The organism is Saprospira grandis str. Lewin, from assembly GCF_000250635.1.
Taxonomy (GTDB): domain Bacteria; phylum Bacteroidota; class Bacteroidia; order Chitinophagales; family Saprospiraceae; genus Saprospira; species Saprospira grandis.
Map to the genome: position 1 here is coordinate 3,832,913 of NC_016940.1, position 57,671 is coordinate 3,890,583.

Genomic DNA, 57,671 nt, shown 5'->3' on the forward strand with positions numbered 1-57,671 from the left:
CCCAAGGGCAATACCCACTGAAAATCCCCCCGACGGTTGTATTTGGCCACAAATAAATCGTTCTTCCCCTTGGCCTTCCGCAAAGCCTGACTATCTATCGCTGGATTGAAATCAATGCTGCCATTAAAATAACCCAGCAGATAAAGCTCCCCAGCAGGACCCAAATAAAGATCCAAGCCCTCTGCCTGCCCCCCATACTGCGTCTGACTAGATAACATTTGCCCCCAAGCAAAACTCGGCCGCTCCTGGGCCAACAACAATAGGGGAGAGAGCAGAAAAAGAAACGGAAGAAGTAGCGAAGAATAGGGCATGAAAGTTCTTGATATAGCGACCAAATAGAATAACTGCCCGCAAAGATAAACAAGTTGACCCAATTTGTAGGCCTTCCGCTTTTTCCCGAGCCGCATTTAAAACGGATTTGATACTGCTTTATTTTTTGGGGCCTCCGCCTCCCTTCGGTCGTCGGCGCTACGCTTCAGGGCTCGCAGGTCTGCTCGGCCCTGCGTCGCCTTCGGCTCCTTGGTCTGGCCTGACGGCCACCCCGCCGCATCGCTAGGCCGTTTGGCCTGACGGCCATAATAGCTGCAGCTTAAAAGCCGCAGCCAGATTAGGGGCCAATAAGCTAGCTCTTTATCGCCCCATGGCCTGCAGCTTAAAAGCCGCAGGAGCTGAAAACCGAATGCCTTCGCCCATCTCCAATGAAGCAGGGGCTTTTAAGCTCCTGCGGCGAGAAAGATGATGGCCCAAGAGACTGGCTGCGGCCTTTAGGCTGCAGAAACAGGGATTTTAGGACCAACTGTTAGTGAATTGTTAAAAATAGAAATAATGTAACAAAATCAAAAAGGGGGAAAGTTCGGTATTTTACCGAACTAGTTCACCTCCAGACCGAAGCAGTTCACCTCCAGACCGAAGCAGTTCACCTCCAGACCGAACTAGTTCACCTCCAGACCAAACTAGTTCAGCTCCAGACCAAACTAGTTCACCTCCAGACCAAACTAGTTCAGCTCCAGACCAAACTAGTTCAGCTCCAGACCAAACTAGTTCACCTCCAGACCAAACTAGTTTACCTCCAGACCAAACTAGTTCAGCTCCAGACCGAAGCAGTTCACGGGACTGTTCAGGATTTTGTGTATCCAGATAGGCAACAAAAAGGGGACTGTTCAGGATTTTGGGGACTGTTCAGGATTTTGTGTATTAGAATAAAATTTGGGTCTTTAGCTGGTTGGAATTTGGCCAATAGTCGCCTAGGGACAAGCCCCTAGGCTAATCCAATGGAGTCAGCCCTAAAGGGCCTCAACTGCCGATATACAAGGTCTTGCTAAATGATTATAGCAAAGAAGAATCTTATCCAAAGGCCCTCTTTAGAGGGCTGTCTGAAAAAGCTAGCCTAGGGGCTTGTCCCTAGGCAGCAAAAAGGAGAAACACAAAATTTTAAACAGTCTCCAATAGCAAACAAGGGCTTCAGCCCGCTAGTTTGCATAGACTCGCAACCATGGGCTTCAGCCCATGGCCCTAAACAGCTTCCTGATCCTACAGGGCCGAAGGCCCGTCGGCAAAGGCCAAATGAAAGCCCTGCCCCTTCTATCCTTTGTTTTAATTTATTGCTATTCAGCGTTATTTTTCTCAGCCATAGCTAGGGCTATGCCTTTAAAAAATGCCTTGACTAGCCTGAAATTTTTATCAAAGGATGGCCGAGAAGTTAATTTCATGAGGGTTTCAACCCTCATTTATAGATTTTTGCGAAGCAATACCATTCTTGCTGTAGGTTTCAACCTACAGTTAAAAGGGCCGAAGGCCCGTCGGCCTAGGGGCCTGAAAGGGTGGCCGCAGGCCAGACCGAGCGGGCGCAGCCCGCAAAGGGCCGAGCAGACCTGCGAGCCCTGCAAGGGCCCGGCCGCCGAAGGCGGCAGGCCCCAAAACAAAAAAAGCCAAGTCCTCTAAAAAGAGAACTTGGCTTAGTGCAAAAGCGGAAAATCGCTTAGAACTGCTCTAGTCCAGCAAAGTGGAAATCGCCTTCAATTTGGGCGTTTTCGTCAGAGTCAGAACCGTGAATAGCATTTTCTCCGATGCTAGTAGCATACTTAGCGCGGATAGTACCTTCTGCGGCCTCTGCAGGGTTGGTGCTACCGATAAGCGTACGGAAGTCGGCTACGGCATTGTCTTTTTCCAAAATGGCGGCCACGATAGGACCAGAAGTCATAAACTCAACGAGTTCGCCAAAGAAGGGACGCTCCTTGTGTACAGCATAAAAACGCTCAGCAGCAGCAGTGCTCAATTGAGTCATTTTTAGGGCCACAATACGGAAACCTGCTTCATTGATTTGGGCCAAGATGGCGCCAGTGTGCCCAGCTTTTACAGCATCGGGCTTGATCATGGTCAGCGTTTTATTAGTTGCCATTAGTTTGTTTTTTATTATTGTAGTAAAAGGTATTCTGCTTAATTGGGCGCAATAATATAAAAAGCCCTTGGCATATCCAAATACTGCCTTTAATTTCCTGATTGTGGCCGAAAATAACGAGCCAAAAGGCCCAAAAGCAGGATAATCAGGGCAGTGAGCAGCAAATAGAGTTTCCAGTTGCCGGCCCGACTAAGCTTGATCGGGCGGTCATCGCCCAGCTCAATAAAGGAGGCCCAAAAGAAGGGGTGGCTACTGATATCGCCAGCCGCATCTAGGTAATTGAGTTTGGCTTGTCGCAGGGCTTCCGATTTGCTTTTTCCTGCGCTCAGTCCCTCATAAAAGTCTTGCATCAAGATGGCCGTAGCTTGGTCGTTAATGGGCCAAAGGGTCATGACTAGGGCGGGCACGCCGGCATACATAAAGCCTCGGCCCAGACTGACCACCCCTTCGCCTCTTTCATATTTGCCAAAGCCCGTTTCGCAGGCAGAAAGGACCACCAAGTTGGCCTTAATCTTTAGTAAGTTGAGCTCATAGGCATGTAAGAGGTCATCTTCTAGGCTATCGTGGCGGTGGCTAAAGACCAAATTAGAGTATTCGGGTCGCTCTTCATCTACCCAGCCGTGCATGGCCAAATGAATCAGGGCATATTCTTCTTTGCTAATTTGCTTTTTAAATTCGGTTTCATTGGCTTGTTGGCCATACAAAAAGAGCCCCTTAAACGCCTTACTGAGCTGCTGAATCTCGGCCTTGGCCCCAGGCAGATCATCTACCGAGCTGCGAATATGATGCTGTCGGCTATCGGTTCCCGAGGCATGGGCTGCGGCATCATAGGCATAGGAGGGGGCCATGCCCAGCACTCGGCCCGACTTAATTTTGGGCCTTTCATATAAGAGCAAGGCGGCCGAATAATGATAATGCACATTATAGCGCTTGAGCAAATAGGGCAGGGTCTTAAAACTAGGCTGACGGACTTCTTCTGGGGCGGGGGCTTCAGAGAGCAGGACCTCAAAGGGAATATAATTGAGGAGGCCATCGGGGACCAAGAGAATTTTATCGATGCCCTCAGCTTTTAGGGCGGGAGCTACAAACTGCTGGTAGAGGTCCCAGCCCTCGGCAATGAGCAGCTGCTTGAGGGCCAAGGTTTTTTGTTCCTCCTTGAGCCAGCTGCTATTGGTCAGTGCTAGGCGAAAGTTGCGCATTTTGCGGTTAAAATCTTCGCCTTTGGGCAAATAAAAGAGCTCTCCAGACTTGGGGCTAAGGGCCAGTAGGTAAAAACCATCTTGGGCCGAAAAATACTCTAAAAAGCGTTCGCCGGTATCGAGTTTTTTCTGCAGTTGTTCTAGGCTAGGAGTTTTATCCTCATACTTAAGGCGGAAATAATCGTAGTAATTGGCCTCTAGGGTATCTTGTAGGCGTTGACTTTCTCTTTTTAGGGCCAGCAGCTCTTTGTCTAGGGCATCCATTTGGGCCGCATTATTGGCCAATTGGGCCTCAAAATACTGCTTGCGTTTTTTGGCCAATTCTCGGCTGAGGCGGCGCTCCTCTTTGAGGAGCTTTTTGGGTAGGCCCCCAAAGGCGCGGGCATTTTCGGTTTGTAGGGCCTCTAAGAGCAGTAGGGCCTTGCTGCGTTCCACCAACTGAAAGGCCTCTAAGAGATAGTCTGTTTTGGGTTGCTTTTGGTAGCGTTTATAGACAATGGCCAGGGCCTGCTCATAGATAGGAATCAGGCGTTGGAGCAAAAAGAGGCGAGAGCCTTCCGACTTAAAGCTATTTCGGAGTTCATAGGCGAGGCTAGCGGCCTTTAGGGCGAGGCGGTAGGCCATTTCTTCTTGGCCGGCTTGGTCGTAGAGTTTAATTTGGACCTCCATGACTTCTAGCAGCAGTTCTCGGTCCGAAACGGCAGAGAGTTCTTCGGTAGCGGCTAGGCCCGCCTTCATTTGCAGGGCTTCTGTGGCCTGTTCTAGGGCCATAAGCGCCTGGCCGATTTCGGTTTTGGGTTGTTGGGCAAAGAGCAGGGCACGTTCTAGGTAAATGCGGGCCAAATCGGGATGTTTGCCCGAGCTATAGGTCTTTTGGCCTTCTTCTAGGGCTTTATCGAGTTTGTTTTTGGCTTGTTCCCAATCTTTTTGCAGGCGAAAAAAGCGGCCATAGAGCAAAAAGGTAGATTCGGTTTTGAAGCGCAGGCGTTTTTGCCAATTTTCGGTTTGGGCCAAAAGGGCAAAAGCCTCTTTTTTCTTTCCGATTTCCCAGGCCACCTCGGCCCAGCCCAAATTGAGTTGGATACGGGCTTGGATAGCGGCATTGGCGGCCTGTTCTTTGGGCGACATTCTATTGAGGGCATCTTCGGCCTTCTTAAAGTTATTATAGGCTCGGCTATAGGCGGCCTTTTTACGAGTGAGTTCGGCCAGGTTGGTGTAGGTATTGGCAATGCGGAAAAGGTCGCCTAATTGGCTAGATAGGTTAAGTGCATTGCGGCAATAGTCCTCGGCCTTGTCCACATCGCCAATTTCGATATAGAGCAGGCCAATATTATTATAATAAGAAGCCACCTCGATAGAATCTTGTCTAGACTGCATAGCTTCCTTGACAATTTCTAGGGTAGTTTTGGTTCGGTCTAGGGCCGATTCATAATCTCCAGTTCGGTAATAGAGGGCGCCATAGAGCTGTAAGATTTTGCGCAAAGAAGGCAAATCATTATTGAGCTGTTCTTGGGTAATGGTAAAGGCATCATCTAAGTAGCGTTCCATCAGTCTATAATCCTGCATATAGAGGCTAGTTTCGGCTAGGGCTCTAGAGGCTTGGGCATAATCTTTCCAGGACTGGGCAAACTTATAGGTAAATCGAGACTGCAGGAAATAGAGTTTGGCGGTATCTAGGGCGCCTTGGCCCATATAAAAGCGGCCAAAGAGATAGGCGATATGGCCTTGCCAGGGGTCATTTTCGGGTAATTGTTGGAGGGCGGTAGTTTGGGCCAGGCGGAGCTCATTTTTCATGGCCTGCATTTGGCCGGCTCTTTTGTGCATAATGGCCTTATTATAGGAAATGCGGGTCCAGTTTTCCCAGCAGCCGGCTTGGGCCAATAGTTTTTTGGCCTTCTCCATTTGGTCAAAGGCTTGGCCGGCTTGGCCTTGGCCCATGGCTTTTTTTGCGGCTTCAAAGGCGGCAAAGGCTTGGCTACTATCCTGTTGGGGGCAGCTTTGGGCGGAGAGATGGGGAGCGGCAAAAAGGCAAAAAAGTCCAAGAAGGACGCTATAATATATAGTAGAAGGCTTCAAATCTGAAGGTAGTTTTTCTAGGCGTGTAAATGGGTCGAAAAATAGGGCTAATTTAAGAGAAAAAGCAAGGGCCTGCTTTTTTTTCGACCAAGGGAGGGGCGGAGTTGGTTGCTAGGGGCTGGGCTAGGGGGCCAAGAGGGGCTTGGCCTAGCGATGTGCAGCAGTGGCCGTTAGGCCAGACCGAGCAGGCAAAGCCTGCGCAGGGCCGAGCAGACCTGCGAGCTGCGCAACGTAGCGCCGCAAGGCGAAGCCGCAGCGGAGGCCCCAAAACAGCAGCGAGCTGCGCAACGACAACAAGAACTTTAGTTCGTCTTCGACGACTGAAAGGAGTAAGGCCCCAAAAGTAGAAATGAAAAAGAAAAAGCGAAAAATTAGTTGAATTCTACTAAATTAGCCCAAGGCCCTTAGGGGCATCTTTTTTTATACTAAAAACAGCAGTCATCGAGAAGTTGAGTTTGCAGGCGGGGCGTTTATTATTGGCCGAGCCCTTTATGTCTGATCATCATTTTAAGCGGGCCGTAATTTTGCTCTGCGACCATGAGCGGGAGGGCAGCGTAGGTTTTGTGTTGAACAAGCCTATGGGGCTAGATATTAAGGATTTGGTCAATGATTTTCCGGATTTTTCTGCGGAAGTACATTTTGGTGGGCCGGTGCAGACCGACAGCATACATTATGTGCATACCAAGGGAGAATTACTGGAAGGGGCCATGAAAATTGAGGAAGGATTGTATTGGGGCGGGAACTATGAGCAGCTCAAGGTCTTGATTCGGCAGGGATTATTGGAGCAAAACGACATTACTTTTTTTGTGGGCTATAGTGGTTGGGGCGAGGGCCAACTGCAGGAAGAAATAGAGGTGCAGACTTGGATATTGGCCGAGAGCGACCGCAACTACATCTTTCAGCCACAGAATGAATTATTATGGAAAAGCGTGCTGGAAAATTTGGGCGATCGTTATAGTGTGATGGCGCAAATGCCGATTCCGGTATGGAACTAAATCTTTTGACTAAACCAATCAATATGACAAACAACAAGACCTCCCTAAAGAAATTAAGAATGCTAGAAGTGAGTTTTCAGACCTATTTGCAGCCTTGGGAACTGAGTAAATTTAGAGGAGCGATGGCCCATAAGGTGGGCTTAGAAAACGACTGGTTTCACAACCACAACAATGAAGATGAGCAAAAAGAAGAGAGTTTTCATTATCGCTACCCTTTGATTCAGTACAAATTGCACAAAAGACGGCCCCTATTGCTTTGCATTGATCGGGGGGTAGAGGAGGCCCATCACTTTTTTACGCAATCGGATTGGAGCCTTAAGATTGGCGACAAGCAGCATGATATGCGAATTCATCGCTTGCATTTGCAGGAGTACAACCTACATTATTGGGAGCATCCGCGTTTGTATCGCCTACACAATTGGTTGGCCCTAAACAGTGAAAACTATCGGGCCATTAAGGCTTGCCGCAGCTTGCGGGAGCGTTTGGAGCTGCTCGAGCGGATTTTGCGCAACCACATCCTCAACTTTTATGGGGCCATGGGCGTACATTTAGAAGAAGAGCTAGAGGTGCATATTACCGATCCGCTAGATCTGAAGCGGGTATCTTATAAAGGCATCAAGAAAGAGGCCTATACCTTAGACTTTGAGACCAATGTCTTTTTGCCCAACTTTATCGGTTTGGGGCAGGGAACGAGCGTTGGTTTTGGGGTGGTAAAGCCTTATCGCTAAAGGAAAAGGAGCTGGCTTTAAGCCAGCTCCTTTTTTATCTTACTGCCCTAAATTGGCGAGACTTCTGTATCTTTGGGCAGTATTTTCAACCTGCCTAAGCTTAACTATGAATAAGATATTCTTTTTTTGCCTTCTTTTGTGTTTGCCGGGCCTCTTGGCTGCCCAAGATAGTCTGGCCCTATCCATTTATCCCTTTGCGGGCCGTTATGTACAATTGGACCAACTGCGGCCCTATGAATCGGAGAACATCGCCGCCCAGAGCTTTAAGACCGAAAGCAAATACCACAGCCGCTTTGATGGCTTATCTATAGATAAAATTGCCTTTAAGGGCCAACTATTTGAGCTTACTGCAGGGCAGGGCGTTCTGATGACCGACCTCAGCTCTAAGGCCGCAACCCCTTTGCTCAACCGAGAAGAAAAAGCCCTGAGCGGGGGACAAAACTTTTTGCTTTTGGCCCAAGATGGAGCCGTTTGCGTTAAGCACCTCAAAGGAGCCGAAGGCTATAAGGTCTATAAATATAATGCTGCAGGCGAAGAGGTCTTTGGTCTGAAAATTCCCCATTCCGATTCCGTGAGCTATGCCCAATTGCGCTACTCTCGGCCCTATCTCAACTATTTTAGCCACAGCAGCAAGCAACTGGTCTTCAACTCCTATTTAGAGAGCAAACAAAAATCGGTGGTTCTAGACCTAGAGAAAGGACAGCTGAGCGAATACGACTTTAGCTTTGATGGACTCATTTGGGATGAGGCCACAGATAGCGAAATTAGAGGCTTTCTGCAAATTCTTCCAGATAATCAACAACTTCAAATCCTTTATAAACAACAGTCTTTTGCCCTGCCCATAGAGCAGATCCAACGCTATGAAGAAATGAAGACTTTGTTGATAAATGATACCCTCTACGCCATCGTATTTAACGAAAGAGCCCCCGGTGCGCTGCTCTTGGCCATTTCCCTAAGCGAGGAAAAATTGCTTTGGCGCCAATTGCTTGAACCCAAAAGTCAACGGCCCAAAGTAGGCCAAGCTTTTTATAACTATTTCTGGCTATCGGCCTACAAAGATAAGTTATTGATTGAGCAACTCAGCCCCAATCAAAAACGCCTGAGCATCCATAAAGTAGAGGATGGCCAGCGCTTAGAACAATTTATTCACTAATTCTAACCCCTATGAAGTATTCCTTTTTGTTTTTGGCCCTTTTGCTTAGCCTCATGAGCTGCACTATTGAAGGGGAAGGCGATATTGTTGATAGCCAACTGCCCGTAGAAGGCCCCCTAGCTGGCGTAGATCTACAAGCCGACTATGATGTCGATATCCAATATGGCCCCCAACTAGAAGTGATTGCAGAAGGACATGCCAATTTTATTGAACGCATTTTCTGGACCGTTAATAGTGAGGGCATCCTAGAGCTAGATTTGGACCAAGGCAATTATGGCGCCTACGAACTAAAGGTGACCGTCTACACCCCCCAAGGCTTCTATTTTGAAAATTCAGGCAGCGGAAATATGCAGCTCTTTACCGATGGAACCGCCAATTTTGATAGCCTCCTTCTCAAAACTTCTGGCTCCGGAGATATTAATTGCCAAAATGAAATTACAGTACAAGATGCCCTCTTTTTAGAAATAACGGGCTCCGGAAATATCTCTTTTGAAGGTAGCGCTAGCCGAGCCGTTGGCCAAATTGAAGGCAGCGGAAATATCCTGATCCCAGATCTACAAACTAACCAATGGGAGGCCTTCCTGACTGGGAGCGGCAGCTGCAATATTAGCGGCTATAGCCCCAGCGAATCCGTCAATATTAGCGGTAGCGGTAGCTATGCAGGCTTTAACTTCCTGAGCCAAAATGGAAGCTACCAACATGCAGGTAGCGGCCAGATTGAATGCCAGGTCAGTAGCTTACTGGATGCCAACCTCTCCTCAAGCGGAAATCTCTACTATAAAGGCAATCCCGCCAAAACCGTTACAGCAACGGGCTCTGGCCAAGTTATCGATGCCAACTAGGGCTAATTCTGTTTTTTTGTGATAAATTTCACAAAAACAATTGCAAGTCTAAATATTTAGCCATAAATTAAATCATTGTTTAATCCCTAACCAACAAAACCTTAATCTATGGAATGGTATTTAGCCCCATGGCAAAAGTTTGCCACATTCTCTGGTAGAGCCAGAAGAAAAGAGTACTGGATGTTCGTCATCATCAACGCAGTCATTCAACAAGTATTGTCAGGAGTAGGTATCGCTATTATGGGCGAAGCAGGTGTCTTTTTGGGCAGCATATTCGCGCTCGTTACGCTTGTTCCCACTATCGCTGTGGCTGTTCGCCGTATGCATGATGTAGGAAAAAGCGGTTGGTTTATGCTAATTCCTATCTACAACTTCATCTTGGCTGTTTCTGATAGTGAGCATGGCGAAAACCAATATGGTCGCAATCCTAAAGGTCTTGGTAATGAAGAAGGTAACCTCGAAGATCACTTTGTTGCCTAATCCATAAGCTAATTCGATTTTAAGCCCCAATTTACAAGTGTGAATTGGGGCTTTTTTCTGCCCCTTTCTTACTGTTTTTTGGGGCCTCCGCCTCGCTGCGCTCGTCGGCGGTTACTCCCTTTGGTCGTCGAACTGCGAACTAAAGTTCTTGTTGTCGTTGCGGGGCTCGCAGCTCTGCTCGGCCCTTCGGCGGCCTTGCCGCCTCGGTCTGGCCCTGCGGGCCACCCCTGCACATCGCTAGGCCAAACAAAAGCCCTTCGGGCCCAAAAAAAGCGCCATCAGCCTCAGGCTGATGGCGCTTTAGTTATACATGCGCAAGGACCTAAAATACACGGCTCAAGCTCGCCTTGATTTTTTCGGCAGCCTCGGCTAAAATCTCGGGCGTATGTGCTGCCGAAATAAAGCCTACCTCATAACCAGAAGGACCCAAATAAACGCCATGGTCCAAAAGATCGGCATGTAGAGCCTTAAAGTGCTCCATGCTCGCCGCATCAATTTGGTCTGCCCGACGAATCGTGCTGCGGTCAAAGGCCATCCAGAAAATAGAACCAATGGTCGAAATATGTACAGGATACTCCCGCTCATCACAGAAATCCTGAATATTCTTTACAAAAGCCTGCGTTTTGGCTTCCATCTCCTCATAAAAACCTGGGGCCAACAACTGTTTGGCCGAAGCATAACCCGCAGCCATAGCCACCGGATTACCCGATAAGGTTCCCGCCTGATAAACTGGACCATCAGGGGCTACATGGCCCATGATTTCAGCAGAAGCACCATAGGCCCCCACAGGCATTCCTCCACCAATGATTTTACCATAAGTAATGATGTCGGGCTGAATGCCATAGTAGCCAGCCGCTCCCTCAAAACCTACTCTGAAACCCGAAATCACCTCATCAAAAATAAGGAGACAGTCATAAGCTTTGGTCAAGCGACGCAATTCTTCCAAAAAGCTCTTTTGCTGAAGCAAAAGGCCATTGTTGGCCGGTACGGGCTCAATAATTACGGCAGCTACTTCTTCGCCATACTCTCTGAGGCATTCTTCCAAGAGGTCTGGACGGTCTAAGGGGAGGACCAAGGTTTCTTTGGCAAAAGAATCGGGAATACCCGCACTAGTGCTTTCTCCAAAAGTAACCAAGCCAGAACCCGCCTTCACCAAAAGCGAGTCTACATGCCCATGATAACAACCCTCAAACTTGATGATCTTATTTTTGCCGGTTACTCCTCTGGCCAAACGAATAGCCGACATTACGGCTTCTGTTCCAGAGCTGACAAAACGGATTTTTTCTACAAAGCGGTTGTTTTCTAGAAGCAACTGCCCCAATTTGTTTTCCCAACGAGTGGGGGTGCCAAAAGAAGTCCCTTTGGCCACAGCGGCATAGATATTCTCTCGGATTTCATCATTGTTGTGGCCCAAAATAAGGGGACCCCAAGAGCCACAAAAGTCGATGAATTCATTATCGTCTTCATCCCATACTTTGGCGCCCTTTCCTTCTTTAATGAAAAGAGGTACTCCTTTTACTGATTTAAAGGCGCGTACAGGAGAGCTTACTCCACCCGGAAAATAGCCTTTGGCCTCTGCGTATAGTGCTGCTGACTTAGTTGATTTCATTCTAGTTACTGTTTTATTTTTCTAATTCTTCTACTCTTTGCTTTTCGTAAAGCTCGTAATAGTAGCCTTCTTTTTTTGCAATTAGTTCTTCATGGCTGCCCATCTCTACTACTTGGCCTTCTTCTAGGACCATAATTTTGTCAAAGGCCAAAGAGGCATATAGCCGATGGGTAATAATAATGGTGGTTTTGTCTGCACAAACCGTTTTGAGGTACTGCGTAATTTCTGCCTCTGTTTTGGTATCCACAGCAGAAAGACAATCATCTAATAGGAGCAAACTAGGGTCTTTGATTAGGGCGCGGGCCAGAGATACCCGCTGTTTTTGTCCCCCCGATAGGGTAACGCCTCTTTCGCCCACCTGACTAGCAAACCCTTGGTCCAAACTCATGATATCTTCATATACGGCGGCATAGCGGGCGGCCTGCTCAATTTCTTCCTGGCTTTTTCCAGGAGCACCAAAGGCAATATTATTACTAATGGTATCAGAAAAGAGGAAGACATCCTGAGGCACATAGGCAATTTGCTGCCGCAATTGGTCCAAGGGATAGGCCCGAATGCTTTGGCCATCCACTAAGATTTGGCCTTCATCTATATCGTACATCCGCAGTAAAAGGTCGGCTATGGTGCTTTTGCCCGAACCCGTGCGGCCAATAATGGCCATGCGCTCGCCTGCTTTTAGGCTAAAGTTGAGGCCTTTTAGGGCCAAAATACCCGTATCTGGATAGCGGAAGCTTACATCTTTAAATTCAATGGCTCCTTTCAAGGGCGGAGCTGTTTGCCCTTGGGCCTCATCTTCTACGGCTACGGTAGTTTTTAAAAACTCATTGATGCGCTTCTGAGAAGCAGCCGCTCTTTGAACAATAGAGGCCACCCAACCAATAGAAGTGACGGGCCAAGTAAGCATATTGATATAAATGATAAACTCGGCAATGTTTCCCGCCGAGATTTTCCCATCAATCACAAGCATACCGCCCACTAGTACACTAATAATAGTACTGGCCCCAATCAAAATAATCATCAGGGGGCGGAACATGGCCTCTACACGGACCAAACTGAGCGACTTCTCTTTATAGTCTTCAATCTCCTCATCAAAGAAGTCGGCCATGGCTTCTTCTCGCCCATAAGATTTGACCACCCGAATGCCAGAGTAAACCTCTTGGGCCAAACTGTTGATGGTGGAGAGCTGCCCCTGAATGGCCTCACTCTTTTTATTGATAATGCTGGTGACATAATAAATAGAGAAGGAGAGAATAGGCAAGGGAATCAAGGAATAGAGCGTGAGCTCCACACTCACCGAAAGCATGGCCCCAATGACCATGACCATCAGAAAGACGAGATTGACCCCATACATAACGGCTGGGCCCAAATACATACGGACCTTACTCACATCTTCGGTGAGGCGGGCCATGAGATCACCTGTATTGTTTTTGCGATAAAAGGCCAAATGTAGTCGCTCATAATGCTGGAAAATCTCTTGTCTGAGGTCGCGCTCTATCAAACGAGACATGACAATGAGGGTTTGCCGCATGAAATACATAAATAGGCCCATCAGAAGGGCAAACAAGAGCGTGAGTCCCCCAAAAAAGAGCAAAATCTTACCCAATTGCCCAAAGAAATCAGCCTGTAAGCGGCTGCCCTCCAATAAGCGGTAGAAATAGACATTATCAATGACCAAATCTAGGGCATAGCGGATGACCTGTGGCTGCAAAACCCGAAAGTAATTGGAGGCCAAAACAAACAAAACCCCCAGCAAAAATCGCCAGCGGTATTTGTAAAAGTATTTGTTTAAATAAGCTAATTCGCGCATAGATGACTTTTATTTTTGGCTCTCTGAGCAAGGGCCAAGATAGGCCATAAAGCAGAGATGCAAAAGCTTTTTTATTTTCTTGACCTTTTCTTGACGATTGCGGCCAATGGCCTAGCGATGTGAAAGGGTGGCCGTAGGCCAGACCGAAGGCGAAACGAAGTGGAGCCTGAAGGGCCGAGCAGACCTGCGAGCCCTAACAACAAGGACTTTAGTCCGCAGTTCGACGACCAAAGGGAGTAACCGTAGCGCCCGCCGCAGGCAGACAACAAGGCTGCAAGCCGCAGTTCGACGACTGAAAGGAGTAACGCCCCCAAAAAACAACCTACAACAACCCCAATTCTACACCCTCTTGAAGAAACTTCTCTAGGCCTTTTCTTTTGGCCTCGTCTAGCTGATAGTCAATATTTTTATAGTAATACTCCTCTAGGCTAAATTGTTTTTGGGGAGGGAGTAGGGCCAGCAATTGTTGTCGCTGATTCAGTCCTTCCGCTAGGGCGGCATTAAATTTTTGGACAAAGCTAGGGGCCAGCGTTTTATTGGCCACCCAGGCCGCAAAAACAAAGGGCAGGCCGCTATATTGCATCCAAACTTCGGCTAAATCATAGACATAAGCAAAGTCTTTTTCTAGGCCCATGCAGCGGTCGCCAATGACGACCCCAGCCGTTTTGCCGCCTAGATTTTGGATATAGCCGCTGCTCGCTTGGGCAATTTTGGGACTAAGTTTCCAGTGCTTTTTAACAAGAATCTGGGCCAGGGCCACCGAGCTTCTCGATTGATAATCTAGATAAAGCGTTTCTATTTCTTCTATGGGGCATTGGCTATATATACAGACCGTTTTGACGGGGGAGGAGGCCCCAATGCAATAGTCGCTAATCAGTTCATAATGGGCCAATTGGGGCAAAATAGCCACGGGGACTAGGCCCAAATCTGCCTGATTGTTTAGCAGTTTTTTGGCACAATCGGCGGGGATATCTAGGCTAAGGTCAACCTCTTGATCCAGGTTGTGGCGAAACAGGCCGTATAAAAAGGGTTTGGAGTTGAGGTAGGAGACAATGGAGAGGCGGATTTTTTTCTTCATAGTGGTAGGGCTCAATCGAGCAGATTTCTAAGCCTGAGGTGTTCTACTTCGTTTTGGGCCTTCAGGCGATAATGCGGCCCATCTTGTTCAAAAATAGAGAGGCCCGTATTATGGTGTTTGTATTGTCGCAGGGCCTTGAGCTCTTGCCCCTGAAGCAGGGCCGATAAAAAGGAGAGGGTGGCCCCATGCGTACAAATTAAGATTTTCTGTTGGGGGAGTTGCTCTATTTTGTGTAGGGCAAGGCGCAGACGGCCCGCCATTTCTAGGGCCGATTCGCCCTGCGGAATTTTGGCGCTATATTCTCCGCGGCCCCAAGCATTCATCAGGGCTTTGTAGTTTTGGTGCATTTCGGGGGTAGAGGCCTGCCCCTCAAAAATGCCCCAAGAAACCTCGTCTAATTCGGGCCAATGCCAAATATCTTGCTCCAACTGCAGCCCAAAGGGCGCTATGCTTTCTTGGCTACGCTTGAGCGAAGAGGCCAACAGTAATTCAAAGCCCTCGCTTTTGTAATGCTCAAAAAAGGCATCTCTTTGGGCCAAACCATGGGCATCCAAGGAAGAGTTGACGCCACGACCCTGCACCCGATGCTCTAAATTATATCGGGTGCGGCCATGTCGGTAGATATATAGCGTTTTTTGGGCCATTATGCTTTGGTCTTATCAATAACAGGGAGTCCCACAAAGCCTTTTTTGACCTTTTTGGGCTGCTGACTGAAATCAAAATCCTGATAATCTTGGACCACATTATATAGGGTGCCTCTTTCAATAGGGTGGCGACCCACGGCCTTAATCAACTGCACCAATTCTTCGGTGCTTAGTGCGGGGTTTTGCTCTTCAGAACCCGCCATACTATAAATTTTGGTGGTATCATCAATGGTCCCATCAATATCATCTACCCCAAAAGCTAATGAAAGCTGTGCAGTTGTGCGCCCAATCATAGGCCAATAGGCCTTAATATGCTCAAAGTTGTCCATATAAATGCGGGCAATGGCATAATTGCGTAAATCCTCTACGGCAGAGACCTCCGGCAGATGAGACATCTCATTGTTCTGGTTGCGGAACTTAAGGGGAATAAAGGTCTGAAAGCCCCCCGTTTTATCCTGCAACTGACGCAATTGCTCCATATGGTCCACCCGATGCTTAAACTCTTCAATATGTCCGTAAAGCATGGTAGCATTAGAGCGCATACCCAGTTCATGCCAGATTTCATGAATGCGCAGCCATTGCTCGCCCGTACATTTTCCGCCTGCAATCTGATCTCGAATTTCGGGATGGAAAATCTCGGCTCCGCCGCCGGGCATAGACTGCAAACCGGCCTCTTTCATTAGGCGCATACCTTCTTCATAAGAGACCTTGGCCTTTTTGAAAATGTAGTGATATTCTACTGGAGTGAGGGCCTTTACATGCAAGTCGGGACGATGTGCACGGATTTGGCTAAACAACTGGCTGTAAAATTCCAGATCGTACTGCGGCAAAACCCCACCTACAATATGCACCTCGGTAACTGGCTCCTCATCATACTTTTTGATGATTTCCATCATTTCCTCTAGGCTCAGCTCCCAACCATCTTCCCGCTTCTTAATACGGCGAGAATAAGAGCAGAAGGTACAGGTATATAAACAAACATTGGTGGGCTCCAAATGAAAGTTTCGGTTGAAGTAGGTCTTATCTCCATGCTTCTTTTCCCGAATAAAGTTGGCCAAAACCCCTAGGTAGCCCAAGGGGGCATGCTCATATAAGTAAATGCCCTGCTCTACGGTCAAGCGTTTTTCTTGCTGTACCGCTTGGGCAATCTGATGTAGTCCTGCATCTAATGCGCTATCATTCAGTAAGGTATCAATGGCTGTAGACATATCTCTAGTTTTCGTTTCATGGCTAATGCGCCGCAAATTTAGCATTTTTTAGTGGCTTGCCTAACTAACAGTTTTTAAAACTTTCAGTTTGAATTGAAAGCTATTTATTTTTTGGGGCCTCCCGCCTTCGGCGGGCGCTACGCTTCAGGGCTCGCTGCTCGCTCGGCCCTGCGGCCTGACGGCCTTGGTCTGCGGCTTTGCCGCCCCCTTTCGCATCGCTAGGCCGTTTGGCCTTCGGCCATAGCTGCAGCTTAAAAGCCGCAGCCAGATTAGGATCCAATCAGCTAGCTCTTTATTGCCCCTTGGCCTGCAGCTTAAAAGCCGCAGGTCCTGAAAAACCTAAGCCCCTGCTTTCTATCACCGAAGCAGGGGCTTTTAAGCTCCTGCGGCGAGCAAGATGATGGCCCAACAAGCTTGGCTGCGGCCTTTAGGCTGCAGATAGCGGCGCAGCCGATGGCCGAAGGACAAATAGCCCAACAAAACCTTTACGCCCTATTCTGCAGCTGCAAAACGGCATCCTACAGTTGCGCTAAGCTATTCGCAATTTGTGAAATGGCAATTGTAAAGCGGGTTATGCTATTCGCAATTTGTGAAACGGCAATTGTAAAGCGGGTTATGCTATTCGCAATTTGTGAAATGGCAATTGTAAAGCGGGTTATGCTATTCGCAATTTGTGAAATGGCAATTGTAAAGTAGGGTATGCTATTCGCAATTTGTGAAACGGCAATTGTAAAGTGGGGGATGCTATTCGCAATTTGTGAAATGGCAATTGTAAAGTGGGGGATGCTATTCGCAATTTGTGAAACGGCAATTGTAAAGTGGGTTATGCTATTTGCAATTTGTGAAACGGCAATTGTAAAGTAGGGTATGCTATTCGCAATTTGTGAAACGGCAATTGTAAACTGCGGTAAGCTATTCGCAATTTGTGAAACGGCAATTGTAAAGGAGGGGATGCTATTGGGAATTTGTGAAACGGCAATTGTAAAGTGGGTTATGCTATTTGCAATTTGTGAAACGGCAATTGTAAAGTGGGGGATGCTATTTGTAATTTGTGAAATGGCAATTGTAAACTGCGGTGAGCTATTGGGAATTTGTGAAATGGCAATTGTAAACTGCGGTGAGCTATTTGCAATTTGTGAAATGGTAATTGCAAAGCGGGGGATGCTATTTGCAATTTGTGAAATGGTAATTGCAAAGCGGGGGATGCTATTGGGAATTTGTGAAACGGCAATTGTAAAGTGGGGGATGCTATTCTGCGTCTAGAGGCGGCGAAGCCGCCGGCTGAGGGGCTGTAGCAGGGCCGCCGAAGGCGGCAGACCCAGGCGGCGCAGCCGCCGCAGGGCCGAGCAGACCTGCGAGCTGCGAAATGGCCCGACCCGCCCGCAGGGCGGGGCAGCCCCAAAAAAAAAGCAGAAAAGCCAAAGCCTTTCTGCTAATCTGTACCTTTATAGAAGGGGGAGGAGTTTAGACAAACTTACCGGCTTCCATTTCGTTTTCTTGTCCTTTGAAGGCCGCACGGGGTTGTAGGCCGAGCAGCTGGAACATCTGGCGGTCCTGATCCACATCGGGATTAGGGGTAGTGAGTAGTTTTTCGCCGGCAAAGATAGAGCTAGCGCCAGCCATAAAGCAGAAGGCTTGCTCCTCGATGCTCATTTCCTCGCGGCCAGCGGATAGGCGGACCTGAGAGAGGGGCATAATGATGCGGGCGGTAGCGATCATGCGGAGCATTTCCCAAAGCGTGATCCGTTTTTGGTCCTCTAGAGGCGTGCCGGGCACACGGACGAGGGCATTCACGGGCACAGATTCGGGATGCTTAGGCATATTGGCTAGGGTGTGCAGCATAGCGATGCGGTCTTGGTCGGTTTCGCCAAGGCCGATAATACCGCCAGAGCAGACCGAGATGCCTGTATTACGGACATTATCGATGGTATCGAGACGATCTTGATACTCTCGGGTAGTGATAATATTCTCGTAATTCTCTTCCGAGGTATCGAGATTGTGGTTATAGGCATAGAGGCCGGCCTCTTTGAGGCGTTGGGCCTGTTCTTCGGTAAGCATACCGAGGGTACAGCAAACCTCCATACCGAGGCTATTTACGCCTTGGACCATTTGGAGGACGCGGTCAAACTGCTTATTATTTTTGACATGTCGCCAGGCGGCGCCCATACAAAAGCGGGTAGCGCCATTAGATTTTGCGATACTTGCTTTAGTGAGGACCTCATCTACTTCTAGTAGAGATTGGTGGTCTACATCGGTATTGTATCGGGCGGCCTGAGGGCAATAGGCGCAATCTTCGGGGCAGCCACCAGTTTTAATAGAGAGCAAAGTACAGACCTGTACTTCTCTGGCCTCGTGATATTTTCGATGGACCGTAGCGGCCTCATAGACCAAGTCTAGAATGGGGCGGTTGTAGATTTCCTCAATCTCGGCAGTAGTCCAATCGTTACGTACTTCCATAATAATTTACATTTGGTCAGTAGATAAAAAAAAGCAGCGGAAGCGTCCACTGCTTGTCTAGGCAAAGCTAAGCAATAATTCTAGAACTTAGACGAAAAACTTAACGTTTTAGGTCTAGGCGAAAAGAGCTAGCGCTTTGGCTATCGTTGTAGTCTAATTCAATTGTGCTGGGGTCATCCGAGATTTTGCCACGGACCTTGGCCCAGACCAATTCGTCTCCATCGGCATCCTCGCCTAATTCTTCGGCCTCAAAGGCGAAGGGAGAGGACATTTTGCCAGAGAGTTCATTTTCGATATTTTGGTCTTTGTGGCGGACAAAGCCCTTGACCTCTTGATTGTCGAGCATTTCGATAAAGAAGACATAATCATTGTGTCGGCCTTTAAAGCCGGGGCGATCGGGAAATTCTTCTCCTTCTAGGCTAGAATTATTTTCTGGGGCGCTTTCTGTTTGGCTGAGTTGGCCTTCTTCTAGGGCTGCTTTTTCTGGGGTTTTGGGCGCTTCTTGGGTATTGCAGGCAATAGTCAGGCTAAGGAGCCAAAGGAGGACAAAAAAGAGGTTTCGGACTTTCATAAGATATAGAGTTTAGTGATTTAGGGGGATAGTTATTTTGGGGTTTAGCCGTCTAGGGCGGCTTTCACCTGAGCAATCACTTTTTTGCGGTCTTCCTCATTGCCCACATAATCGAGTTGGTCGGCGCTGAGGGTGAGCAATTTACCTGCGGAGTATTCGGCGATCCAGTTTTCGTATCGTTCGTTGAGGGATTGCAGATAGTGCAGGCTCATATTCGACTCATAGCTACGGCCTCTTTTCTGGATATGTTTGACCAGAGTGGGCACGCTAGACTTGAGATAAATCATGAGGTCGGGGGGGGTGATTTGCGACTCCATAAGGAGGAAGAGGTCAAAATAGTTTTTAAAATCTCTGACCGACATCAGGTCCATTTCATGCAGGTTGGCGGCAAAGATATGGGCATCTTCATACAAAGAGCGGTCCTGAATGACCACTTCATTGCCCGCCTTGATTTTCAGTACTTGTCTATATCGGCTATTGAGGAAGTAGACCTGTAGGTTGAAGGACCAGCGGCCCATATCATTGTAAAAATCTTCTAGATAAGGGTTGTCATCGGTAGATTCATAATTGACGGTCCAGCCAAATTCTTCTCCTAACAAACGACAGAGTGAGGTTTTTCCGGCCCCAATATTTCCGGCCACTACAATATGCTTGTAGGGCAGTTGCTCTTTAGACATAAGGTATTTTGATTTACGATAAGCGTTAATTTGCGGCTAAAATAATTTTTTTATCCCTAAAAAACCATTCTAATTTGTACTTTTAGCTAGCTCTTTTTTGGGCCGGCTTCTTTACCTTTTTGATTATCAGTAGATTCCCTATGGCAAATTCTAATAAAAGCATTATTAATATTCAAGACATCAGCAAGGTTTACCAGATGGGGGGCCAAGAGGTGCGGGCCTTGCAATCAATTAGTTTGGATATTTACGAGAACGACTATGTCTCTTTGATGGGGCCTTCGGGCTCGGGCAAATCGACCCTAATGAATATGTTGGGTTGTTTGGATACGCCTAGCGGGGGGCATTATCTGCTCAATGGGGAGGATGTGAGTGGGATGACGGAGGATGAGCTGGCCGAGATTCGGAACCGAGAAATTGGTTTTGTTTTTCAGACCTTTAATTTGATTCCCCGCCTATCTTCTTTAGAAAATGTGGCCTTGCCCTTGATTTATGCGGGCATGAGCAAGCGCAAACGCCTAGAGCGGGCGGCCGAAGTTTTGACCGCTGTGGGTTTGGGCAGCCGTATGGACCACAAGCCCAATGAGCTTTCGGGGGGGCAGCGGCAGCGGGTGGCCGTGGCTCGGGCCTTGGTCAATAAACCCTCGATTATTTTGGCCGATGAACCCACGGGAAACCTCGATAGCCGCACTTCGGTAGAAATTATGGCCCTTTTTGAGGAGCTGCATGCGCAGGGCAACACGATTATTGTGGTTACGCATGAGCCCGATATTGCAGAGCATACCCACCGCATTATTCGCCTAAAAGATGGCTTGGTAGAAACCGATAATTACAACCAACAGCCTCGTTCGGCCAAAGAGCGATTGGAAGAAATGAAAGCCTTGAAAGGGGAGTAGGATAGGGATTTGGGGCCCGCGGCCGGCAAGCCGGCCGCCGCTATGCTGCGGGGCTCACAGGGCTGTTCGGCCCTTCGCTTTTTCGCTTTGCTCAAAAGCTCGGTCTGGCCTTCGGCCACCCCTCCGCAGCGCTGGGCCGCTCATCGGGGCGTTTTTACTTTGGGCCTTCTTCTTTGGCCCTTAAATCAATCTGGCTGAGGGGCTGTAGCAGGGCCGCCGCAGGCGGCAGACCAAAGCGGCGCAGCCGCTGCAGGGCCGAGCAGAGAGCGAGCTGCGCAATGGCCCGACCCAAGGCCGCAGGCCGCAGGGGCAGCCCCAAAAAATAGAAATATGAAAACTTGAAATACAGGCGTAAAAAAAGCAGCCCTTGAGGGGCTGCTTTTGGCTTAACTTACTTTAGTTGGAAGCGAAGTTTTTTGTTATCGGCTTGAAGTTCTAGGACCTCCGTAGAGATAATGTGCAGGCTAAAATTGATTTCGCTGGCCAGATAGCGGTCATTTTTGTGTTCAATTTCATAATCATCGGAGAGGAGTTTGGGGCTTTGGTTCCAATCGACGGTAAGGTCGACCTCTCCCTCTGGGCTACTCCAGCTAATTTTAAGTTTTTTGGGGTAGAATTTAAGTTTCATATCGCCCCATTTGGCCTCTAGTCGTTGTTTTTCGAAGTGCATGAGGCTTGGGCTAAAATCGGCTTGTTTGGGGTCGATGATAATGGGGAAGAGGTTTTCCCAGGCAGAAGTTTGTCCTTGTTTATTTTCGTTTAGTTCGTCTTGGTCCTTATTGCGTTTAATGCTTTGTTTGTAGCGCTGTAGGTCTTTATTGAACTGCTCTTTTCGTTTTCGGATATATGTTTTTATGTTGGGGTTGACGCTTTGGAGCTGTTCTTCAAACTTATCGCTAGGGCTGCCAAAGCGGCCTTTTTTGTAGGGGCGCATTTGGACCCATTCAAAGAAGTCGAAAACCTCTTCTTTATATGTGGCAAAATTGCTCCAATCTTTGTCTATGGCCAAATCTTCTAGCCAGAGGCGCATACCGGCTAGCAATTCGCCTCGGAGGTTGGGGTCCATAGGTTCTTGTTCAATATTGAATCGCCAGGCATTGGGGTCTTTTTGCATAGCCATGCGTTCTTGGACCAACTTCAGGAATTTGGGGAGCAAGTAGGCCCGTTCTTTTTTCCCTCGAATTTTAGCGAAGAGGGGCAAAACGAGTTTATCAGAGAACAGTTCTTCTAGCTGTTTGTGGTCGGCTAAAATTTCGAGCAGCCAGCTTAGGTTTTTGCCTGCTTCTAGGCGTTCTAGGCGGTCCTCTTTTTCCAAATAATAGTCGAGGAGTTTGCGTTTGAGTGCAAGCTGTTGTTTACTTCGGTAGTTGATTTGGGTGTCTAGCGACAAGATATCGAACTTGATGTTTTGTTTGATATCGTGGGCCTCAATGATGGTGATATAGCGTTCTTCTTTTCGAATCATTAAGCGGATGAGTTCTCTTTGCTGGGCTTCGCTATATTGTATATTGTCTCTTACTTTTAGCAACCAGATTCTGTAGAGTTCTTGTAGGAGGGCGGGTTCACGGACATTTCGGTCTAAAATGCGCACTTTTTCTTGTGGGTCTTTAGTCGTTCGGACTTGGGCGAGTAGTTTTTCGGTACTTTCCATTTTGGGGTCAACATACTGCCAAATTTCAAGTGCTTCTTGGTATTTCTGCATTTGGAAGTATCTGTTGGCCAAATGCAGTTGTAGCTGTTTAGAAATTTCTTCTTCCTCTAGTTGGGCGATATTTCGGGCCAGCAAGGCATAGCGATCAAAGCGGTTATTATCTTTTTGCTTTTGGAAAAAGGCCAATAACTGCTTTTGCATTTCGAGCAAAAGGGCTTGGCGTTTGGGATAGACCAGAGGGTCGAGCTCGAAAAACAATTTACTTTGCATATTTTGTTCTAGGCAGACGACCAGATTTCTTTCTTTAGGCTGTAGCATAAAGGTTAAGACTTTCTCCCAAAATTTATCATTCTGTTGTCTGGCTACCTTGAGGGCCTTGTCTAGTAGACAACCACAGAGGTAGGCTTCTAAAACGGCTTTCCTTTTGCCCATATCTGAGAATTTTTCAGCGGCGGCCTCATATTGGCCTTCGGCCAAGAGCATTTTGGCTTCCGACTCATTTCGCTTGCTGCTAATCTCTTTATAGACATTATTGTATTCTGGATTATCGAGGGCTTTATTGTAAAAGTAGACCGCTTTGCGGTAGGCATTGGCCTCTATCTGCTTATGGTCCGCATTTTCGGCCTGTTGGCGGTGTTCTTCAGCAATTTCTAGAGGTTTTTGCTCAATATGATCGAGTTCTTGGGCGGGGGTGTTGAGTTGGATCAGGCGGTCTTCAAACTCAAAGTTGAGCCAGTCTTTATGGTTTTCTTGATTTTCTTCTAGCAATGTTCTGCCTTTTTGAAGAATGCTCCAAAGGGCCGAAATACCTGCTTGGCTATCAATAATATAAAGGCGGTCTTTGGCTCTGGTTAGGGCCACATAAAGCTTATTATAAAAATAGTTGAGTTTGAACTGTTGCTCATCGCTCAGTTGCTCAATAAGCAGGTCTAGGCTGAGCCCTTGCTCGGCCAAATAGGCCCCAAAGCCATAGAGAATAATGTTGGGGTACTCTAGTCCCTTGGCCGAAAGGGCCGTTTCTAGGTTAGAAATGGGTTTGTTCTTCGTTTCCTCCTGCCCAAAGGCTTGGGCCAAAGCCTCAAACATAGGAATAGCGCTCTCTTCTAGTTCGCTGAGTTGTACGCCTTCTATACGGTCAAAGGGCAACAGAAAGGTGGTGGCATCTAAGCGCTTGAGCAGCTCGCTATTGACCTCCTGTTCTGCCGGGCCAAAACAAAAGACCGAGGGGGCCAGGCTCCCTTCTGCATCTTTATATACGGTTTGGGGGAGAATATCTTTGCTGGCGGGAAAATCTCTCCTTTTGTACTGAATAATATTGGCCAACTGAATAATGCTACTGGTCGAGCGGTAGTTGTGGTGCAAAGGTTCAATATCAGGCGGAGACAAATGCTCTTGGCTGAGTTGTTCTTGCATTTCGCCCAACAAATTGCCTAGACTTCCTTTGAGCAAGGCCCAGCGAAAACCTGTAGGATTGACCGCCTGAAAGGGGTCTCCTGCAAAAATGAGCGGCAACTGTCGAACATCTTCTAAATTGAAGTTGCTGTACTGAGATAGACGCAGTAAGAGGTTGATTTCTAGCCGAGAAAAATCCTGTGACTCATCGCAAACTAAAAAACTATAGCTGCTATCGGTATACCAGCCTTTAATTAAAATTTCTCGAACAAGGTCTTGCTCATCCCAAAGCCCAAGTTCCTCACAACGGCGCTTATACCATTTGTAGGGCCCTTGATGTACCCGCTTAAAGAGCTCTGGATTGATAATTCTTCGGTCCTTTTTTTCAATTAAATTGAAGTCGTCCTCGCCCAAAATCTCTTTCTGATAGCCTTTGATATAGCTACGGATAATATACCAGGCCACTTCTGCCGAAACCTTGCTGGCGTCTTTACAGTCTGCGGCATACTCCTGAGAAAAGCGGGCAAAATCAACATATTTTGGGGCTCTGTATTGCTGTCGGTCTTCACTGGCCTGTCGATAAATCTTTAGTAAGAGGTCTCTAAAAGAAGAAAAGAAGCGCTGAAAGTCTTCGGCCTGGATTTTCTTTTCTAATTCCATACTTTCTTCAGAAGAACTGCGCAAAAGGTTGCGAATCGTGTTCTCTGCTGCCTTGAGCAGTTTTTTATTATAACTGAGGTAGAGTGGTGGATCAATATGTAGCGACCAGCCCTCAGCTGAAAGTTGAGCGGGTTTTTCTAAGTAGACCTTGAGAATATTGCGATATAAATAGTAGAGCATGGTCGATTTTCCACTACCCGCTTGCCCATCAATCATTAGCGGGAAGTCAAATGTACGCAAAAGCTGCTCCTGCTCTGGGCTAAGGGCCAAGTTGATGTTTTCTTTAAAGTCTTGAATTTGTTTGGGCACAATCATTTCCCAAAGTTCATCAGAATATAAGACCTCCTCTCCATAGGCCCGAACCGCCAAACGGTCTAGCTTTTTGGCCTGACTGTCTTCTTCAAAACTAATGAGCTGCTCTTCAAAGGTGGTTAGATAGTTTTGCATTTCTGCTTTGGTCCCAAAGGCATAAAGTAGGTAGCCCACCCGCTGCTCGCTTTCGTCCTGGGCCAATTGAGCCGCCAAAATATAATGCCCTTCCTTGCCAAAGATCAGGCTGTTGTGATTATACTCCTTATAATCGTAGCTGTCTAAATTGGCTTCAATTAGGTCATAGAGAAAGACCTTGATCCTAGAACTCGCATTAAAGTGCTTCCTAATGGTTTTGCGCCAGTTTTTGGCCTCAAAAAAAGAAAGTATGGGCTTTTCGTTTTTTACCTCTTGTAGCATTTTGTCAAAAGGAACAGGTAGCGGCTCCCGCAAGCTCTGCATTTCATTATGTACACTCCTTTGCTGCGCTTTTAGCGCCTCCACATCTTCCAAAAAATGCTTGTTGTACCAACTCTCTATGTCTGTGACTATCTTGTCGTAGTCATTGCTTTTTCGCTTGAACAACTCCAGAAAAAAGAGCTGATCTGCTTCAAATTTATAAATCAGCCGATAGACGTTCTCCGAACGGCCAACCTTTTCTTTGTGTAAGCCACTTTTTAGGCGTAGGGCCTGAAACCGACTGCCGTTCCAATCAAAGTTCTCTTTGAGAAACTGAATCTTTTTGCGAATTCGACTTTGGTCTTCCTGCGATAAATTCTTAAGTCCTTCTTCAAAAGTAGGGTGCAAATGATGCGGGTAAGTCATAATCTTATTGTTTGAGGTAAAAAAAAAGCCTAGCCGCCATTTGGCAGCCAGACCCAGTTATAAAGTAGCTGGCAGAAACGCTTGCTGCGCTCCTGCTTCTGTATTTAAATAGATGGCAAACTTAGCCGAAAAGGCAAAGTCGCTGATTGTCTTAGGTGTTTTGGGTCTTTCTTAAATATAAAGGCATTTTAGCTAAAGCGCAACTAAGGCTATGCTTTTTTTAAGAAGGCTTTATTCGTCAGCCTATTTTGTCCAGTTTTAAGCTAGAAAAATGAAGGAAAACCCTTATCTTCGTCAGCTAAACACACTATAAGAGAAAATGGAAAAAAAAGTACGATTAAAAAAAAGCTGGCTGATTGTAGATGAAGCTAATGGAATTGTTATCCAAAGAATGGATGAGGGCGCTTATCTGGAAGCCCAAGATTCCTACGATTGCTTTGATCAGTGTTTTCAGCTCAAGGGAAAAGAACCTATTTATTTCCTTTCCGATATGCGTGCAGTAAAAGGAATGAGCAAAGAAGCCCGTAAAGTGACTGCCGCAGATGCCAAGGACGCAAACTTTCATGCCGTGGCCGCATTGATCAATAGCGGAGCATCTAAAATTCTAGGCAATTTTATGATTCGCATCAACAAACATAAGCATCCCATCAAGATGTTTACTAATGAGGCCGAAGCTATCGCCTGGCTGAAAAAACAAAGAGAAGCCGCTGGCCTTTAGGCCCAAATTTGCGTCAAAAAAAGAAAAAGCCAAGGACAAGTGTCCTTGGCTTTTTTGCTTTAGGGTACTATTTTTTTTGTCCTAAAACTCGCAAACAACGCAAATGCGACTGCAGGGCCTTAAAAAAACTAGGGTGCTCATGATAGGGTAGACCAAATTCGGCTGCCGTTTGCTGGACAATAGGAGCCAGTTTGGGATAATGCACATGAGAAATATGTGGAAAAAGATGGTGCTCAATCTGGTAGTTGAGTCCCCCAATACACCAAGATATCCAGGCTTTTCCTCTAGAAAAATTGGCTGTGGTTTCTAGCTGATGGGCCATCCAGCTTTTCGCAAGACGCCCATTTTCATCGGCCTGAGGATAATCTGGTCCCTCTACCACATGCGCCAACTGAAAAATACTAGAGAGCAGAAAACCCGCCACCAAATGCATGAGCAGAAAGCCCAAAATGACCGCCAAAGCAGGGATCCCCAAAATAAAAATGGGCAAAATAAACTGCACAAAAAGATAGGCTAGCTTAAAAGAAATCAGTTTTGCCCAAACCGCCAAGGGCTTTTTGCCCAAAAGCAAATTCTTTTTGGTATAACGGTAGAGCGACTGATAATCGCCCCAAATAATCCAGCTCAAAGTGAGCAAACTATAGATTGGTAAGGCATAAATATGCTGGTAACGATGTACCGCCCGCCAAGGCTCCTCGGGCTCCAAACGCAAAATCGCCTTATGGCTAATGTCTTCATCCCAACCCGAAATATTCGTGTAGCTATGGTGCAAAACATTATGCTGCACCTGCCAATTAAAAGAAGACCCCCCCACCAACTCCATACTATGGGCAAATAGGCGATTGACCCAAGATTTTGATGAAAAAGAGGCATGCACGGCATCGTGCATCACACTCACTCCAATGCCAACCATCCCCAAACCCATCAAAAAGTAGAGGCCCAAAATAAGGACATAATGACTAGGCTGAAAAATAAAAAGAGCCAATAAAGGCAGTACATAAAGGGCCAACATCAAAACTGCTTTTAAGTACAATTGCCGATTCCCAGAGGGCCGCTTTTCCTGCTCTGCAAAATAATCTTGTACCCGCGCCTTGAGCTGGCGCACAAATTCGAGCTGCTGGCTCTTGTCAAATTTTAGTGCTTTCATGATTTCAATTAAAGTTGTTTCTGCCCAAAAGATGAACCCTATCCCCAAGCCCCTATAAATTGAACAAGCTTTTAGTTTTTTTTAACAGCTAGGAGGATAAAGGGAGGGATTTGGGGCCCGCGGCCGGCTAGGCTCCGCCTAGGTCGGCCGCCGCTATGCTGCGGGGCTCACAGGGCTGTTCGGCCCTTCGCAAAACTTCGCTAAGGCTCGTTTTGCTCGGTCTGGCCTTCGGCCACCCGCTCCGCAGCGCTGGGCCTGTTTGGCCTTCGGCCATGGCGGCTTCGCCGCTTCTTTGCTGCTTAGATTTGGAAAAGGGAAACTGTTTAACATTTTGTGTTTCTCCTTTTTGCTGCCTAGGGGCTTGTCCCTAGGCGACTATTGGCTAAATCCCAACAAGCTAAAGGCCCAAGTTTTATTTTAATACACAAAATCCTGAAGAGTACATTATTCCTCTTCTTTAGTCTTTGGTTCTACTCATTTACTGTTGCTATGCAGTAGCTGTACTGCTCTGATGCGGTCCTTTACTGTATGATAGAGGTGGTTGAAGTCCATCATATAGGTTATGGGAGTCCATTATATAGGTTGTGGAAGTCCATCGTATAGGTTGTAAGACCCCAAATAGACGTCACTGGACGTCTATTTGGAGGTCCCTAGACCTACTTAATGGGGTTGAGGAACGTACCCAATGGGGTATAGGGACCTATCTAATGGAGTATAGGAACGTACCCAATGGAGTTCAGAACGTATCTAATGGGGTATAGCGACGTATCTGATGGAGTTCAGGACGTACCCAATGGGGTTTAGGGACGTATCTGATGGAGTTCAGGACGTACCCAATGGGGTATAGGGACGTATCTGATGGAGTTCAGGACGTACCCAATGGGGTATAGGGACGTATCTGATGGAGTTCAGGACGTACCCAATGGGGTTTAGGGACGTATCTGATGGAGTTCAGGACGTACCCAATGAGGTATAGGGACGTATCTGATGGAGTTTAGGACGTACCCAATGGGGTTTAGGGACGTATCTGATGGAGTTTAGGACGTACCCAATGAGGTATAGGGACGTATCTGATGGAGTTCAGGACGTACCTGCTGCAGTAAACAGGGCGCAAAGCGCCCGCAGGCTGAGGGATGGATAGCAGTGGCCGCAGGCCAGACCGAGGCGGCAGAGCCGCCGAAGGGCCGAGCAAACCTGCGAGCTGCGGCACAGCCCGACCCGAGCGAAGCGAGTGGGCAGCCCCAAAAAAAGCCCCAGTAGAATAAACTACTAGGGCAGAAAAGGTAAATATCAACTTCTCTAATTGACTTAGAACTCTAGTTTTAAAGAAACATTCCATGTGCGGCCAAAACCATAGAAACCAGTGGCCGATTGCAACATTTGTTCATTGCTCATATTGGGCGCATAGAAATTGTCGGCCTCGGCTACGTACTTGGTATCCAGGATGTTATTGACATTAGCGCGAAGTTTTAGCGCTACTTTATTGAAGGCAAAACGGTAGCCAATACCGCCATTGAGTAGGCCGTAGCTAGGCAATTTTAGGGCTTGGCGACCTTCTGCTGCGCTGCTGTTGTAATCAACGGGGTCAAAGTTGGCGTATAGATTGGCCGCATAATAATAGTTGGCATCTAGTTGTAGACCAAAGGGAAGTTTGTACTCTAGACCGAGGCTCATGGTCGTTTGGGCGGCATCGCCGACCTTAAGGCCCTTGGCATAAACAAAAGCGGTATCAATGACTACATTATCATCATCGCTGATGAGGGCCTCTACATTATTGGTCCATTGCCAGTCGCCAAAAGAGGCCATAAAAGTAAGGTAGAGATCTTTGGCCAAAAGGGCTTTTCCATCAATTTCGATCCCTTTGTGAATGGCATCAAGGCCTGTAAGGTTGGCGGTGAAATTATCGCCTTGGCTATCTTGGTAGCCACGGATAAAGGACTTATCCATCCAGCGAGTGTGATAAAGGTTGACATTGGCCATCACTTTTTGGAGGCGGAGCCCGTAGCCAATTTCAGCCCCAAAGGTCTTCTCATTTTTAGCCTCTTCATTAGCGTCATTGTTGTAGTTGGGAAAAACCACATCAAAAATAGGGGCTCTAGAGAAGTAGCCAATGTTGGCAAAGACGTTATGGGCCTTGTTGATATTGTAGTTGACGCCAGCTTTGGCGGTATATCCAATAAAATTGTAGCTCTCACTTTCCTGATTACCTTCTTCGTATTGGAAGTAATCTACTCTTTTATAAGAGGTATTAGAGAGGGCGCCAGAGAAGAAGGCCGTGAGTCCGCTTTGGTTATCATATTCTAGTTGGCCAAAAACGCCTTGCCAGCCCACAACGCCATCATTATAGTATTGGATTTTGTCGCCTTCTTTTTTCAAGGCGCCTCTTTCTCTGCGGTCAATTTGGCCATCTCCATTAAGGTCGACGCTATCGCTTTGGGCGTTAATATCTCTAGAGTCTAACCAATAGTCATTGCCCAAAAGGTCATTGATTTCTCGGTAGTGGATGCCTTTGTAGTAACGTAGATCAATTCCTCCAGAGGCCGTAAATTGCTCATTGATATTATAGGTCAGGTTAGAGAGCAGGCCTGCCCAGTTGTGTGAGTTGACAGAGCTACGGCGAATTAGTCCATCATTTTCTCCGGCCACAGATCCTAGTCCAGCCACCTGATATTTTCCGCTGCTCGGAAAGCCACCGATGTTATCGCTTCCTTGGTTCCAGGCCACAATATCGTCCATACGGAGAAGGCCTTGATCATCTCGGTAAGCCCAGCTGCCTCGGCCATCAATGCTTCCACGGTCGCCAGTTCCACCACCACGGCCCACAGAATAGTAGGCAGAAGTAGAGAGAAAGAGCTTCTCGTTGATGGTCCAATAGTGATTGAGGGCCATTTGGGGTTTATGATAAAAGTTGCGGCGCATATTGTATTCTTTGCCGTCTAAGTAGCCCCAATCGGAGTTATAGCGATAATCGCGGATAGAATCATAGGTCATCAGGCTTTCTCTAAAGGTTCTTTGGCCATGGCTTTGGGGAGCACCAATAGCCGTAAAAACGAGCCGGTGTTTTTCGCCAAATTCTTTAGCAATAGAGGCAAAATAAGAGCCGCCCAAAAAGCTAGTTCCATCAATGTAGCCATTTCCTTGTGTGTAGGCGCCAGAAACCGTAATGGCCCAGCCGCCTTTCAAACGCCCAGTAGACAGCGTAAGCGCATTGCGGAAATAACCATCATTACCAATCATAGAGGTAAAGCTACCGCCTTTTTTCTGATCGGTTGTTCTCGTAATAATGTTAATCGTTCCTCCAATAGAAGAGATAGCCAAACGACAGGCTAGCCCAAAGGCTCAAAAGCAATACATAAAGATGTCTCATGAAAGATAATATTTGGTGAAAAATCTGCTGCAAAGCTACGCTTCTAGTCTTAGCCCTACTTTAGCAGAAGTTTAGCTCTTCATAAAGAAGTTTAGGCTTTACATTAAGCTGCGGTTAATAAAAAAATCCCATTATTAAGCTTCTTGTGAAAGCTTTTATCCACCAATTTAATGCACTAAATTTATCTCTCTTTGGATGTTTTTTTCTTTGGGGCTTGCCCGCCTTTCAGGCGGGCCGGGCTGTGCCGCAGCTCGCAGGTCTGCTCGGCCCTTCACAAAAAAGCTGCGCTTTTTGTTCGGTCTGGCCCTTCGGGCCACTGCTATCCATCCCTAAGCCAGATTTAATCGCGCTGCTTTGGCTATAGTTTGCTATGAATTTTTGGCTAGGCCAGCTATTTTTTAAGGGCATAGCCTTCGCTATGGTGGAGAAAAATAGGGCCGACTAGCGAGAAATTGCTGCAAACTATAAAAGTGAGTGCGTTTAAATCTGGCTATTGCCTGCGGGCGCTTTGCGCCCTGCTCAACCCAAAAAATAGAATCCAGCAGATAAAAGGCCTTTAAATAGAAATTAAACCTTCAAAGCCTTTTTCTTGTCGAAATATTATTTATTATTGCTAAAATTGCTAGCTTCCTAGCCCATCATACCGATTATTAACCCTAAATCTACTGGCAGATTATGTTTCCATTCTTTCTGTTTCAAGACCCTACGACTACGGCCACCGATGGCGGCGAAGTAGTTCCTGAAGAGGTAAGCTTTTCCCTCATTGAGGTCATTTTTTCGGGTGGCCCTATTGGGGTTGTCATTGCAGTAATTCTGCTTCTCTTAGCCGTTATGGCCGTTTATATCCTCATCGAGCGCTATCTTACCATTAAGCGCGCAGGCGACCTAGACGAAAACTTTATGGCCCAAATTCGCGGCTTTGTCCAAACCGGAGATGTAGAATCGGCCCTAGCACTTTGCCGTCAAACCAATACACCCGTAGCCCGTTTGGTCGCCAAAGGCCTACAACGCATCGGCAAACCCCTAGAGGATATCAATGCCGCCGTAGAAAATGTAGGTAACCTAGAAATCTTCCAACTCGAAAAACGCCTCTCTACTTTGGCCACTATTTCTGGTGCCGCTCCCATGATTGGCTTTTTTGGTACCGTAACCGGAATGATCCTTTCTTTTATGAATATGGCCGGCGGAGATGTAAGTACAGAAGCCCTAGCAGGCGGTATTTACCAAGCCCTAATTACTACAGCTTTTGGTCTTTTTGTCGGAATTATCGCCTTTATCGGCTATAACTCACTGATCGCAAGCATGGGCCGCGTCATCTTTAAGATGGAAGCTGCCACCGTTGAATTTATGGACCTACTACAGGAGCCCGCCTAGGCCCCTGAGCAAAACCTTTTAGCTTATGGGACTCAGTAAACGCAGCTCGGTATCGGCCGAATTTAATATGTCTTCACTGACCGATATCATCTTTCTGCTGCTCATCTTTTTTATGCTTACTTCTAGCCTGACGAGCCCCAATCTCAAAAATCTCGATCGCCCAATTTCTAGCAGTACTACGCCTTCTCCCCAAAATATTGCCCTTTCGGTTACTCCCGAAGGTGAGTATTTTATAGAGTCGGAGCTGGTGACTAAAGAAAATTTGGACCGCCGAATGGAACTTCGGATTATCGAGGAAAGAGAAAAGAATCGTCAAAAAGGAATCAAAACCGAGGTGACTATTGTCCTCAATCTAGACAAAAATGAGCCCACCAGCACCATCGTCGAAATCATGGCGCTGAGCAATAAACATAAGGCTCGCCTCATCTTGGCCACCGATCCTTAAGGCCTCAAAAGCTCCAATTTATTATGGGACTGAAAAAACGTACAGAGGTTTCGGCCGAGTTTAATATGTCCTCGCTGACCGATATTATCTTCTTGTTGTTGATTTTCTTCATGCTGACCTCTTCTTTGGTCAACCCAACAGCCATCAACCTCAAGTTGCCCAACTCCAGCCGTTCCAAACCAATTTCCTCCAATAAACCCGCAATTATTGTGGTTAATGAAAGTAAGGAAATTCGATTTAATCAACTCAAGGTGGATATTCCCGCCCTCAAAGCCAAAATTGGCCAATATGTCCTCGCCGATGGCCGAGCCGCTGGCGAGGTGACCGTCATCCTAGATGTACATCCCAAGGTCGATGCCCAAACCCTGGTTTCGGTAGTCGATGCCCTCAATGATGTGGGCGTCAAAATGATTTTGGCCACCCGATTATAGCCCTATGCCCAGATTCCGACAAAACCTTGCCCCGCAAAAATTGTCTTCCTGGCGCATCTATTTGCTCTTTTTGGTCATCTTAGGGATGGGGGGCTTCTTCTACCTCTTTACTCAAGCCCTGCTGCAAAGCTACAAAACGACCATTCTCAGAGTCGAATGCCTGCCGCAGGGCCGCTATTGGGTCCAAGGAGATACCGTAGATTTTGAGGGCTTTGCCCCCAAACTTCGACAAAAGGTCGAGCGCTACCAAGATCTTAACCCCAATATGCAAATCCACTTTTATTTGCCGCCCAAAGCCACTGCCCAAGATATAGCCCCCCTCATTCAGGTGGCCAACGCCTTTGAACAGGCCGAATTGCAACTCTATACCCTGCCGAGGAACTAATTTTTAGCTTAGGGCTATATATGTTATATAGTATGTTGTTTTTGGGCCTCTGCCTCGCTTCGCTCGTCGGCGGTTACTCCCTTCGGTCGTCGAACTGCGGCCTAACGGCCTTGTTGTCGTTTCGCAGCTCGCTGCTCGCTCGGCCCTTCAGCCTTTCAGGCTTCGGTCTGGCCTTCGGCCACTGCTGCACATCGGTTACTCCCTTTGGTCGTCGAACTGCGGCTTGCAGCCTTGTTGTGGCCTGCGGCCCTATCGGGCCTGCAAAACGCGGAAATAGGCCCAAACCACTCTTATTTTAGTTAGAAAATCTAGCCTTATGTCTACTCAAGAAATGGAATTTCAACCCGGCGCAGATCATCTGAGCCAAAGCAAAGACCGAAATATTGCCCGTATTGGGGCCCTGGTCTTTCTGATTCTCCTGCTCACGCTCATTTTTTGGCGGTTCTTTAGCTATGAATATCCGCTTAAGGAGGCTGGTGGACTAGAAGCCTCTTTCGGTAATGTTCAAATTGCAGGCGGTAGCGCTTCCGAAAATCCTACGCCAACTACAGACCCTCAACCGCAAGAGGAAAATAACCCTACGCCAACTACCCAAGAAATTGAGGAGGTCCAAACGGATGATAATATGGAGTCGGAGGCCGTGAAAACAGAACCCACGCCCACACCACCCCAAAATACGCCCAGCGAAAACAGCAACAATAATAATTCTTCTTCCTCTTCATCTAGCTCTTCTAATACCTATACGCCTAGTTTTCCCGGTGCTGGAAATGGAAACAAAACAGGCCCTGGACAGCAGGGAACTCCCGCCGGAAAAAAAGATGACCTAGGCGGAATTGGTAAAGGAAAAGAAGGCGAAGGCACAGGAGAATTGGGCGCTGGCCGAAATTGTCTTAGCGCTTGTAATTGTGAATTGAGCGCCAACCAACTCTCTCAGTTTGAGTCGGGCAACCGTACCGCTTATATTGAAATCTTGGTAGATCCTCAGGGAAATGTAATTGAGGCCAAGATGGCTAGCGTAAAGGATTTTCCTCAAAATGCGCAGTTTACCAAGGCGGTAGAAATTGATTTATTAGAAAAATGTGCGCTCAAAAGAAAATACGATCCTTCTGATAAGGGCTTTAAGGCCAAGGGCGTAATTACCATGAGCATTGTCCAAAAATAAGCAGATGAAAATTGCCTATTTCCATGGGCTAGAATCTAAGGTGGGCGGCCCCAAACCCAACTGGCTCCAAGCAGAGGGCCATGAGGTTTGGGCGCCGCCCATGCCATATAAGAGCCAGCCCTTTTTATTTGAAATGACCCAAAAAGCAGTGCTAGAGCAAGAGATAGAACTTTTGGTAGGGAGTAGTATGGGCGGTTATTTTGCCTATCATCTGGCTCGCTTATTAGATATCCCAGCCTTGTTGTTTAATCCTGCCTTGGGCGTACGCTCTGTTAAGGTAAAGGCCGATCAGAGTGGAGAAGAAACGCCTTTGTTGCTTTTGGCCTTTGGCCAAAATGACCAATTGATTGCGCCTAGTAGCAGCCAAGCTTTTTTAGCCGCCAATTGGCCTCAAAAAGAGCAGTTACATTACCTTTGGGGCGAGCATGGACATCGGACGCCCCTGCCTTTTTTTCAGCAGGGCGTTAAAGAAATTTTAAGATTATTGTGATCCTTTGGAAACTTTTTCGCGGCTATTTTGAATTAGCTGTTTGGTTATTTGCGCTAATCTATTTGGCCCTCTTTGCCCAGCCCGATGCGATAGAACATTTTAGTATTTGTGTTTATCGAGCTATTGGTTTTGATAGCTGTTGGGGTTGTGGTTTGGGCCGATCGGTAGCCTTTGCACTGCAAGGCAGTTTTGCCAAATCCTGGGAAATGCACCCTTTGGGTTTGCCCGCTATAGCTATCCTTCTACACCGCATTTATCGACTTATTCGTCTGGCCTGGAAAGCTTAGCTCCTTTTGCGGCGAGCAGGGCGCAGGCAATAGCCAGATTTAAACGCACTCACTTTTATCCTTTGCAGCAATTTCTCGCTAGTCGGCCGGCCATAGCGAAGGCTATGCCCTTAAAAAATAGCTGGCCTAGAAAGCTTCGCTCCTCTTGCGGTGAGCAGGCCCGAAGGGCCGCAGGCTGAGGGATGGACAAGGGTGGCCGAAGGCCAGACCGAGCTTTTTGAGCGTAGCGAAAAAAGCGAAGGGCCGAGCAGACCTGCGAGCCCTGAAACAGCCCGACCCGCCCGCAGGGCGGGGCAGCCCCAAACAATAAATTTAAAATATGAAGACCTTAGTTAAAATTAGTGTATTTGTTCTACTTGCTATTACTGTAGTCACTTGTCTTTTTCAACCTTCTCAGGAAGAGCAGCAGCTGTTGGGAAGTTGGGGCGTAGAGGAGGATGGGGCCAGATTCTGTCTACAATTTAATCCAAATCATCAGGGGAAATTTTATATTTTTTATTCTCATCTATTGCTGGGCGAACTTCTTATTAAGGGGAAGATGAGTTGGGAGCTGATTGATGGAAAGTTATCTTTGCGCTTAGATAAAAGAGATCCTCCAGAAATAGCGGTCAATTCTGCATTGGCGAATACCGCTATGCGGATGAAAATAAATGAAATGCGGGATGATTTTTTGAAGGGTTTGGAAGAGGATTTTGCTACGGAGCAGTTCTATGAAATTACAGAGGAGGGTGGGTTAGTGATAGGAGGAGGAGAGGCCCTCCGTCCTTATAGCCAGGCTAATGTTGATTTGCTTGAAGATTTTCTAAAAGAACATAAATAATTAAACCATAAACCTTTATGAAAGTAGTAGCCTACAGTTTTTCTTTTGTTTTGCTCTTTTTGTTGAGCAGTTGTAGCCTTTTGTTGAGCGATGCCGAGAGGCAGGTCCTGGGGCAATGGAAGCAAGTGACTTTGGTCTCGAAAAATTATATGGAATTTGGGGCCGACCATAGCGTAACCAACTATATTCAGGTCAATATTCCGATGGGCGGCAAGGCGCTGATGGTAGCCAGAGGAAGCTGGAGCTTGGAAAATGAGGAATTGCGCATTCAGTATAAGGGAACGCCTGAAATTGCGACAGAAGGCAGCGCAAAAACCATTGAAAAAGCCATTGAATTGATCGCTCCAGAGTTGAATATGGAAGCCTTGGAGGACCAAGAAGTTAGCTTTTCTTGTACGGGCCAAAAAAATGACAAACTGCAATTGGATGGAGTGGGCTGGAAGCCCGCCAGCAGCAGCGAAATTCAGGAAATGGAGCAATTTCGTAAAGAACATAGCAAAAAAACCGAACTCTAGATGCGATATTTAGCGATTGTTTTATGCCTAGCGCTATTTTCTTGTGGTCCAGACTTTGACCAATCCGAAGAAAGTTTGATTGGGAGCTGGACACAAAGCCGCTTGGGCACCGACTCTTATTTGATCCTAGAAAAAGACCATAGCTTTAAGCGCTATAGCAAAAATGAAATTCCGGGCGGCGGAAAGTATTTTACCCTTGTAGAAGGAAGTTGGAAACTAGAAGGCGAGGAGCTGTTATTTGAGCTGGGCGAGCCAAAACTTTATGTCAATCATAATCAGGAAATGACCAAAGAGCTCTTTAATCGTATGGGGAGCATGCAGCATTCTGAGATTTTTGACCGAATGAAAATTGGCTATGTTTATACGGGCAAAAAGTTGGACCGTTTGTACTTTGAAGAAGGGCAGTGGACCACGGTTTGGGTCCCGCTTAACCCTAGAGAACTTCAACTTTTGGTTGACTTTGTTGCGCAAGAAGAAAATTAGTTGCATCTTTTAGCACAGAAAATATTTTAAAACAAAACATTCCCATGAGAAAAGATATTATGGTCCTGCTACCTAAAGCAGAATCCGCAGAAGTTGAATATTTGGCGGGCATTGTTCACGATATGGACGGTGCTGACCGCAAGAGTTTTTTACGCATTTATAAGGGACGAAGATTAGATCCTATACTTGTTTTGGGCCTTTCTATTGGAGCTCCTCTTGCCGGTATTTCGGGCATTCATCGTTTTATGATGGGCCAAATTGGTATGGGCATCCTCTATTTGCTAACGGGTGGACTTTGTATGATTGGTAACATCATTGATGCAATCAATTATAAAAGTATGGCCTGGGAACACAATCGCAAAATTGCCGATGAGATTTATGGCAGTTTGCATGGCGGTGGAGGTGTTGTCTTTTAAATGAGGCTTTAGGCTCAGGTAGCGTACTACAAAATGTATTGTTAACCTGAGCCTAGCTAATGATTAAACTTAGACGATTTCTCCCCTTATCCTTACTTTTTGCGCTCCGTGACAAAACGGACCAAACCTTCTAGAGCGTCTCTCGCCTCCGATGCGGGAAACGCTCTTATTAATGCTATAGCCTCCTCCTGATAGTCATACATTTTCTGACGAGTATAGGCTATGCCCGGACTTTGCAAGACAAAATCCGTTACTTCCTGTATTTTTTTGGGGTTGGTGTTTTCATTCTTGATGATATTGACCATGTAATTTCTGGTCTTTTTATCGGTCGTATTCAAGGCGTGAATCAAGGGCAAGGTCATCTTTTTCTCCTGAATATCATTGCCCTGCGGCTTGCCCGCATCGCCATCGCCAAAATCAAATAAATCATCGCGAATCTGAAAGGCGATCCCAATTTTTTCCCCCAGCAAATGCATGCGCTCCACCTCTTCTTCCGTAGCGCCCACAGAAGCCGCCCCCAAAGCACAGGCCGCGGCAATCAAAGAAGCCGTTTTCTTGCGGATAATCTCATAATAGACCTCCTCTTTGATGTCTAAACGACGTGCTTTTTCAATCTGCAAAAGCTCGCCCTCACTCATTTCCTTAATGGCATTGGAGCTGATTTGTAGCAAATTATAAGCTTCATTTTTCAAAGAAAGCAAAAGCCCCTTGGCCAACATATAATCGCCAATCAACACCGCCACTTTATTGCCCCAAAGTGCATTGAGCGAGAAAAATCCACGGCGCTGCATAGAATCATCCACCACATCATCATGGATCAAAGAGGCCGTATGCAACATCTCAATCAAAGAGGCGGCATGATAACTCATCTCCCCAATTTCGCCGCAAATTTTGGCCGATAGGAAAATAAATAAAGGCCGCACCTGCTTGCCCTTTCGCTTGACCACAAAACGCATAATGGTATCCAATAAAGAAACCTGCGAACGCAATTCCTCCTCAAATACCCCCTCAAAGGTCTTTAGCTCTTCGGCAATTGGGGCTTTTATCTGGTTCAAACTCATCAAGGTCTTCATGGGCTGCTATATAGTGTATACAATATTGTTTTTATAAGAACAAGAAGCAGCCTAAAAAGATGAGCCGGCCCCTTATTTTTTGCAAAAATACAAAGAACTTCAAGCAAGAGGAACAGCTTTCTATGAAAATGCCCAACTTCAGTAAGATTTCATTATTTTTAGTTAAGTTTTGGGGCTGCCCCGGCTTTCAGCCGGGTCGGGCTGTGCCAGGGCTCGCAGGTCTGCTCGGCCCTTCAGCGCTGCGCGCTTCGGTCTGGCCTGCGGCCACCCTTATCCATCCCTCAGCCGTTGCAGGCCAAGGCCTGCCTGGGCCGATTTCCTCACTTCAAAATTATCCAATTACTTAAGAACAAATAGAATATGATAGAGAAGAAAACGGCTTGGATTCCAGCCGCCGCTGGCCGCCAATTGGCCCTAGATATTAGTTTTCCGAGCGGCAGGGCACCCGAAGCAGGCTGGCCGCTGCTCATTTTTGCCCATGGCTTTAAGGGATTTAAGGATTGGGGGCATTGGAACGCCCTAGCCGAGGCCTTTGCGCAGGCGGGTTATGCTTTTCTCAAATTTAATTTTTCGCATAATGGCTTAGGTCCAAATCTAATTGATTTTGAAGACCTTGATGCCTTTGGCCAAAACAATTATAGCAAAGAATGCTTTGATTTTGAGGCGGTCCTCGATTTTGTCCAAAAAAGTGATTGGCCCATCCAAAAGACGGCTCCCGTGCTCATTGGCCATAGCCGAGGCGGACCCATTGCGGCCCTAACGGCCCTAAAAAGAGGGGCCAAAGCGCTCATTAGTTGGGCCAGCGTACATGAACTAGATTATGCCTGGCAAGATCAAGCCTTTTTGGCCCATTGGAAAAAAGAAGGACGGCAGTTTATCCGAAATGGACGAACCAAGCAAAATATGCCCCTCGATTATCAACTTTATGAAGACTTTAAGGCCCATGAAGCGGCCTTTCGCCTTGGACCAAAATTAGCCGACTTATCTTGTCCCCACTTAATTGTACATGGCAGCCAAGACCCAGCCGTTTCTCTCACTTCGGCCCATTATTTAGATGAGCATTCTCCTAAAGCGGAATTACAGATTATTGAAGGGGCGGACCATGTTTTTGGCGGTCGCCACCCTTTTGCAGCAGGAGCCGAGCTGCCCCCGCATAGCCAAAAATTACTGCAGCTTTGCCTCGACTTTTTGGCCAAGCTTTAGGGAAAAGGGCGCAAAGCGCCCGCAGGCTGAGCTGCCCGGCAGGGTGGCCGTCAGGCCAGACCAAAGCCCGTAGGGCTGCAGGGCCGAGCAGACCTGCGAGCCCTAAAGGGGAGCGACCCGACCGTAGGGAGGGGCAGCCCCAAAAAACAGCAGAAAGTCATTCAGGAAAAGGCCCCGATTAAAACCAGCGATCATGAAAATACTCACCCTTTTTTTGCTGCTTCTGAGCAGTTCTATCATGGCCCAAACTTGGCCAAAAGCCTTTAATAATAGCCGTTGGAAGTTTAGTTATGCCTGCGAGGCCGAAAGTCAGGATGTGCTTTTTCGGGCCGAGGAGGAATATCAGCATTTTGTCTGGTTTAAGTATGATGAAACGGTGCAAACCTACCTCAATGGGGCTTTGACTAAGGATCGTTGGCGCTTGGCGGCTCCTTTTGACAAACTCTATTATAATTTTGCGCAGGTCGAGCATTGGAAAGTGGCCAATTATAATGCGCAACATTTGGTTTTGGAGTTTGAGTTGAATGGGGGAGAGGGCCGTTATCAGTATCATTTTATACGAACGACGGAGGCTGAAACGCCCTTTTTTCGCTATGATTTGGGCCAATATCCAGAGGCGGTTGTCGAGCGGACGATTATGGGCAGCGATCCGCATCCTTATCGCTACCTCAAGGATGAGCCCGGCAAGCGGCGGATTCCAAAAACGGGCAAAAAGGGCCAAATTCGTCCAGATTCTCCTTTGGATACCACCCCAAAATTTGAAATTGAACTGGTGGGCGGCGGATTTTATGGTCCACCCGATTTTGTGCGCAAAAACCAATTGACAATCAACTCAGAGGGCTTGGTAAAACGCAAATTGCAAAACGAACAGCAGGGCTTGCGGGTCTGGGAATCGCAGATTTCTCCGGCAGAACTCGAGCAATTGGTTGCGTATATAGAAAAAAAAGGTTTTTTTGAGTGGGAACAAATTTACCCCTGCCAAACGGCCAATTGTATGGACCGCCTCAAGGAAACGCCTAGGCCGGTGACCCTCAGTTTGGCCATTAGCAGAGGGCATAAGGGCCGCAAAATTGTGATGCTGCCCATTTATGCCGGCCCCGATGCCAAACAACAATATTTGAGCTATCCCAAAGCTTTGGACGATATTGTTCGCTTGCTCGAAAAAGTGGCCGTAGAAGAATAAACGGATAAAAATCTCAACTATGCATTATTACCAACTCGGAAAAATTCCGCCCAAGCGCCATACTCAATTTCGCAAAGAGGACGGCAGTTTGTACCAAGAAGAACTCTTTTCTACCGAGGGTTTTTCAGATATTTACTCTAATATTTACCACCTTTATCCGCCCACTCAAATTAAGCAGTTGGGCGAGCCTTATTCGGTGGCCCCAAAACTAAAGAAGGATAATCAGCTCAAGCCCCGCTGTTTGATGGGCTTTGAGGTGCAGCCTGAGGCCGATTATTTGAAAAGCCGCAAGGTGATTTTGGCCAATGATGATTGTAAGGTGATTTTGGCCGCCCCCCAACAGTCCCTAACCGATTACTTTTTTAAGAATGCCGATGCCGACGAAATGATTTTTGTGCATGAGGGCAAGGGCGTACTCAAAACCCTTTATGGACAAATTCCCTTTGGCTATGGCGACTATCTGATTATTCCGCGTGGAACGACTTATCAGATTGATTTTGAGGAGGAAAATAACCGCTTGCTGATCGTCGAATCTTATTCGCCTATTCGCACCCCCAAACGCTACCGCAATGAGTTTGGCCAACTAGCCGAGCATGCGCCTTTCTGCGAGCGAGATATTCGCAAGCCGCAAGATTTGCAAACCCATGATGAGCAGGGCGAATTCAAGTTTTTTATCAAAAAACAGGACATTATTTATCCCTACACCTACCTCAATCATCCTTTTGATGCCGTGGGTTGGGACGGATATTGCTATCCCTACGCCTTTTCGATTCACGATTTTGAGCCCATCACGGGCCGCATTCATCAGCCGCCTCCCGTGCACCAAACCTTTGGCAGCCGCGGTTTTGTGATCTGCTCTTTTGTGCCTCGTTTGTTCGATTATCATCCGCAGGCAATTCCCGCTCCCTACAACCACAGCAATATTGATAGCGATGAGTTGCTTTATTATGTGGATGGCGATTTTATGAGCCGTAAACATGTCGAAAGAGGGATGATTAGTTTGCATCCGGCGGGCATTCCCCACGGTCCACATCCGGGCACTATCGAAAAGAGTATTGGGGCCAAAGAAACCCTAGAATTAGCGGTAATGGTGGATACTTTCCGCCCACTTTATATGACAGAAGAAGCCTTTGCCATTGAGCAGGGCGATTATTACAAAAGTTGGTTAACGGAGGATTAGGGGCCTCCGCCTCGCTACGCTCGTCGGCGCTACGTTTCGCAGCTCGCTATTCGCTCGGCCCTGCGGCCTGACGGCCTTGGTCTGCGGCTTCGCCGCACTGCTACACATCGCTAGGCCAGCGGGCTTCGCCCGCTTCTAGGTCCAAAATTGCTAAACAAATAACTATGGTTCCAGAAAGTCAACAACTGGGTTTATTTGACCTGATGCAGCATTTGCGGCGTTTGGTCAGCCTAAACTTGCCTCAACCGCTTTGGTTGCGGGCCGAGATCGCTCAATTGAAAAAGAATCGTTCGATTTACTACCTCAATCTGATTGAGCAGGAAGAGCAGCGCCCAAAAGCCAAGGCCAAAGCCCTGCTATATGCCAGCAGTCGGCATCGGATTAGCAAAAAGCTAGGCGATACCTTTTGGAGCATCATGCGAGAGGGCCAGGAGGTTCTTATTAAGGTTCAAGCTCATTTTAGTGAGCAATATGGCTTTAGTTTAGAAATTTTGGACCTAGATGCTTCTTTTAGCATTGGCCAATTGGAGTTGGGCCGGCTCAACAACCTCAAGCGCTTAGAACAAGAGCATTTAATTGAGTTAAACAAGGGCTTGGAGCTGCCTCATTTGCCACAGCGAATTGCCATTATTTCTTCTAAGGAGGCGGCGGGTTTGCAAGACTTTTTGGAACAGCTGAATGCCAATAGTCAGCGTTATGCTTTTCGGACCGAATTATTTCAGGCGGCCATGCAGGGTCAGCAAATGCAAAAGGAAATTCGGGAACAGATTCGAGAAATTGAGGAACAAGAAGACCGTTTTGATTGCGTAGTCCTCATCCGTGGAGGAGGGGCCAAACTGGACCTCTATGGCTTCAACGACTATGAGCTTTGTCGAGATTTGGCGCAGTGCAGCCTGCCCGTGCTCACGGGAATTGGTCATGACATTGACGAGAGTTTAGCCGATTTGGTGGCCCATACGGCCTTAAAAACCCCTACGGCAGTTGCCGACTTTTTGGTCCATCAATTATTTTTGGCCGAGCAGCAACTGGCCCTTTTACAGCAAGAACTGCGAGCTAGCGTACAAGGGCATATCCGTCGAGAGGAACTGCGTTTAGAGCAATTGCACAGCCGTTTGCGTTTGAGTAGCCAAGAGCGCTTGCGTTTGGCCCAAAAGCAACTAGAGCATTTTGATAAGCAGTTGGAGCTCTTATCTCCAGACAAAGCTTGGAAACGCGGTTTTGCCCAATTGAGCAATGAAGAGGGCCAAATTATTCATAGCTGGACCGATTTGCAGGATGGGCAGCGATTGCGCCTAGCCCTAAAAGACGGCAGCAAATGGATTCGCATCAATATAGAAGCAATAGAAGATGAAACTGAAGGATAGTATTGCCTTGGTCACTGGGGCCAGTTCGGGCATTGGATATGCGGCGGCCATGGCCTTGGCCAAAGAAGGGGCGCATTTGGTCCTCCTTTGCCGAAATCCAGAAAAGGGAGAGGCGGCTATGCGGGCTATTGCCCAGGCTAGTCAAAACCCCAAAATTGACCTCTTATTGGCTGATTTATCTGACCAAGAATCGATTCGGAAAGTTGGCCAATATGCTAGAGAAAGTTATCCCAAACTAGACATCTTGATTAACAATGCGGGGGCTATTTTTCCTAAGCGCCGATTGAGTTTAGATGGCCTTGAGCAGCATATTGCGCTCAACCATATGGGCTATTTTCTGCTCACGCATCAGCTAATGGCTTTGCTTCGAGCTGGAGAGCGCAAGCAAATATTAAATCTTTCTTCTTCGGCCCACAAACTGGTTCGAAAGTTAGAGCTAGACAATTTGCAGGGAGAAAAGCGCTTTGGTCGTTTTTATCAGTATGGCTTGAGCAAGTTATTCAATCTTTATTTTACGCAGCAATTGGCCCAGCGTTTTGGTCCAGATGGTTTTGGCGTCAATGCCTTACATCCGGGAGTTGTGAATACTAATTTTTCGCAAGAGGGAAAAGGCTTTACGGCCTTTTTGTATCGTCATTTGGGGCGTTTTATGCGGCAGCCGGAGCAGGTTGGCCAGCAAATCCTCCAATTACTAACTGCTGATGAATACTTGCTCATTGAGGGGCAATATTTTACGCCAAAGGGAGTGGAGCAGCCTTCTGTCTTGGCGCAGGATCGGGCTTTGGCCGAACAAATTTGGGAGCGTTCTATGGATTGGGGCAAAATAGAGGAATATGGGATTTTGGACTAAGGGCAGCTTATTGGTTTTGGGCTTGGGGCATTCGGCCTTTTTGGGGGCCATGATTGGAGAAGAGGCCTTTTTTTTGTGGCCTATTTGGATCTTGTTAGTCTTGGCTTATTACCTCAGTCATCATCGGGTACTGGAGTTGGGCCGTTTAGATTGGGCTGATAGTTTGGCGATTATAGTTGGGGCCTTGGGGGCCTTGGCCTTACAGCAAGAGTTGGGTGTGTCTGTGGTGATGGCCTCTGCTTTAGTGGGCTGTTTAGGCGCTATGCTCGATCATTTTTTTCGGCAAAAATGGGCCGTAGCGCTTTATTGCGGCAGCTTTTTGGGCATGAGTCAACTGCCACTTTCTTGGCCCTATTTGAGTATGCTTGCCGCCGCTAGCTTTACTGCTTTATTGTATGGTTTTTCGGCCCCATATTTCAAGGGAGTGGGCGGCAAATTGGGGAGTTTGGCCTTTTTAGGCGTATTATTGATGCAGTTAGTAGGCTTTTTATTGGGCTAGGGAGGTTTGGGGGGGTAAGGGCACTCTTCAGGGATAAGAATAGATTATAAATCGTTATGAATATGGTTAAAAGGTTTGTAGTATATGTTTTGGTAGTGGCTTTATATGTGTTTCTACTTTTAATATCTTTGTATACTTTAGCAAAGTATGAATGGCATTATGCTATGAATGAAGCTGTTGACAAAGGAGAGTTTTACGCCATAGAGTCATTTAATAATAGTGAATACTTTAGTTATCTGCTGTATAAATATTTTTTAAATTTTCCTTTGAGTATATTTAACTGGTTTTTTAGCTCAACATTATACCTCACTGCTTATTTGACCATACCTAATGCAATAGTAGTCGCATGGTTTATTAACACTCTTATGCAGAAGAAAAAGAAAAAATATAGCTAAGCAGGTTTCGGTTCATTGTAGCTTTTCTTATGTGTAAGCGCTAAATTATTTTTTAGTTATTTGGGGGCTTCCCGCCTTCGGCGGGCGGTTACTCCCTTCGGTCGTCGAAGACGCCCTAAAGGGCTTGTTGTGGCCAGTCGCTTCGCTCCTTCTAGGCGCAGGTAGTTATGGGCTTAAATAGTAAATCCAAGGCAGGAGACTTCATTGATAACAATAAAAAACAAGTAAGAAATAGACTGAAACATGCACATTAAAAAAATTACACTCATTCTCTTTATGATTATAAGTTGGGGAGAAATGAGCGCACAATATGCAGGCCATGGTTGGTTGTGGATAGAGGAAAAAAAGATTGATTACAGTCTTCTAAAAGATGAGGAATATTATGGGATAAAACTGATGACGGAACCTGAGAATTTATCTACTTTATTTGAAGAAAGTCCAAATGTAAGGATCGTAGTTGTAGACTATAGGAAAAGTCATCTGCCCAATGTTATTTGTGATTTAGCAAAGCTAGATACTGTTTGGATAGGAGAAATGTCTTACGCCAGTTGGAGGTATAGGACCGTCTTGCCTCAATGTATTTGTAGCTTAAAGATTAGTAGATTAGAAATAAGAGGTAGGGTGGAAAATCATGAGCTTTTAGAGGAATGGTTGAAAACCAATGAAGAATTAACAAATCTTGCATTAGAGGCTCCTATATCATTGGAAACTTTTAAAACGGTAGTGAGAGGAAAAAAAATTAAAAGACTTACTGTTCCTGTAAATGATGGAGATATAATAGATACAAAGTATTTTTCAGCGTCTCTCAAATCTTTATCTTTGTTTCATACCAAGAGAAATAAAGTTTGTCCCAAGGAAAAACAAATTAAATTACTAGGTAGTCACTTAAGTGATAGTTTAACTACCTTATTAGGTGACTTTGATATTGCAGATACTGCAACTATGAATATTCTCATAAATAGTCCAAGACTAAATTTTTTAGGTTTGGGGTGGAATGAGAACTTGCCAAAGAGCTTTGCTTTAATGAAACATTTAAAATGTTTACATATAAAGGAATTGTGCATTAATGAACGCAATGTAAATATTTTGAGTGAATTAGATTCTTTAGAGGAGATTTATTGGGATGTAAAGTCCCTAAGGGAAGTTAAGGCAGCTGTAGAAATTTTGAAAAAATTAAGTCATGTGAAAACTATTACCTTTTTTTCAAGAAGGCATAAATTCTATTATTCGAGAATAAAAATAGAGGGCTTACCCAATGTTTCTTTTGTTTCTTTCTCTATAAGAGGGTAAATAGCTGCTTATCCGTACTAGTCGTCCCATCTATATTGATTTGTAGTTTGGGGCCTCCCGCCTTCGGCGGGCGCTACGTTCGGCAGCTCGCTGTTACTTGCTTCGCTGCGTCGGCTCCCGTTGGTCGGGTCGCTCGGCCCTGCGCGGGCTGCGCCCGCTTGGTCTGGCCTTCGGCCACCCCTGCACATCGCTAGGCCGCTCAACTGTCTTTTTCTTTGGGCTGTTTTCTTCGGCGGCTGGGCAGTTTTGCGCCCATGGGCTGAAGCCCATGGTTGCGGGACTATGCAAACTGGCGGGCTAAAGCCCTTGTTTGCTGGAAAATGGAAAAGGTTCGCTTCAAGAAAAAATAACCCTTGTTCAAAGCGGTAGAGGATTTTAATCCTCCCCGCACTATAGATGTAGAATGGGATTGTTGCATGGCTGTGGGTTTCAACCCACAGGTATATATCCATCCTACAGGCCCGAAGGGCCGCAGGCCTAGGGGCCTGCAAGGGGGCCGCGCAGCGGCAGACCCAGCCAGCTTGCTGGCGCAGGGCCGAGCAGACCTGCGAGCCCTGCAAGGGCCCGGCCGCCTTTGGCGGCAGGCCCCAAAAAAATACATTTTTAGCCCTCCGGCTAAGAGTAGATGGAGTTCTAACAAAATAGATATTATGATAGAAGTGATTTTTGATGAAAAATTTTTAATCTTATCTATTGGGAGTACTAAAATTAATGTTGATCTATATTATTATAGAATTGACCCAAATTTATATTCAGATGATGAATCAATAACTAAGGCATTAAAGGTTTTTAAGAAAAAAATACTTAATTGGAAGTTTAAGTTGCAAAGTCTATCAATTAAGAATAATCACTTTTTTGTTCCTATTGAATTTCATGATGAATATATAGGACTACTAGGCTGTGAATATTTAGAAAATGAAATGCTGCGTATTAAGTATGGTTTTACGACAGATATCGAAGGGTACAGCATATATCCATCCTCAAAAGAGATAAAAATGGATTTCACTTTTGAAGCAGATGGTAATTCTATTTTATGGATATCAAGGGCGAAGTTAGAAGAAAACTTATCGAGCTTAGTGGCTTTTTTTGAATTAAAAATAGCTAATCAAAATTAAAGAAGCAAACTAAAGTAGTTATGGTAAAAGTTAGTTGGCCTAAAAAAGAAGGAAAGCAAAATCTAGAACTGTATTTAATTGTGTTGCGATATTTATTTAAGGATGCAGCTGTACAGCTTGCTGAAAAATTTAGCTTTGACCCATTAGAGGTATTCGGAAGGTATTTAGGAAATGAGATTACTTATGATGAGTACTTAAATTATATGGCTATTCCTGAACGTTTTTTAGCAAAGCCAGACTACTTTAGAGATCATCTCTCGAAAGAGGCGTTGTGGAATAGGTTAGCTTTATTGTGTATGCCTGAAGATAGCAATGAAGAATATCTTTGGGAGAGTCTTTCCTATATTTATACATATGGGGAGGGGCTAGGTTGTTCTTTTCCTAGAGAAGATCGAACGTTTAGTAAAGTAGATTTGGCATAGTGGAGTTAAATCTATAGTGTTTTTTGGTTGCGAGGCTACAAGCTTAATAAAATGGAAAGATCCCCAAAATCAAGTAAATATGAAGCATTGACGATGTTGTTTGTCATCATAAACATCGGGTTTTTGCTTATTTATATTGTTAATATTATTGATCTAATTCAGGGAAAGTATACTCCTGATGGAATTAGATTTTCATTCTATACTCTTTTGTTGGAAGTACCTATGGTCTTGATATTTATATTAGCTATAGTGTATAAACTCAGGTTTCGTTTTCTGTTGTTAGTTTTAATTGCTGGTTTTACTCACTTATTGAGTATAGGTATAGTAGGAAGGTTGATACCTGTTTATGGATTTAGTGTTGCCCTGATGCAAATAGTTATCGCTATAATCCTTTTTTTGAAAAAAGGATCATAAGTTTCGGCTTAATAGCAACTTACGCTATTCTTTTAGAGCCCATACGGCAGGCAGCAGACCCCAAAAAAACATTATGTAAAGAATAAATATGAAATATATAGCGATTATAAGTTTACTATTTTGTTTGGGGAGCAATAGGGCGATTCTGCCAACTATAGAACTAGCTCAACCTATTTTATATAAAGGACTTCTTAATGCTGTTAATATTTCAACGGCTAATAATGAAAAGGTTTTGTTTTTAGAAGTAGGTGACTCTATTTTTAAAACTAATCCCCTTGGGCCGACTTTATTTTCTCTTCCTAAGAACTTAAATAAAAAAATCGTAGAAGTTCGACTGTTTGATACAAAGGAAAAAACTAGGCTTTTGACCTCTAAGTGGTTTCAAATTAAGGATTTGCCTACTCCATTGGCTTATATTAGTGGAGCTAGAGGAAAAACTTTAAATGTTAAGCAGTTGCCTTATCTTGATAAAATAGACAACAGTATAAAGTATTGGGATACAGATGTACGAGGAGAGATAGTTGAATTTGAGATGCTGTATTGGGAAGATGGGAAGTTTTTTAGCCTAAAAAGTAATGGTCCAGAATTTACCTTAGCTCAAAGAACAAAGCTTAAAAGTCTGAAAGCTAGAGATTTTCTCTTTATTCGGAAAATAAAGATAAGAATGCCAGATGAGAGTTTTAGAAGGGCAGGGGACCTAATATATGAAGTTGTTTTTTAGGGGCCTCCCGCCTTCGGCGGGCGCTACGTTCGGCAGCTCGCTGTTCGCTCGGCCCTGCGGCCTGACGGCCTTGGTCTGCGGCTTTGCCGCACTGCCTACCATCGCTAGGCCGTTTGGCCTTCGGCCATGGCGGCTTTGCCGCTATCTGCAGCCTAAAGGCCGCAGCCATTCTTGTTGGGCCTTGGTCTTTCTTGCCGCAGCGGCTTAAAAGCCCCTGCTTTGTTTATGAAAAGGAGGTATTTGGTTTTCAGGTCCTGCGGCTTTTAAGCTGCAGGCCAATTGTTGCTTAGGAGTGGGCTCTGCTGTACCTAAATTGGCTGCTGGTTTTAACCTGCAGCCACGGCTAGCAGGCGGCAAACCCAAAAAAAAGAACACCCCCCTAAAGATAATTTCCCGACCCCTAGCTTATCAAAGCAAAAATTTAGCTTCTACAAACTTTGTTTGTACATTTGTTTTTTAAAGCAAACCCTCTTTTTGGACCAAAACTATTTGCCTTGCATACTCTAGCCGAAAAATTGACCGCCTTCGAGCGCCTACTCAAAATTATGGACGAGCTCCGAGAACAATGCCCCTGGGACCGCAAACAAACGCTCGAAAGCCTCCGCCACCTGACCATCGAAGAAACCTATGAACTGGCCGATGCTATTCTGGAAAATGACCTGGACGAACTCAAAGGCGAAATCGGCGACATTATGCTGCATATGGTCTTTTATTCCAAAATCGCTAGCGAACAAGGCGCCTTTGATGTGGCCGATGTCCTGAATCACCTCTGCGAAAAACTCATCCGCAGACACCCCCATATTTATGGCGATACCAAGGCCGAAGATGAGGCCACCGTCAAAGCCAATTGGGAGAAAATTAAACTGCAAGAAGGCAAAAAATCAGTCTTGCAAGGGGTGCCAAAATCACTGCCCGCCTTGGTCAAAGCCTATCGCATCCAAGAAAAAGCCAAGCAAGTGGGCTTCGAATGGGAGGAACGCCAAGCCGTTTTTGCTAAGGTCAAAGAAGAGTTGGCCGAACTAGAAGCAGAGGTCGAAAATAACGAACAAGATAAAATTGAAGAGGAATTTGGCGACCTGCTTTTTTCTATGATCAATTATGCCCGCTTCCTCAAAGTGGATCCCGAACTGGCCCTAGAACGCTGCAATCGCAAGTTTATTAAACGCTTCCAATACATTGAAGAACAGGCCAATAAACCACTAGACGAAATGAGCCTGTCCGAAATGGATGCCCTCTGGAATGAAGCAAAAACTAAGTAGGAGGTCCTGCTTTTGGGGCCTCCCGCAGCAAGCTGCGGGCGGTTACTCCCTTCGGTCGTCGAACTGCGGCCTAAAGGCCTTGTTGTCGTTTCGGGGCTCGCTGCTCGCTCGGCCCTTCGCAAAAAATGCAAAGCATTTTTGCTCGGTCTGGCCTTCGGCCACCCCTGCACATCGCTAGGCCATTTTGGCCCTTCAGGCCAAAGGCGGCCAAGCCGCCTGCTACAACCCCCAAACCAACAACATAAAGTAAAACAGCTAATCAGACAAAAGAGAAGCAGCTCTCTTTCTAGAACGTAAAAAACAAGAACAGCATGATAAAACGCGTAGCTCAACGCTTAGCACAAATGGAAGAATCGGCCACCTTGCGGATGGCCCAATTGGCTAGAGATGTAGCCGCTCAGGGACATCCCGTGATTAGCCTTAGCCTCGGAGAACCCGATTTTGATACGCCCCAGCATATTAAAGATGCCGCTATTCGAGCCCTGCAAACGGGCTTTACCAAATATACCCCCGTGGCCGGTTTGCCCCAGTTGCGCCAAGCCGTTTGCCATAAATTTCAGCGAGATAATGGCCTAGCGTATACACCTAGCCAAATTGTGGTCTCCAATGGCGCCAAACAAGCGATCGCCAACCTTTCTATGGCCCTGCTAGAAGAAGGCGATGAGGCCATTATTCTCAGTCCCTATTGGGTGTCTTATAAGGAAATCCTCAACCTAAGTGGGGCTAGTGTGAAATTCGTTTCTGCAGGTATCGAACAAGATTTTAAGGTCTCTGCCGAACAACTTAAAGCCGCTATTTCCGATAAAACCCGCCTGCTTATCTATTCTTCTCCCTGTAATCCCACAGGCAGCCTGCTAACCAAAGAAGAATTGGCCAGTTGGGTGGAGGTACTCCAAGAATTTCCCAATCTAATCATTGTTTCAGATGAAATTTATGAGTACATTAACTTCAGTGGCCAAGCCCACGCAAGTATAGCCCAATTTGATCAAATCAAAGAACAGGTTGTTATCGTTAACGGCTTTTCTAAAGGCTTTGCCATGACGGGCTGGCGCCTAGGCTATATGGCCGCCCCCCAATGGATTGCCGATGCCTGCATCAAAATTCAAGGACAGTTTACTTCTGGCGCAAATGCCTTTGGCCAAATGGCTGCCGCCTATGCCCTAGAAGCCGAACAAGAGGCCACCCTCGCTATGCGCGAAGCCTTTGAACGCCGCCGCAATTTATTGATCGAGCTGCTGCGCCAAATCCCTGGATTCCAAGTGAATAAACCCCAAGGGGCATTTTACCTCTTTCCCGATGTTTCGGCCCTTTTTGGCAAAAGCTACGGAAATTACCAGATCCAAACCGATGAGGACCTGGTCCTTTATCTTCTAGAAACAGCCCATGTGGCCCTGGTGGGCGGCTCTGCCTTTGGCAATGCTAATTGCCTGCGCCTGAGCTACGCCCTAGGCGAAGAAGATCTCAAAGAAGCTTGCCGCCGCATAGCGGAGGCCTGCGAAAAATTAAAATAATTTAAACGACTGATACGCAATGAAGAAAATATTGGTAGCCAACCGTGGCGAAATTGCCCTGCGCATTATGCGCAGCTGTAAAGAAATGGGGATTGCTACTGTGGCCGTTTATTCGGAGGCCGACCGCCTCGCTCCACATGTACGCTATGCCGATGAGGCGATTTGTTTGGGCCCTGCCCCCTCTAATCAATCTTATCTCTTGGCCGATAAAATTATTGAAGAAGCCCAAAAGTTAGGGGTCGATGGGATTCACCCCGGCTACGGTTTCTTGAGCGAAAATGCAGGCTTTTCAGCTGCCGTAGCCGCAGCAGGCCTCACTTTTATTGGTCCAAAACCTAAGGCCATCGAAATGATGGGAAGCAAATTGGCCGCTAAAGAAGCCACCAAAGCTTATGATATTCCCTTGGTGCCCGGTACCGATTATGCTTTGACCGATATTGAAGAAGCCAAAACCGTAGCCACCGAGATTGGTTTTCCCATTCTCATTAAGGCCTCTGCTGGTGGAGGTGGAAAAGGAATGCGTATCGTCGAAAAGGCCGAAGAGCTAGAAGAGCAAATGAAAAGAGCCGTTTCTGAGGCCCAAAATGCTTTTGGTGATGGCTCCGTTTTTATCGAGAAGTATATTAGCTCTCCCCGCCATATCGAAATTCAGGTCCTTGCCGATGGACATGGCAATGTGATCCACCTTTTTGAAAGAGAATGCTCGATCCAACGCCGCCACCAAAAGGTCATCGAAGAGGCGCCCTCTGTTATTTTGACCGAGGAATTGCGGGAAGCTATGGGTAAATCTGCCTGTGATGTGGCCCGCGCTTGTGATTATATAGGCGCAGGAACGGTAGAGTTTATCTTTGACGAAAATAATAATTACTATTTCCTAGAAATGAATACTCGTCTGCAGGTAGAGCATCCCGTAACAGAGCTCATCTCTGGAGTGGATTTGGTCCGCCAACAGATTCTCATTGCTAGGGGAGAAGTCCTACAAATTAAGCAAGAGGATTTGAGGATTCAGGGACATGCGCTAGAGCTTCGGGTTTATGCAGAAGATCCCGCCAATAATTTCTTGCCTTCCATTGGCCGTTTGGAGCGCTATCGTGCGCCCAAAGGCGTGGGCGTTCGTTTGGATGATGGTTATGAGGAAGGAATGGAAATTCCAATTTACTATGACCCCATGATTGCCAAGTTGATTACTTATGGTAAGGATAGAGAAGAGGCCATTAGTCGGATGTTGCGAGCGATTGAGGAATATGAAATTGATGGTCCAGCCACTACTTTGCCCTTTGGCCGCTTTGCTTTAGAGCATGAGGCTTTTGTAAGCGGAAAGTTTGATACGCATTTTGTCAAAAACTATTTCCGTCCCGAATTGCTTCAAAAAGAAGAGCCAGAAGAGGAGCTTTTGGCCGCTATGCTAGTGGCGCATTTGCTCGATCAAAAAGGAAATAAGGCTAGCGCTACAACCGCTAGCAACAATCAGGCTGCAAAGCGTTCTGCTTGGAAAGATAGAGCGATGCACTAAGTTTAGCTGTATTGCGCAAAGGCCCAAAACTACTGTTTTGGGCCTTTTTTTTCGGCTGAGGGGCTGTAGCAGGGCCGCCGAAGGCGGCAGACCAAGGAGCGAAGCGACGCAGGGCCGAGCAGACCTGCGAGCTGCGCAATGGCCCGACCCGCCCGCAGGGCGGGGCAGCCCCAAAAGAAAATACATCTCCTCCTAAACAGAAAAAGGGCCCTAGCCAATTCGCTAGCGCCCTTTGGGATATATTGGAGCCAAGAACTACTTCAAAAAAGCCAGTTCTTCTGCCTGATGCGCTTTTTTATAGGCGGCCTTAATGGCGGCGGGCAAATCTTTAGGCGATTGTTCTTGGAAATAAATGTCGAGTTTTGCGTCTCCCTCGCCAATGCCACAGAGCACAAAGAAGGCTTTTCGGAGGCGGAACTGCATATTTTGGCTCATTTTGCCACTGTCTAGCGGTTGCAGCTCGATGGCTACGCCAGAGCTAGCCTCTTTGAGGATGCGATAAATGGCGCGAGTGGGTTTTTGGCCCAAATTAAGGAGGAAAAGTCCCTTGGGGGTAAGTTGCAAAAGCATGCCCTCAAAGGCTTTGAGCAAGAGGCTTTGCATCTCTTTGGGTAGCTCCTTGAGCAAGGGATTTTGAGCAATTGTGGCTTTGCGGTGGACCGTCCACAGCTTGGCATCAACCTGCTGAATAAAGGGAGATTGGGCATTTTCGGCCATAGCGGCAGCAAATTCGTCCAGCATTTCCCCTTCTTCTTCCTTGGCCTTTTTGGCGAGGAAGTCGGCACAATGCAGCTTGAGCATATCCATGGCCTTTTCATGAAACTCCTCATCGGCTTCTAGGAGCATTTCGTAGGCATTGGCCAAATCGCCTTGGCGGATATAGAGCAGGCCAAGTTGATAAAAGCCTTCTGCTTTGCCGGCGGCTTCTCGGGTCATGCCTTCAAAAGCTTTTTCGGCTTCGGTCCATTCTTCTAGGGCCAGGGCAATCTGTCCGAGTTTTTGATAGAGGGGCCAGCGGTTATAGGCGGCCATATCGAGGCCGAGTTCCAAGTACATTTTGGCCATGGGCAACTGCCCGAGCCGTTCTGCAGTTTGGGCCAAAAGCAGATAACTTTCGCTATCATCGCCTTCGGTTTTCATGGCGGCTTTAAAATCGGCTTGTGCTTCTTTTAGTTGGTTGCGATAGAGAAGGGCACGGCCTTTTTTCTTGAGGGTATAAGCGGTTTGACCGCCCTGTTTTTTTTCAAGGTCCAGTACATCGGCAAAGCAATATTGGGCCTCTTCATAATTGGCCAACTGCATATAATAATCGCCCAAAGCGAGGCGATATTCAATGTTTTTGGGGTCGCTTGCAATTAAATCTCGATAGGCCTTAATGGCGTCCTCGCTGCGTTCTAGCTTTTTGAGTAGAGCAATTTCTTGCTGGGCCAATAAGATAGCGCCGAGCTCTTCTCCCTTCAAAAACTGTAGACTTTGGAGGGCCTCTTCATATTGTCCCAGTTGCTCTAGGCTATCCACTTTTAGGCGGAGGGCCAAAACATCATCGGGGGCTTGGGCCAACAGCTTATTGAGTTGCAAAAGGCTTTTTTCTTCCTCTCCCTGGCTACTATAATAAAGCGCTAGGGCATATTGCAAGTCTTTTTCTTCTGGAATTTCTTTTTGCAAGGCCTGCAAAAGGGCCAGGGCTTCCTTGGCTTCTCCTTTTTGCAACAAGCTCAGCGCCAGAGCCAAACGATAATTGGCTTGGGGCGAGATGGCAATTGCTTTTTGGTAAAAATCAATCGCCTGCTCTTGGTCCTTGAGCAAACGATAGTATTCGGCCTGATAATAAAAACAGAAGGCCTCTTCGCCATATTCTGTTTTGGCCTCTTCAATTAAACTATCCAATTGGTAGAAATCAGCTTTCGACTGCGCCTCTTCTAAGGCAGCGATCAGTTCTACTTTTGTCATTTTTAAGGTTTTAATGGCTGTGGCTGGGCAATGGCCTGTTTAGCCCTGCACGGCTATCCATAAGTAGGTTAAATGTTGGCAGCATTAAGTTACAAAAAAAGCGATTGATATTGCTTTTTTACCTAAATAAGTTCCATTTCCCCCAATTTTTTATTGAGGAGGATTATTTTTTGGGCCTCCGCTGAATATAATGTGGCGGCGGTTACTCCCGTTGGTCGTCGAACTGCGGACTAAAGTCCTTGTTGTCGTTCGGCAGCTCGCTATTACTTGCTTCGCTGCGTCGGCTCCCGTTGGTCGGGTCGCTCGGCCCTGCGCAAAAAACAAGTTTTTGCTGGGTCTGCGGCTTTGCCGCACTGCCTACCATCGCTAGGCCTGCGGCCCTAGGGGCCTGCTATATGGGCCTGTAGGTTGAAACCTACAGCCAATTAACGAATGCATTTTTGTGTTCAATGGAGGGTTGAAACCCTCCATAAATAAACATTTTAGCCTTTCTTTGCTGATGGAGCCTAGTGGAACAGAAAATCCCCTCGAATGAGGGGATGGCGATTTTTTCAATAGCCTAGGGCCTTGGCCCTAGGGTTCCTATGAAATTTATGGGGGAGACAAAAGCAAAATCAAACTACCGAAGAAAAAACAACCCTTGTTCAAAGCGGTCGAGGATTTTAATCCTCTCCGCACTATAGATGTAGAATGGGGTTGTTGTATGGCTGCTGGTTTTAACCTGCAGCCAGCTAAGCCCCAAAAAATAACTAGCCTTAAGGAATTTAAATCTAGAAAAAAGGCTTAGTCAGGCGATCATAAACCTTAAAGAATAACTATGGTAAATATTACTGTTGAAGATTTAAAAGAAGTGGAATTTCACGACTCTACTTTACTGAGCTTAAAGATTGATTTTGATAATAAATGGATCGAGGCAGAGGTAGAGCTCATCTATGATGAACCCAAATTAACCATTCAGTTTTCTGATTTTAAAAATATTAGCTTAGGTGAAATTGAGGAATTGGATGACTGTGAAATTAACGATGTTGATTTCAAGCCTGTTCCTATGACTAAAAGGACAGAAGTTACCTTCGTTCTTTTGTTTGGGTTTGGTCATCGTTGTTCTGTCTTAAAGTTTACTTTTTCAGATTTAAAAGCGCGATTTTCTGATGGAGTAAAAACTTTTGATGAGCTGCAAGAAATCTGGAGCAAGCATTACTACGAAGAGTAGCTTGCTAAAAAATGAGCATAAAATGGAGTATGGATTTTAGGGTTGTAGCAAGGCTAGTAAATAATACAAGATGAGTAATTATATTTATGTTTTTCAAGGAAGTGGAGCTCGACTCTGTACAGCTGTTTTTTCTAGTATGGATAAAGCTGAGGCATGGATAAAAAAATATGGTTTGTCAGGTCTTCTAACAAAGTATCCTCTTAATGAAGGAGTTTATGACTGGGCTATCGAAAACCATTATTTTACGCCTAAAAATGAGCAGCAAAAAACGCCTGTTTTTATACAAAAATTCAGCTCGGCTTCACTAGAGCATTTTCATTATGAGTTGGGTGAAAGAGAATGAAATTGGCAGCTGCTCGCCTTTTTGCTTGGCCTAATAAAAATATTTTTATGCACTATATTATCATATATTGGTCATGGCTAATAATTACATTTATAGTATTTATTGCTGGAGTTATTGAAGGCCGCAACTGGAGACGGTCCGAAAATTTCATGAAACAATTGGGCTATTACTATGGGCTAATCGCAGTTGCATTAATAGTTTCCTATTTAGGGTATATGCTAGTTTACTATAATCAAGAAGGAATAGCCTGGAAGCAGGCGCCGCTGATAACTATATTCTCGCTGCTAGCCTCCTCTTTGCCTTATGTATATATATTCATATTATTTTTAAGCCTCTTAGTCTCTACTCTTATTGCCTCTTGGCGGACTAGTTAATCAAAATTCATCAAAATGGTCAAAGGATGGCAGCAAGGAGCAATAAGCTTCCTAATAATATTAGTTATATCTAATATATGTATAAATATATTAAATTGATTGGTAGTTTT

The 57,671-nt window shown here is 46.3% G+C and carries 53 protein-coding genes (1 of these 53 cut by a window edge); 37 read left to right on the forward strand and 16 right to left on the reverse strand.

The window, feature by feature from the left end:
* The 3 genes from SGRA_RS16895 to SGRA_RS16905 all read right to left on the reverse strand — a co-directional run.
* Positions 1-311, reverse strand: partial view of a T9SS type A sorting domain-containing protein gene (locus tag SGRA_RS16895; protein ID WP_148268380.1) — the 5' end (the start) only. The gene continues 2,992 nt to the left of window position 1, outside the view; the window shows 311 of its 3,303 coding nt (coding positions 1-311); the start codon lies at positions 309-311; the stop codon falls past the left edge of the window.
* Positions 312-1,978: 1,667 nt separating this feature from the next.
* Positions 1,979-2,398, reverse strand: a complete 420-nt coding sequence (locus SGRA_RS16900; RefSeq protein ID WP_015694019.1) for a nucleoside-diphosphate kinase — start codon at positions 2,396-2,398, stop codon at positions 1,979-1,981.
* 89 nt (positions 2,399-2,487) lie between these two features.
* The gene (locus SGRA_RS16905; RefSeq protein ID WP_015694020.1) at positions 2,488-5,673 is read right to left on the reverse strand and encodes a CHAT domain-containing protein; all 3,186 of its coding nucleotides are present in this window, start codon (positions 5,671-5,673) and stop codon (positions 2,488-2,490) included.
* 491 nt (positions 5,674-6,164) lie between these two features.
* Here SGRA_RS16905 and SGRA_RS16910 point away from each other — a divergent pair, with 491 nt between their 5' ends.
* From SGRA_RS16910 to SGRA_RS16930, 5 genes are all read left to right on the forward strand, one after another.
* A complete protein-coding gene (locus SGRA_RS16910) occupies positions 6,165-6,668 on the forward strand; it encodes a YqgE/AlgH family protein (RefSeq protein WP_245538575.1) in 504 nt (167 codons plus the stop codon).
* Positions 6,659-7,396 (forward strand): CRISPR-associated endonuclease Cas6, encoded by a 738-nt coding sequence (locus SGRA_RS16915; protein WP_071823214.1) that lies wholly within the window; start codon positions 6,659-6,661, stop codon positions 7,394-7,396. The genes SGRA_RS16910 and SGRA_RS16915 overlap by 10 nt, the downstream gene beginning before the upstream one ends.
* A gap of 106 nt (positions 7,397-7,502) precedes the next feature.
* The gene (locus SGRA_RS16920; protein WP_015694023.1) at positions 7,503-8,549 is read left to right on the forward strand and encodes a hypothetical protein; all 1,047 of its coding nucleotides are present in this window, start codon (positions 7,503-7,505) and stop codon (positions 8,547-8,549) included.
* 11 nt (positions 8,550-8,560) lie between these two features.
* A complete protein-coding gene (locus SGRA_RS16925) occupies positions 8,561-9,391 on the forward strand; it encodes a GIN domain-containing protein (RefSeq protein ID WP_015694024.1) in 831 nt (276 codons plus the stop codon).
* 108 nt (positions 9,392-9,499) lie between these two features.
* The gene (locus tag SGRA_RS16930; RefSeq protein ID WP_015694025.1) at positions 9,500-9,871 is read left to right on the forward strand and encodes a DUF805 domain-containing protein; all 372 of its coding nucleotides are present in this window, start codon (positions 9,500-9,502) and stop codon (positions 9,869-9,871) included.
* A gap of 322 nt (positions 9,872-10,193) precedes the next feature.
* Here SGRA_RS16930 and hemL read toward each other — a convergent pair whose 3' ends face one another.
* From hemL to mqnE, 5 genes are all read right to left on the reverse strand, one after another.
* The gene (gene hemL, locus SGRA_RS16935; protein WP_015694026.1) at positions 10,194-11,480 is read right to left on the reverse strand and encodes a glutamate-1-semialdehyde 2,1-aminomutase; all 1,287 of its coding nucleotides are present in this window, start codon (positions 11,478-11,480) and stop codon (positions 10,194-10,196) included.
* A gap of 13 nt (positions 11,481-11,493) precedes the next feature.
* Complete coding sequence (locus SGRA_RS16940; protein ID WP_015694027.1) at positions 11,494-13,287, reverse strand: ABC transporter ATP-binding protein; 1,794 nt, start codon at positions 13,285-13,287, stop codon at positions 11,494-11,496.
* A gap of 322 nt (positions 13,288-13,609) precedes the next feature.
* The gene (locus SGRA_RS16945; protein WP_041329753.1) at positions 13,610-14,365 is read right to left on the reverse strand and encodes a menaquinone biosynthetic enzyme MqnA/MqnD family protein; all 756 of its coding nucleotides are present in this window, start codon (positions 14,363-14,365) and stop codon (positions 13,610-13,612) included.
* A gap of 11 nt (positions 14,366-14,376) precedes the next feature.
* On the reverse strand, positions 14,377-15,009 hold the full coding sequence (locus SGRA_RS16950) for a histidine phosphatase family protein (protein WP_015694029.1): 633 nt from the start codon (positions 15,007-15,009) through the stop codon (positions 14,377-14,379).
* Positions 15,009-16,217 carry an aminofutalosine synthase MqnE gene (gene mqnE, locus SGRA_RS16955; RefSeq protein ID WP_041329978.1) on the reverse strand — a complete coding sequence of 403 codons (1,209 nt, stop codon included), beginning with the start codon at positions 16,215-16,217 and terminating at the stop codon, positions 15,009-15,011. The genes SGRA_RS16950 and mqnE overlap by 1 nt, the downstream gene beginning before the upstream one ends.
* Before the next feature lie 552 nt (positions 16,218-16,769).
* Between mqnE and SGRA_RS24185 the strand changes: the two genes are divergently transcribed.
* The 3 genes from SGRA_RS24185 to SGRA_RS19625 are packed head-to-tail and all read left to right on the forward strand — an operon-like array spanning position 16,770 to position 17,480.
* Positions 16,770-16,913 carry a hypothetical protein gene (locus tag SGRA_RS24185; RefSeq protein ID WP_245538576.1) on the forward strand — a complete coding sequence of 48 codons (144 nt, stop codon included), beginning with the start codon at positions 16,770-16,772 and terminating at the stop codon, positions 16,911-16,913.
* Positions 16,914-16,916: 3 nt separating this feature from the next.
* On the forward strand, positions 16,917-17,081 hold the full coding sequence (locus tag SGRA_RS24190; protein ID WP_015694033.1) for a hypothetical protein: 165 nt from the start codon (positions 16,917-16,919) through the stop codon (positions 17,079-17,081).
* Positions 17,082-17,084: 3 nt separating this feature from the next.
* A complete protein-coding gene (locus SGRA_RS19625; protein ID WP_015694034.1) occupies positions 17,085-17,480 on the forward strand; it encodes a hypothetical protein in 396 nt (131 codons plus the stop codon).
* A gap of 201 nt (positions 17,481-17,681) precedes the next feature.
* Here the strand turns inward: SGRA_RS19625 and bioB are convergent, their stop codons facing one another.
* From bioB to SGRA_RS16985, 3 genes are all read right to left on the reverse strand, one after another.
* Complete coding sequence (gene bioB / locus SGRA_RS16975; RefSeq protein WP_015694036.1) at positions 17,682-18,674, reverse strand: biotin synthase BioB; 993 nt, start codon at positions 18,672-18,674, stop codon at positions 17,682-17,684.
* A 100-nt stretch (positions 18,675-18,774) separates the two neighbouring features.
* Positions 18,775-19,245 carry a hypothetical protein gene (locus SGRA_RS16980; protein ID WP_015694037.1) on the reverse strand — a complete coding sequence of 157 codons (471 nt, stop codon included), beginning with the start codon at positions 19,243-19,245 and terminating at the stop codon, positions 18,775-18,777.
* A gap of 44 nt (positions 19,246-19,289) precedes the next feature.
* Positions 19,290-19,922: a deoxynucleoside kinase gene (locus SGRA_RS16985; protein WP_015694038.1), complete on the reverse strand. Its 633-nt coding sequence runs from the start codon at positions 19,920-19,922 to the stop codon at positions 19,290-19,292.
* Between the two features lie 140 nt (positions 19,923-20,062).
* Here SGRA_RS16985 and SGRA_RS16990 point away from each other — a divergent pair, with 140 nt between their 5' ends.
* Positions 20,063-20,815, forward strand: a complete 753-nt coding sequence (locus tag SGRA_RS16990; protein ID WP_015694039.1) for an ABC transporter ATP-binding protein — start codon at positions 20,063-20,065, stop codon at positions 20,813-20,815.
* Between the two features lie 391 nt (positions 20,816-21,206).
* On the opposite strand, the gene SGRA_RS17000 is transcribed toward SGRA_RS16990, so the two are convergent.
* Positions 21,207-25,652, reverse strand: coding sequence for a hypothetical protein (locus SGRA_RS17000; RefSeq protein ID WP_015694041.1), 4,446 nt, complete (start codon positions 25,650-25,652; stop codon positions 21,207-21,209).
* 319 nt (positions 25,653-25,971) lie between these two features.
* On the opposite strand from SGRA_RS17000, the gene SGRA_RS17005 reads away from it, so the two are divergent.
* On the forward strand, positions 25,972-26,370 hold the full coding sequence (locus SGRA_RS17005) for a DUF7793 family protein (RefSeq protein WP_015694042.1): 399 nt from the start codon (positions 25,972-25,974) through the stop codon (positions 26,368-26,370).
* Between the two features lie 67 nt (positions 26,371-26,437).
* Here SGRA_RS17005 and SGRA_RS17010 read toward each other — a convergent pair whose 3' ends face one another.
* Positions 26,438-27,517: a fatty acid desaturase family protein gene (locus SGRA_RS17010; protein WP_015694043.1), complete on the reverse strand. Its 1,080-nt coding sequence runs from the start codon at positions 27,515-27,517 to the stop codon at positions 26,438-26,440.
* 1,308 nt (positions 27,518-28,825) lie between these two features.
* Positions 28,826-30,835, reverse strand: a complete 2,010-nt coding sequence (locus tag SGRA_RS17015; protein WP_187288173.1) for a TonB-dependent receptor — start codon at positions 30,833-30,835, stop codon at positions 28,826-28,828.
* Between the two features lie 724 nt (positions 30,836-31,559).
* Here SGRA_RS17015 and SGRA_RS17025 point away from each other — a divergent pair.
* From SGRA_RS17025 to SGRA_RS17080, 11 genes are all read left to right on the forward strand, one after another.
* On the forward strand, positions 31,560-32,258 hold the full coding sequence (locus tag SGRA_RS17025) for a MotA/TolQ/ExbB proton channel family protein (RefSeq protein WP_002660359.1): 699 nt from the start codon (positions 31,560-31,562) through the stop codon (positions 32,256-32,258).
* 25 nt (positions 32,259-32,283) lie between these two features.
* Positions 32,284-32,703 (forward strand): ExbD/TolR family protein, encoded by a 420-nt coding sequence (locus SGRA_RS17030; protein ID WP_002660361.1) that lies wholly within the window; start codon positions 32,284-32,286, stop codon positions 32,701-32,703.
* Positions 32,704-32,726: 23 nt separating this feature from the next.
* Positions 32,727-33,134: an ExbD/TolR family protein gene (locus tag SGRA_RS17035; RefSeq protein WP_015694047.1), complete on the forward strand. Its 408-nt coding sequence runs from the start codon at positions 32,727-32,729 to the stop codon at positions 33,132-33,134.
* 4 nt (positions 33,135-33,138) lie between these two features.
* Entirely contained in the window at positions 33,139-33,519 is a 381-nt protein-coding gene (locus SGRA_RS17040) for a hypothetical protein (RefSeq protein WP_050981182.1), read from the forward strand.
* A gap of 316 nt (positions 33,520-33,835) precedes the next feature.
* Positions 33,836-34,681, forward strand: a complete 846-nt coding sequence (locus tag SGRA_RS17050) for a hypothetical protein (protein ID WP_015694050.1) — start codon at positions 33,836-33,838, stop codon at positions 34,679-34,681.
* 4 nt (positions 34,682-34,685) lie between these two features.
* Entirely contained in the window at positions 34,686-35,171 is a 486-nt protein-coding gene (locus tag SGRA_RS17055) for a YqiA/YcfP family alpha/beta fold hydrolase (RefSeq protein WP_015694051.1), read from the forward strand.
* On the forward strand, positions 35,168-35,458 hold the full coding sequence (locus SGRA_RS17060; protein WP_015694052.1) for a DUF2752 domain-containing protein: 291 nt from the start codon (positions 35,168-35,170) through the stop codon (positions 35,456-35,458). Before SGRA_RS17055 ends, SGRA_RS17060 begins: the two co-directional genes overlap by 4 nt.
* A 319-nt stretch (positions 35,459-35,777) precedes the next feature.
* The gene (locus SGRA_RS17065; RefSeq protein WP_015694053.1) at positions 35,778-36,278 is read left to right on the forward strand and encodes a ferredoxin reductase domain-containing protein; all 501 of its coding nucleotides are present in this window, start codon (positions 35,778-35,780) and stop codon (positions 36,276-36,278) included.
* A gap of 17 nt (positions 36,279-36,295) precedes the next feature.
* Entirely contained in the window at positions 36,296-36,793 is a 498-nt protein-coding gene (locus SGRA_RS17070; protein WP_015694054.1) for a hypothetical protein, read from the forward strand.
* Positions 36,794-37,276, forward strand: a complete 483-nt coding sequence (locus SGRA_RS17075) for a hypothetical protein (RefSeq protein ID WP_015694055.1) — start codon at positions 36,794-36,796, stop codon at positions 37,274-37,276.
* 44 nt (positions 37,277-37,320) lie between these two features.
* Positions 37,321-37,692: a TM2 domain-containing protein gene (locus SGRA_RS17080; protein ID WP_015694056.1), complete on the forward strand. Its 372-nt coding sequence runs from the start codon at positions 37,321-37,323 to the stop codon at positions 37,690-37,692.
* Positions 37,693-37,784: 92 nt separating this feature from the next.
* Here the strand turns inward: SGRA_RS17080 and SGRA_RS17085 are convergent, their stop codons facing one another.
* On the reverse strand, positions 37,785-38,765 hold the full coding sequence (locus SGRA_RS17085) for a polyprenyl synthetase family protein (RefSeq protein WP_015694057.1): 981 nt from the start codon (positions 38,763-38,765) through the stop codon (positions 37,785-37,787).
* Positions 38,766-39,125: 360 nt separating this feature from the next.
* Here SGRA_RS17085 and SGRA_RS17095 point away from each other — a divergent pair, with 360 nt between their 5' ends.
* From SGRA_RS17095 to accC, 14 genes are all read left to right on the forward strand, one after another.
* Positions 39,126-39,968 (forward strand): alpha/beta hydrolase family protein, encoded by an 843-nt coding sequence (locus tag SGRA_RS17095; RefSeq protein ID WP_015694059.1) that lies wholly within the window; start codon positions 39,126-39,128, stop codon positions 39,966-39,968.
* Between the two features lie 193 nt (positions 39,969-40,161).
* Positions 40,162-41,151, forward strand: coding sequence for a hypothetical protein (locus SGRA_RS17100; protein WP_015694061.1), 990 nt, complete (start codon positions 40,162-40,164; stop codon positions 41,149-41,151).
* 19 nt (positions 41,152-41,170) lie between these two features.
* Entirely contained in the window at positions 41,171-42,331 is a 1,161-nt protein-coding gene (locus SGRA_RS17105; protein WP_015694062.1) for a homogentisate 1,2-dioxygenase, read from the forward strand.
* 164 nt (positions 42,332-42,495) lie between these two features.
* Positions 42,496-43,695: an exodeoxyribonuclease VII large subunit gene (gene xseA, locus SGRA_RS17110; RefSeq protein WP_015694063.1), complete on the forward strand. Its 1,200-nt coding sequence runs from the start codon at positions 42,496-42,498 to the stop codon at positions 43,693-43,695.
* Positions 43,679-44,545, forward strand: a complete 867-nt coding sequence (locus SGRA_RS17115; protein WP_015694064.1) for an SDR family oxidoreductase — start codon at positions 43,679-43,681, stop codon at positions 44,543-44,545. The genes xseA and SGRA_RS17115 overlap by 17 nt, the downstream gene beginning before the upstream one ends.
* Positions 44,529-45,044, forward strand: coding sequence for a hypothetical protein (locus SGRA_RS17120; protein WP_015694065.1), 516 nt, complete (start codon positions 44,529-44,531; stop codon positions 45,042-45,044). Before SGRA_RS17115 ends, SGRA_RS17120 begins: the two co-directional genes overlap by 17 nt.
* 56 nt (positions 45,045-45,100) lie before the next feature.
* The gene (locus SGRA_RS17125) at positions 45,101-45,439 is read left to right on the forward strand and encodes a hypothetical protein (RefSeq protein ID WP_148268381.1); all 339 of its coding nucleotides are present in this window, start codon (positions 45,101-45,103) and stop codon (positions 45,437-45,439) included.
* A 243-nt stretch (positions 45,440-45,682) separates the two neighbouring features.
* On the forward strand, positions 45,683-46,729 hold the full coding sequence (locus tag SGRA_RS17130; RefSeq protein ID WP_015694067.1) for a hypothetical protein: 1,047 nt from the start codon (positions 45,683-45,685) through the stop codon (positions 46,727-46,729).
* A gap of 353 nt (positions 46,730-47,082) precedes the next feature.
* Entirely contained in the window at positions 47,083-47,844 is a 762-nt protein-coding gene (locus SGRA_RS23870) for a hypothetical protein (RefSeq protein ID WP_015694068.1), read from the forward strand.
* Positions 47,845-47,864: 20 nt separating this feature from the next.
* Positions 47,865-48,266, forward strand: a complete 402-nt coding sequence (locus SGRA_RS17140) for a hypothetical protein (protein WP_015694069.1) — start codon at positions 47,865-47,867, stop codon at positions 48,264-48,266.
* 502 nt (positions 48,267-48,768) lie between these two features.
* Complete coding sequence (locus SGRA_RS17150) at positions 48,769-49,401, forward strand: GldM family protein (RefSeq protein WP_015694071.1); 633 nt, start codon at positions 48,769-48,771, stop codon at positions 49,399-49,401.
* A 494-nt stretch (positions 49,402-49,895) separates the two neighbouring features.
* Positions 49,896-50,660, forward strand: a complete 765-nt coding sequence (gene mazG / locus SGRA_RS17155) for a nucleoside triphosphate pyrophosphohydrolase (protein ID WP_015694073.1) — start codon at positions 49,896-49,898, stop codon at positions 50,658-50,660.
* Between the two features lie 314 nt (positions 50,661-50,974).
* Positions 50,975-52,171, forward strand: coding sequence for a pyridoxal phosphate-dependent aminotransferase (locus SGRA_RS17160; protein ID WP_187288192.1), 1,197 nt, complete (start codon positions 50,975-50,977; stop codon positions 52,169-52,171).
* 19 nt (positions 52,172-52,190) lie between these two features.
* Positions 52,191-53,684 carry an acetyl-CoA carboxylase biotin carboxylase subunit gene (gene accC, locus SGRA_RS17165; RefSeq protein ID WP_015694075.1) on the forward strand — a complete coding sequence of 498 codons (1,494 nt, stop codon included), beginning with the start codon at positions 52,191-52,193 and terminating at the stop codon, positions 53,682-53,684.
* Between the two features lie 255 nt (positions 53,685-53,939).
* Here the strand turns inward: accC and SGRA_RS17170 are convergent, their stop codons facing one another.
* On the reverse strand, positions 53,940-55,634 hold the full coding sequence (locus SGRA_RS17170; RefSeq protein WP_015694076.1) for a tetratricopeptide repeat protein: 1,695 nt from the start codon (positions 55,632-55,634) through the stop codon (positions 53,940-53,942).
* A gap of 850 nt (positions 55,635-56,484) precedes the next feature.
* Between SGRA_RS17170 and SGRA_RS17175 the strand changes: the two genes are divergently transcribed.
* Together SGRA_RS17175 and SGRA_RS17180 are read left to right on the forward strand one after the other, a co-directional pair.
* Positions 56,485-56,844, forward strand: a complete 360-nt coding sequence (locus tag SGRA_RS17175) for a hypothetical protein (RefSeq protein WP_245538577.1) — start codon at positions 56,485-56,487, stop codon at positions 56,842-56,844.
* Between the two features lie 70 nt (positions 56,845-56,914).
* Positions 56,915-57,187: a DUF7710 domain-containing protein gene (locus SGRA_RS17180; protein ID WP_015694079.1), complete on the forward strand. Its 273-nt coding sequence runs from the start codon at positions 56,915-56,917 to the stop codon at positions 57,185-57,187.
* Positions 57,188-57,671: the final 484 nt, after the last annotated feature.

Excerpts from the sequence above, each read along its gene's own strand:
- SGRA_RS16945 (WP_041329753.1), bottom strand. The coding sequence starts at position 14,365 with ATGAAGAAAAAAATCCGCCTCTCCATTGTCTCCTACCTCAACTCCAAA.
- SGRA_RS17140 (WP_015694069.1), top strand. The coding sequence starts at position 47,865 with ATGGTAAAAGTTAGTTGGCCTAAAAAAGAAGGAAAGCAAAATCTAGAA.
- SGRA_RS16920 (WP_015694023.1), top strand. The coding sequence starts at position 7,503 with ATGAATAAGATATTCTTTTTTTGCCTTCTTTTGTGTTTGCCGGGCCTC.
- SGRA_RS16985 (WP_015694038.1), bottom strand. The coding sequence starts at position 19,922 with ATGTCTAAAGAGCAACTGCCCTACAAGCATATTGTAGTGGCCGGAAAT.
- SGRA_RS24185 (WP_245538576.1), top strand. The coding sequence starts at position 16,770 with ATGGCAATTGTAAAGCGGGTTATGCTATTCGCAATTTGTGAAACGGCA.
- SGRA_RS16990 (WP_015694039.1), top strand. The coding sequence starts at position 20,063 with ATGGCAAATTCTAATAAAAGCATTATTAATATTCAAGACATCAGCAAG.
- SGRA_RS17025 (WP_002660359.1), top strand. The coding sequence starts at position 31,560 with ATGTTTCCATTCTTTCTGTTTCAAGACCCTACGACTACGGCCACCGAT.
- SGRA_RS17000 (WP_015694041.1), bottom strand. The coding sequence starts at position 25,652 with ATGACTTACCCGCATCATTTGCACCCTACTTTTGAAGAAGGACTTAAG.
- hemL (WP_015694026.1), bottom strand. The coding sequence starts at position 11,480 with ATGAAATCAACTAAGTCAGCAGCACTATACGCAGAGGCCAAAGGCTAT.
- SGRA_RS16925 (WP_015694024.1), top strand. The coding sequence starts at position 8,561 with ATGAAGTATTCCTTTTTGTTTTTGGCCCTTTTGCTTAGCCTCATGAGC.
- SGRA_RS16910 (WP_245538575.1), top strand. The coding sequence starts at position 6,165 with ATGTCTGATCATCATTTTAAGCGGGCCGTAATTTTGCTCTGCGACCAT.
- SGRA_RS17120 (WP_015694065.1), top strand. The coding sequence starts at position 44,529 with ATGGGATTTTGGACTAAGGGCAGCTTATTGGTTTTGGGCTTGGGGCAT.
- SGRA_RS17070 (WP_015694054.1), top strand. The coding sequence starts at position 36,296 with ATGAAAGTAGTAGCCTACAGTTTTTCTTTTGTTTTGCTCTTTTTGTTG.
- SGRA_RS16940 (WP_015694027.1), bottom strand. The coding sequence starts at position 13,287 with ATGCGCGAATTAGCTTATTTAAACAAATACTTTTACAAATACCGCTGG.
- SGRA_RS16915 (WP_071823214.1), top strand. The coding sequence starts at position 6,659 with ATGGAACTAAATCTTTTGACTAAACCAATCAATATGACAAACAACAAG.
- accC (WP_015694075.1), top strand. The coding sequence starts at position 52,191 with ATGAAGAAAATATTGGTAGCCAACCGTGGCGAAATTGCCCTGCGCATT.
- bioB (WP_015694036.1), bottom strand. The coding sequence starts at position 18,674 with ATGGAAGTACGTAACGATTGGACTACTGCCGAGATTGAGGAAATCTAC.
- SGRA_RS17100 (WP_015694061.1), top strand. The coding sequence starts at position 40,162 with ATGAAAATACTCACCCTTTTTTTGCTGCTTCTGAGCAGTTCTATCATG.
- SGRA_RS17040 (WP_050981182.1), top strand. The coding sequence starts at position 33,139 with ATGCCCAGATTCCGACAAAACCTTGCCCCGCAAAAATTGTCTTCCTGG.
- SGRA_RS17055 (WP_015694051.1), top strand. The coding sequence starts at position 34,686 with ATGAAAATTGCCTATTTCCATGGGCTAGAATCTAAGGTGGGCGGCCCC.
- SGRA_RS16900 (WP_015694019.1), bottom strand. The coding sequence starts at position 2,398 with ATGGCAACTAATAAAACGCTGACCATGATCAAGCCCGATGCTGTAAAA.
- SGRA_RS17085 (WP_015694057.1), bottom strand. The coding sequence starts at position 38,765 with ATGAAGACCTTGATGAGTTTGAACCAGATAAAAGCCCCAATTGCCGAA.
- SGRA_RS17095 (WP_015694059.1), top strand. The coding sequence starts at position 39,126 with ATGATAGAGAAGAAAACGGCTTGGATTCCAGCCGCCGCTGGCCGCCAA.
- SGRA_RS19625 (WP_015694034.1), top strand. The coding sequence starts at position 17,085 with ATGCTATTCGCAATTTGTGAAACGGCAATTGTAAACTGCGGTAAGCTA.
- SGRA_RS17080 (WP_015694056.1), top strand. The coding sequence starts at position 37,321 with ATGAGAAAAGATATTATGGTCCTGCTACCTAAAGCAGAATCCGCAGAA.
- SGRA_RS17030 (WP_002660361.1), top strand. The coding sequence starts at position 32,284 with ATGGGACTCAGTAAACGCAGCTCGGTATCGGCCGAATTTAATATGTCT.
- xseA (WP_015694063.1), top strand. The coding sequence starts at position 42,496 with ATGGTTCCAGAAAGTCAACAACTGGGTTTATTTGACCTGATGCAGCAT.
- SGRA_RS24190 (WP_015694033.1), top strand. The coding sequence starts at position 16,917 with ATGCTATTCGCAATTTGTGAAACGGCAATTGTAAAGTGGGGGATGCTA.
- SGRA_RS17065 (WP_015694053.1), top strand. The coding sequence starts at position 35,778 with ATGAAGACCTTAGTTAAAATTAGTGTATTTGTTCTACTTGCTATTACT.
- SGRA_RS17170 (WP_015694076.1), bottom strand. The coding sequence starts at position 55,634 with ATGACAAAAGTAGAACTGATCGCTGCCTTAGAAGAGGCGCAGTCGAAA.
- SGRA_RS17050 (WP_015694050.1), top strand. The coding sequence starts at position 33,836 with ATGTCTACTCAAGAAATGGAATTTCAACCCGGCGCAGATCATCTGAGC.
- SGRA_RS16980 (WP_015694037.1), bottom strand. The coding sequence starts at position 19,245 with ATGAAAGTCCGAAACCTCTTTTTTGTCCTCCTTTGGCTCCTTAGCCTG.
- SGRA_RS17115 (WP_015694064.1), top strand. The coding sequence starts at position 43,679 with ATGAAACTGAAGGATAGTATTGCCTTGGTCACTGGGGCCAGTTCGGGC.
- SGRA_RS17075 (WP_015694055.1), top strand. The coding sequence starts at position 36,794 with ATGCGATATTTAGCGATTGTTTTATGCCTAGCGCTATTTTCTTGTGGT.
- SGRA_RS17005 (WP_015694042.1), top strand. The coding sequence starts at position 25,972 with ATGGAAAAAAAAGTACGATTAAAAAAAAGCTGGCTGATTGTAGATGAA.
- SGRA_RS17180 (WP_015694079.1), top strand. The coding sequence starts at position 56,915 with ATGAGTAATTATATTTATGTTTTTCAAGGAAGTGGAGCTCGACTCTGT.
- SGRA_RS17035 (WP_015694047.1), top strand. The coding sequence starts at position 32,727 with ATGGGACTGAAAAAACGTACAGAGGTTTCGGCCGAGTTTAATATGTCC.
- SGRA_RS16950 (WP_015694029.1), bottom strand. The coding sequence starts at position 15,009 with ATGGCCCAAAAAACGCTATATATCTACCGACATGGCCGCACCCGATAT.
- SGRA_RS17150 (WP_015694071.1), top strand. The coding sequence starts at position 48,769 with ATGAAATATATAGCGATTATAAGTTTACTATTTTGTTTGGGGAGCAAT.
- SGRA_RS17105 (WP_015694062.1), top strand. The coding sequence starts at position 41,171 with ATGCATTATTACCAACTCGGAAAAATTCCGCCCAAGCGCCATACTCAA.
- SGRA_RS17125 (WP_148268381.1), top strand. The coding sequence starts at position 45,101 with ATGAATATGGTTAAAAGGTTTGTAGTATATGTTTTGGTAGTGGCTTTA.
- SGRA_RS16930 (WP_015694025.1), top strand. The coding sequence starts at position 9,500 with ATGGAATGGTATTTAGCCCCATGGCAAAAGTTTGCCACATTCTCTGGT.
- mqnE (WP_041329978.1), bottom strand. The coding sequence starts at position 16,217 with ATGTCTACAGCCATTGATACCTTACTGAATGATAGCGCATTAGATGCA.
- SGRA_RS17010 (WP_015694043.1), bottom strand. The coding sequence starts at position 27,517 with ATGAAAGCACTAAAATTTGACAAGAGCCAGCAGCTCGAATTTGTGCGC.
- SGRA_RS17130 (WP_015694067.1), top strand. The coding sequence starts at position 45,683 with ATGCACATTAAAAAAATTACACTCATTCTCTTTATGATTATAAGTTGG.